Here is a 55,604-nt window from a genome sequence, read left to right as displayed (position 1 = left end):
GCTGCAGCCTGCGCCTGTTCCAACGGCAACTCGCCGGCGGCAAGTCCGAGCGTCGCACGTCCCAGCGCAATAGACCCGGAAGAGACAAGGATAATCTCCGCCCCGCGGTCGCGGGCATCGGCAACATCTCTGGCCAGCCCGGCAAGCCATTCATCCCTGAGCTGCCCCGTATCGCGATCCACCAGCAACGCCGAGCCGATCTTCACCACGAGCTTGCGGGCTCGGGCAATGCACGGGGTCTCGATCACGGGCTCCATGGTCCCGGCTCCTCGTCCCCGCCTTCTGCTTCAATCCGCTCCGCCTTGCGCCCCGCGTCGATCTCCGAGCGGAGCGCCCGCAGGACCGGCGTCACGCCCTCACGGCTCACACCTGACATGGCGTAGACACGACCGCCGGAGGCTTTCTCCAGCGCGTCAATCTTCTCGGCGCGTTCCTCATCATCGAGGGCGTCGATCTTGTTGAGCGCGGTGACACGCGGCTTGTCCGCCAGGTGACCGCCATAGGCCTCCAACTCGCCGATGATGGTCGCATAGTCTCCCGCCACATCCTCGGTGGTGCCGTCCACGAGGTGCAGCAGGACTGCGCATCGCTCCACATGGCCAAGGAACCTGTCGCCGATCCCCCGACCCTCATGCGCGCCCTCGATCAGCCCGGGGATATCGGCAACCACGAATTCGGTGTTGTCGACGCCAACGACGCCGAGGTTCGGGTGCAGCGTGGTAAAGGGATAATCCGCGATCTTCGGACGAGCATTGGATGTCGCGGCGAGGAAGGTCGACTTTCCGGCGTTCGGCAGCCCAAGCAGGCCGGCATCCGCGATCAGTTTCAACCGCAGCCATATCGTGCGCTCGATGCCCGGCTGGCCCGGGTTCGCGCGGCGCGGCGCCTGATTGGTGGAGGTCTTGAAGTGGAGGTTGCCGAAGCCACCGTTGCCACCGGTGGCCAGCACCACGCGGTCGCCAACCTTCGCAAGGTCGGCGATCACAGTCTCCTCGTCCTCGTCCAGGATCTCGGTGCCGGCGGGGACTCTCAACACTACGTCTTTTCCGTCCGCACCGGTCCGTTGCTTGCCCATGCCGGGCGTGCCGTTCTTGGCAAAGAAGTGCTGCTGGTAGCGGAAATCGATAAGCGTGTTCAGCCCGTCGACGGCCTCGGCAATGACATCTCCGCCCTTGCCGCCGTCTCCGCCGTCCGGTCCGCCGTATTCGATATACTTTTCCCGCCGGAACGAGACCGCACCACCGCCGCCGCCGCCCGAACGGATGTAGACTTTTGCAAGGTCGAGGAATTTCATGAGCAGACAGCCTTTTGCTGGGGAGCGATACAAGCAGAACCGAAAAAGCTCAACCCGACGTTTCCTGTCAGTTGAGTTCGGCCATGCGCGAGCGGTGCCGATCTGCCTCTCGCAAAATGGTGGTGCCTGGCCGCCGGGTGTGCAACCGGGACGCCCACGCAGGTGCATCGAAATGGCACGCAATCGACCGTGCAGCACCGGGTGGGGTGACCATGGGCGCCGGAGATGCGGAAATCTGTCCCGCAAGTGCCTCCAAGTGGCGATGGGGCCGTCGGCCAAGGGAAGCTCGCGCCACGCCATTCAAAGGCGTTGCGCGAGGGGGCGGCGTTCGCCCGGCAGGCAAAAGAGCGTACCGTTGACGCTGGATCAGCGAAGCCGCCGAAGGTAGGTCCAGGTTGGGACGTTCGCGCCACGGGCAACTGAATAGGTTTCCGCATCGCCAAGGTACTCGAACCCCGCGTTGGTCAGCACGCGCGCCGAGATGGCGTTGTCCTGAAACACCTCTGCGAAGATCGTCTCGCAATCCTGTGGATTGGTGTCGAGCAGCGCGCGAACAGCCTCCGAAGCGAGCCCGGTGTTCCACATAAGCGGCGCGACCCAGTAGCCGATCTCCGACTTCGAGGGGGCGTCCTCCATGCGGGCCAGCGAGATGACGCCGACCAGCTCACCGAGTCCGCCCGCAGTCCCGTCCATCGCCCACACGTCTTCGCGACGGTCGTCGGCCTGCGAACGCGTCACGAAGGCTTCGACCGCGCCGGGCGGCAGCGGGTGCGGGATCGAGCGCGTCCCCATGGCGACGCGTTCGTCCCCTGCATAGAGTTCCAGCAAACCGATATCGGACTTCTGAAGCGGGCGTAGCGTGACACGTGCTGCCCGGACAACCGACTGCCCGGTAATGGAATTCAGTTGCATGTCGTTTCCCTCCTCCTGGGAAGCGAAAAGAGATTTCTGCTGTCCCGGACCCCTCCCCAGGCGCCGGTGCAGTTGCGTACCATTCGGTCTGTCCCACCACAGATGATCACCACAAGACCCGCCTGCAAGAGAAGCAGCGAGGGTTCTTGCCCGTGCAGCGACTGCATCAGCCATTCAAGCGGCCGAATCACGAGACGGAACATGAAGCCCGGAAAACCCGTGGCGATGGCATCGGGTTGCAGGCGCATCTGCCCGACTTTGAAGGCCATCCACGTGGCATGCGCGAGCGTGGCCCAGAACATCGCCCAGAAGACCGGGCGCACGACGGAACGACGCCTGCGCCAGAGCGGCGTGACGAAGCTCTCAAGGCTGTTGCGCAATGCGACAGTCATGTTCGTGCCCTTTTGAGTGAATCGCCAAGGGGGACCGGCTGTTTCGCCGATCCCCCTTGAAAAGGTGTTAACCCGGTTGGGTTCGGCTTACTCGGCGGCCTCCGCGTCAGGAAGCACCGAAATGAAGGTGCGCCCTTTCAGGCCCTTGTGGAATGTCACGGCGCCTTCGGCTGTTGCGAAGATCGTGTGATCCTTGCCCTGGCCTACGCCTTCGCCCGGCCACCACTTGTTGCCGCGCTGGCGAACGATAATGTTGCCGGGAATGACGGATTCGCCGCCGTATTTCTTGACGCCGAGGCGGCGACCTGCGGAGTCGCGACCGTTACGGGATGAACCGCCTGCTTTTTTGTGTGCCATATCGCTTGTCTCCTGTGCTTAGCCGTTGGCCAGTTCTTTGGCCTGCTCGACCCAGCCTTCGCGCTCGATGCGGCCCTTGAAGGACAGCTCTTCGTCGAAGCGGGCGACATCTTCCTCGGTCCAGGCAGCGATCTGCGCGAACGAGGTGATGCCGGCTGCGAGCAATTTCTTCTCCAGCGCCGGGCCAACGCCCGAGAGCTTCTTGAGGTCGTCAGCGGCGGCGGCGGGCGCTTCAGCAGCCGGTGCGGGCTTGGCAGCCTTCTTCGGCGCGGGTTTCGCCGCGGGGGCCTTGGCAGCGGGTGCTTCGGTCACAACGGAACCTGCGCCCACGGCGGCCTTGACGCCGGACTTGTCAGCGCCCGATTCGAGAATGTCGGTGACCCGCAGCAGGGTCAGTTGCTGGCGATGGCCCTTGGTCCGCTTGGAGCTGTGCTTCCGGCGGCGCTTGACGAAGTTGATGGTCTTGACGCCCTTGATCTGATCGAGAACCTCGGCCTGCACGGCCGCACCATCGACGAGCGGCGCACCCACGGTGGAGCCAACCATCAGAACTTCATTAAATTGAATGGTTTCGCCGGCAGTTGCTGCCAGCTTTTCGACGCGCAGAACATCGCCCGATTGGACGCGATATTGCTTGCCGCCGGTCTTGAGGACCGCAAACATGGGTCATTCCTTCATGGCTTCCGCGTTCCTTCGGCCCCCGCAATCGGGTGTTTGCACCGGCATTCCGGCACCTCGGACAGCGCGCCCTTCGAACGGGCGTATTGATATCGACCCTGACACGGTTGCCCGGACAGGAAGGCGCCGTATGAGCGTATTCGTTCGCAAAGTCAAGGAAAACATGGGTCGGGATATGCGCCGCATTCCATACGGCGGACCTGACACCGGATCGTGCCCGACCAGGGTGCCACATTGGGCTCGCCCGTTCAGAGATCCTCCCCATCCAGGAACCGTCCCGCGGCCAGGCCGAGATCGTAAGATACCGTCTGGAAGAGCTCGTCGAAGGCTGAAAAGAGCTTTCTGTTGAACCGCCGCCCGGCTTCGGAGAGCGACAACTCCGAGTAGGTGTTGATTTCCTCGTCGCTCAGCGGTTGGAAGGCCATTGCGAGGAAGGCAAAGAGCCATTCTTCCGTCTCTGCACGGATTTCCGGCTCCTGGCGCCAGACTTCCTGCACCATCTCGCCTTCGCCGGGGAAGTGGTCCATGACACCCGCACCGGCAAGCCCGGAATAGAAGGCATAGTTGGCGTTCAGGGAGCTTGCGACATTCATTTCCAACAGGTCGTTCGCCGCGACAAAGTCTTCCAGCACGCCCAGTCTTGCATCCCCAGTCGATCGCATCGCAGACAATATGTCCTTCGCGGCGTCCTCGACGGATGGCTCAAGCAGGGCCACTCGCGCCGAAACCTCCAACCTGACGATCCGCTCGCCGAGATCGGACGTGAAGAAATCCATCAGCGGGTCCACGTGCCATGGCTCGAACTCCGCTGCCAGGTTATCCAGCAGGATCGCGGCCATGCGGTCCACATCATAGGCCGCGGACACGAAAGCGGGCCAGGTTGCCTCGCCGCGGTCGGGAAACAGCTCCTCCTTCAGGTCCTCGGCATGAGTGAGACCCTCTTTCCGGATCACGTCGAGCAACTCGGGTAGACCCGCCGCTTCGAACAGTGGCCGGACGCGGTCCCTTTCTTCAGGCGTTGAGCGCTGGGGAGCCTCGGTGACCTGAGCCGTGGCCGGTCCGGACAGAACCGCCAGACCGACGACGAGGGCGATCGATTTCAGGATCATGGCCTACTCCGTTGCACGATTTCTCCTCGGTAGCGCGCTCGGCCCCTCAATGCCAAGCCCTAAGAAATACGCCAGCATCCAGGCGCCAAGATTCCTCTTGAACTGGGCTTCCAAGCGAACTAAACCGCGCCCACCCTGACCACGGGAGCGCGGAGAGGTGCCGGAGTGGTCGAACGGGGCGGTCTCGAAAACCGTTGTGGGTGCAAGCCCACCCAGGGTTCGAATCCCTGTCTCTCCGCCAGACGCTCAAGCGTGCTTTAAGGCAATGATATTAAGCAATATTCCCAATCGCGGCGACAGAATGTCACCCACGTTTGTCACCCAGGTTTTCCATCCCTAAAGAGGATGATGGGTGAAGTAGGCTAATAACATTGTCTTCATTTCGATTACTTTTGTCGGGTACTACTGACCGACTGTCCGATATACAGATCGCTCTGATATCCCTAACTCTTTTGCTGCCTGCCGCTTGCTCACCCCTTTTGCCAGTAGAGGGCTCTGTTGCACAAATCCGATGACGGCCGGACTTCCCATTTTCCCAAACACACCTATCCCTTGGCCTCAGTGACAGATGTGCCGAGGGTGGGATAACCGTTGATCACGGCAATACCGACCTGGAGTTCGGCAACCTGGCGGTCACTGTCCCGCGCCGCGATGCGTTGTCCCAGGAATTTCAAGCAATGAATCCCCTGTCCAGCAGTGGTTTGCTTCCAAACCATGAGGGGAGGCCCACGCTGCTGCCGGTGACCTCGACAGCCCTGACCCCCAGCGTTTCTTCGTCGATCCCGAGGTGAATCTTGCGCCGGACTCGCCATTTCCGGCCATCCGCTCCCCGGCAGTCGAAACGCAATTTCGATGAGAGGGATGTTTGCGGGTGTTCCATTCGCCTTCACCTCGGCCAATTCCCCGGTGCTGTCCGCTGATCTCGCTTGGCTACGGCGACATCCTGCCCGTGCATCCGCTCGCCCGAGCCATGGCGGGGCTGGAGGCCGTCGTCGGCGAGCTCTACATAGCCGTCATGATCGGAAGTATCGTCGGAAGCTACCGGAAAAAGCCTCGCGGTTGATTGGTTTGCCAAACCGCGCTTCCATCTCCGGGCAGTTGAGAGTCACATGTCCGTTCGACGCACTCTTCCGGCTCGATCCTCCTTGAGACACTGAATTTTCATTTTCTTCCCCCGAGACGGCACTAGGTCCAAGCTTGAAACGAAGGAGTGCGAGATGAAAAGGGCGCTTGTCATAGGGGCATCCGGCGGGCTCGGCGCGGCCGTTGCGGGCGAATTGTCCGCACGCGGCGTGGAGACGACCGGGCTGTCGCGGCGCGATGATGGGCTGGACGTGACAGACGCGGCCTCGGTTGAGGCTGTTTTGGGCGCGCTCAGCGGCCCCTTCGATCTCGTGTTTATCGGGACGGGCATTCTCGCGCCGCCAGATGCCGCTCCGGAGAAATCCCTCGACCAGGTGGCGGCGGATCATATGGCACAGGTTCTGGCAGCCAACGCCATCGGTCCAGCCCTGCTGCTGCGGCATGTCCCACGCCTGCTGCCTCGCAAAGGGCACTCGGTCGTGGCCGTGCTGACCGCCCGCGTCGGGTCGATCGGCGACAACGACCTTGGGGGATGGTATTCCTACCGTGCTTCAAAGGCCGCAGCCAACCAGATCGTTCACACGGCTGCGATCGAGATTGCGCGCAAGTACCGCGACGCGGCCGTGGTGTCGCTGCATCCGGGAACCGTGGCCACGCCCTTCACGGAAGGCTATTCCGGCCATCCCATGGTGTCGCCCGAGGTGGCGGCACAAAACCTCCTTCGGGTGATCGACGGGCTCGGACCGGAGCAGACCGGGCGGTTTTTTGATTGGTCCGGTGCAGAGGTGCCGTGGTGAAGCTTGTTCTCGTTCTCGGGGATCAATTGACGCCCGAAATCGCAGCGCTTCAGCGCGCAGACAAGTCGCGCGATCTCGTCGTGATGGCAGAAGTCGGCGCCGAAGCGGAGTATGTCCCGCATCATCCGAAGAAAATCGCAATTGTCCTCGCCGCGATGCGCAAATTCGCGGAACGTTTGCGCGGGGACGGTTGGCAGGTCGCCTACACGCGTCTTGACGACCCCCAAAATGCGGGCTCGATCCCGGGCGAGATCCTGCGGCGGGCCTCCGAGACGGGGGCGACGCGGGTTCTGGCCACGATCCCGGGCGAGTGGCGCCTCATCGAGGCGCTGGAATCCGTTCCGCTAGGCATCGAGATGGTCGAGGACGACCGCTTCATCGCCAGCCACGCCGATTTCGAAAACTGGGCAGACGGGCGCAAGCAGTTGCGGATGGAGTATTTCTACCGCGAGATGCGGCGGCGCACCGGGCTGTTGATGGAGGAGGGCGCCCCCGCCGGCGGAAAGTGGAACTATGACCACGACAATCGAAAGCCCGCAAAGGATGACCTTTTCCTGCCACAGCCACTTCGCTTTGAACCGGACGCAGTGGTGGAGGAGGTCCTCGATCTTGTGGAATCCCGCTTCGGCGCAAACTTCGGCGATCTCAGGCCCTTTGGCATGGCGACGGATCATGCCGAAGCCGAGGCCGTCCTTGAGCATTTCATCGAAACGGCGCTCCCATCCTTCGGTGACTGTCAGGACGCCATGCTGTCGGGCCGCCCGTTCCTCTACCATTCCTTGATTTCCGCCTACCTGAATATCGGCCTGCTGCACCCATTGGACGTCTGCCAGAAAGCGGAGGCGGCCTGGGAATCGGGCCATGCCCCACTGAACGCGGTAGAGGGGTTCATTCGGCAGATTATCGGTTGGAGGGAGTTCGTGCGTGGGATCTACTTCCGTGAGGGGGCAGATTACGTCCAGGTCAATCGCCTTGGTCATGGCCGCAACCTGCCGGCCCTCTACTGGGGTGCCCGGACTGACATGAAGTGCCTGTCCGAGGCCGTTGCGCAGACCCGCGAGGAAGCCTACGCCCATCACATCCAGCGCCTCATGGTTACCGGCAACTTCGGATTGATCGCCGGGGTCGATCCGTCACAGCTTCACGAGTGGTATCTGGCTGTCTATGCCGACGCGTTCGAATGGGTCGAGGCTCCGAACACGCTGGGAATGAGTCAGTTTGCCGATGGCGGGCTGTTTGCAACCAAACCCTACATCTCGTCGGGCAACTACATCGACAGGATGTCGGACTACTGTGGCGCGTGCCACTATTCGGTGAAGACAAAGCAGGGCGAGGGGGCTTGCCCGTTCAACCTGCTCTACTGGCATTTCCTGGATCGCCATCGGGACCGGTTCTCCGCAAATCCCCGCATGGGGCAGATGTACCGGACATGGGACAGAATGGAGCCGCAGCGCCGGGATACGATCCTTCGGGAGGCCGAGGCGTTCCTGAGCAGGCTAGATGCGGGGGAGGCGGTCTGATCCGCTTGCTTTCCGGGCAAGCACGGTGGCTGCAAAGCGGTCGGGATCGGAACGCCGGGCGGGTTGTGTGACGACCGCATTGGTTAAGCGAGGCGACAGTCGTCCCGAACGCCTATTCCTCGTTCGGGTCGCCCCGGCGGCCGTCTGCCTCGTCCATCAATCCCCGCACCCATTTCGCCGCGAACCAGCCGGCGGGAATGCCAAGGGGAATGCTGAGCCAGATCGACAACACGGGCGAGATGGCCTGAAGCCCGATGGCCTGCCCCATCAGGCTGAGCAGGAACAGGTTGATGGCAACAGCGGCTGCGGCAAAGGGGTAGAGCAGCACGGCGAGCTTCCCGACCGACCACCGACCATCAGTTTCCGTCATGCCGCATTCTCCAGAATCGCGCCTTGCAGTGCCTCGGCGATGAGCGTCGGGGCATAGTCGGCGCGCCCGACCGATTTGCTGATAACGCCCGAAAAGCCACCGGCACGAAGGTCGTTGGGGATGTCACAGGCAACATGATACCCGTCGGCTGCAAAGAACGGAACGCAGATCGTATTGTGCCCGCAATTCGCGGCGACCGCCGACAGCAGTGGATCCTGTTCGAGGAACCCGACGCGGACACGCTGCCACGGTGCCAGTAGCGAAAGCGCATGGGCAAAACGATAGGTCCGGCTGGCCGGGTTCTCACGCCCTGAGGCCGATCCGTGCGCGGCAACAAGGATCTCGGTAGACTGATGCTGCCACCCCTGATCGCGGGCGATCGACGACAAGGATTGCGTGGCAAGGACTGGCAGGCGTGCGGACAGGCCGAACGGCGACAGGACGCGGTCGCGTGCGATGCCCAGCCGTGCCGGCAGGGCCGTTTCTGTGAACCAGCCGTCTGACATGAAGAGCGGATAGACGAACGGCGTGTCTGTCGCCTGCTCTAACACGCGCTCGAGCTCGCCGGGGGCCGCCATCGTGGCTGATTGAACGTGCCAGCCTGGAAGCATGGCCGCGACCTTGTCGGCTATCTCCCGCAACGCTTGCTCAGCCGGTCCGGGGTCGGACGGCTGACCATGCGCAACGATCAGCGCTTCAATGGCTTGTGCCTTCTGAAAAGGTAATCTTGTTCCAGACATTGTATTTCCCCGAAGGTTTCCGCATTGGCAAGCGTTCCAGTTCTTCCAGGCTGTTGGCGTCGTAGACAATCACCGCGCCGTCATCCTCCCAGACCGACACCAGCGCGCGGCTGCCGTCGCGGGTGAACTCCACATGCGCCACCGTGGCGCCGGGGGCCGGGCGCAGGGTTTTCACGATTTCAAAGCTCTGCTTGTCGATGACATGCATCACGTCCTTGTTCGGCCCGAAGAAGACATCGGCCCAGAAATACGGCGTGTTCTCGTGGCTGCGCAGAAAGAACCCCGGGCCCTCGGTTTCGATTACAGCGATCCTGTCCCATGTCTCTGTATCGATCACGGAGATCTTGCCTTCCTTGAGGTGAGGTGTGGCCATGACCCGACGCCCGTCGCGGTCCCAGCTGATCCCGGAACCGAGGTGCGGCATTCCTTCGAGCGGCAGTTCAGCGATCTCCCGGCCCACGTTCAGGTTCACCACGACACCGTGGACGCCGTCGCGGGATGCGCCGACAAGGTTGCGGTAGTCGTCGTCGAAGAAGAAATCGTCGAGCGGTTCGCTGACCTCGATCCGGCGTCGAGCGAACAGGCCCTCGGAAGAGGGAATGGCCTCGACCATGTCCTTTTCGCGACTGTGCACGAAGCCTTCGTAGATTGGTTCGGCGTCCGGATCGGTGGCCACTTCCCAGATCTCCGCCGCGTCCTTCAGGGCGAGAATGAAGGATTTGCGCTGCGGTGCCTGGTAGACCGCCGAGACGCGGCTTGGCGTCTTGTCCTTGGCCACGACATCCATGACCTTCACCACGGACAGATCCTCCGTCGAGAGGATCGTCAATGTCATCGGAAGGTAGTTCGCCAGCGCCAGCCATTTCCCGTCATGGCTCATGGCGATATTGCGGCTGTTGAGACCGCCGCGCACGCGCCCAACTTCGGCCAGGGCCCAAAGGTCGTATTTCTGGACCCAGCCATCCCGGGACATGATGAAGACAAAGCGCCCGTCGGGGCTGAATTTCGGGCCACCGTGAACGGCAAAGGGCGTCTCGAACCGGTCGAGCACGTCGAACGTGTCCCCATCCAGCACGCTCACATGGTGGTCTCCTGTTTCCACCACGAGTGTGATGTTCATCGGGTCGGAGGCCCAGATCGGCCGGTCAACGGGGGCGTAGCTTTCGACCATCTCCCGACTGGCCGTGATCTCGGCCTCTCCCCAGGGGGGGATCTCTGCCAGCGGTGTCTTCAGGAATGCGGCGAGTTCCGCGATCCGCGTGCTGTCGAGTTCTTCCGAGAAGGCGGGCATCTGGGTCGCGTCCCGGCCATCGCGGATCACCGACTCGAGATTTGGTCCGCGCATCCGTTTCAGCGTTTCGGGAATGAGCGCCGGGCCAATCCCGCCCAGACGCGATGCGCCGTGGCACTCCACGCAAAGCTCCTGATAGTCCGTGGCGGGATCCGCGGCACCTGCGACGGGCTGGAGCGCCAGAAACACGCAGCTTGCAAGGAGCAATGGTTTGATCCGGGACAGGAAGGCGCGGTGCCTGCGCCGCTGTCCGGCGTCAAAGGAAGCGATGCTCGGGATCATGGCTCTTGCCTCGGAAGGGGGTGACAGACAGGCGATCGCCGGCCTCGACGCCGATCTCGTCATCGCCAAGATAGCAGGCGGGATCTTCGGCCCAGGGATCGCCCGTGAGTTGCAAGGCCCGAATGCGGGTGTTGCCGCCGCAAACTTCCTTGAAACGGCAGGCCCCGCAGCGCCCCTTGAGCGGGCGTGGACGGGTGCGAAGCTGCGCCAGCATCGGATCGTCGCCGGTCCACAGATCCGAGAAGCGCGCCGTCTTGACGCTGCCGATCGTGTAGTCGGACCAGTAGGTGTCGGGGTGCACATTGCCGAGCGTGTCGATGTTCGCGACCCCAAGCCCCGAGGAGTTTCCGCCCCAGGCCTCCAGATGGCGGCGCAGATGGGCCACGCGCACGTCGTCGAAATTCCGCTGCGCCCACTTCAGGAAAAAGACCGCATCGGCGTCGTTGTTTCCGGTCACGATATCGAGCGGCATATCCTCGGCTGCGGCAACCCATGCGCGGTCGAACAGCATCTCCATCGCGGCACGGGTCCGCAGGTGTGCCGCATCCTCGCCACGGTGCTTGTCGCCACGACCGGCGTAGACGAGATGGGAGAGGTAGAACTTGTCCACGCCCTCGTCGTCGCAAAGCTTCAACAAGTCCGGCAGGTGCTGGTGGTTCCCTTCGGTCAGGGTGAACCGCAGGCCGACCTTGATACCCCGTTTCTTGCACTCCCGCACGCCGCGCAGGGCGTCGTCGAAGGCGCCGTCGACGCCGCGGAACCAGTCATTCGTCGCTCCGATCCCGTCGATTGAGATGCCGACGTAGTCGAAGCCGATCTCCGCCACGCGATCCGCGTTCTCCCCATGGATCTTGGTCCCGTTTGTCGATAGCGCCAGCATCCGGACCATGGGGCGTGCGGTCTCGGCGATTTCGAACAGGTCCTTTCTGTCCAGCGGCTCACCCCCAGAGAGGATCAGAGCCGGAATCCGGAAACGACCGAGATCTTCGAGCGTTTCCATGGCCTGCTCGTGGGTGAGTTCGCCCGGGAAATCGACGTCGGCCGAAACAGTATAGCAGTGACGGCATCGCAGGTTGCAGCGCCGGGTCAGGTTCCAGATCACGACCGGCTTCACCGGCCCGTTTGCGCGGCGGCGCACCGGGGTCGGTTCCACGAGTTGCTTCATGTACTCGGTGAGGCGAAACATTCAGTCCTCCTTCCGGCGCAGGCGCAGACCGGTTTTCTTCAGGATCCGCGAGGAAAACAGCACGTCGTTGCGTGTGCAGGCCTTTCCCAGAATCCCGGCGATCTCCACGCATTTCTCGTGGACCTCAGCGCGGCTTTGGCCATGAACCATTGCAAACAGGTTGTAGGGCCAATCGGGGAGCGCACGTGGACGGCGGTAACAGTGGGACACGAAGGGCAATGCCCCGATGCTCTCGCCAAGGAGGTCAACTTGCGCGTCGTCGACATCCCAGACAGACATGCCGTTGGCCGTCATCCCAAGCTTGTAGTGGTTGGGGGCAGCCGCAATCCGGCGGATCACGCCTGCGCGCTTGAGCGTTTCGATCCGATCGATCACTTCGCGCTCGGCGAGTCCGAGCTGCGCGGCTACGGCGGCGAATGGCGCCGCGACAAGTGGCAAGCCGGATTGGGTTGCCTCGATGATCTTTCTGTCGATTGCGTCCGGTTTCATGCTGCAACCCTGAATCCGATGAAGAACTCACGCTCCTTTGGAAAGAGCAGGACCTCCAAACCGGTCTCCGCTTCGATACGTCTGGCCACGGAGGCGATTTCCCCGGCGCTCTCTGTCGCGAGCACGAACCACATGTTCAGCGCATGCTCGCGTTCATAATTGTGGGCGACCTCGGGGTGAGCATTGACTTTGGTCATGACCGCGTCGAATTGCACCGCGGGGACCGACATGGCGCAGAGGCAGAACGCCCCACCAAGCGCTGCAGCATCGAAAAACGGTCCGAAACGCGTGAGGATTCCATCCTCCTTCAGGCGATGAACCCGTTGCAGGACCTCCTCTTCCGAAAGGCCCAACTCGCGCCCGATGGCTGCAAAGGGACGCGTTTCAAGAGGGAGGTCGTCCTGCAACCTGTTGATCAGCGACTTGTCGATCTCGTCGGGACAGGTAGTCATGCCGCGACCCCTTTTTCGGGCACGATCATCGCGCCGGTCTGCTTGAAACAGCGGTTTGAGAAGAGGACGCGGTGGCGGATGCCAGCAAGCTCCGGCAGTCGGGCGGCACCGGCCAGGATCTCCATCGCATCGCTCCGGGTCTTGGCGTGGATCATGCAATACAGCCTGTAGGGCCAGAGCACAGGTTCCGGGCGTCGCTCGTAGCACAAGGTCACCCCGGGGTGGGCCGCAAGCGCCGGCCCGGCGGCATCGACCCCCTCTGGCGGAATGTCCCAGACCACCATGGCATTGGACGTCCAGCCAAGCGCACGATGGCGGACGATCACGCCCAGTCGTGTGATGATACCCGCATCCTGCAAGGCCGCGATCCGGTCGATGATCTCGCCTTCGGACCGTTCAAGCGGCTTTGCGATCTCCATGTAGGGCCTCTCGGTGATGGGCATTCCCTCCGACAGCGCCTGCAGCAACTCCCGATCTCCGGGGCGGATGGCGTCCACCCGGACCGGCCGCGGGCAACGGGGTTTCCGGCAGCCGCCGGTCATTCTGAACCCGAGATCGATGTTGAATGGCCGAAGCAGCGGCGCGTCCAGAACCCGCAGGCTAGTCTGATAGGCAATCTCGGCCAGGGCGGTGTCAATATGCGCACGATCGGGTCCGGTCGCCACGAACCAGAGGTTCCACCGATCTTCCCGAAGATAGGAATGGTTGATCCCCGGCTGGCGCCCGATGATGGCGGCGACGTCCTCGATCCGGTCCGAGGGAGCGGCGACGGCCGCAAGCGTGCTGGCCGATACCGTGTTTGGCGCACAGGTCGCCCCGACACGGGTAATCCGTCCTTCCTTGGCCTGGAATCGTAACCGTCGAAGGACCATTTCCTCGCTGCATTCCAGCGCGGCGGCGATATGTGCAAAGGGGCGAGGCTCCAGCGGCAGGTCGCGCTGCCATTCGTCGAGCAGGCGATTGTCGAGCGGGTCGGCGATGCGGTCCATTTTCACAACCCGGTCCTGTGGGCGCGGGCGGTGAAAAAAATGCCCGACGGGCTGTCTGCTTCGACTTCCCGCAGCTTCTCGAAGGTTTGCGTGTCGTAGATCATCACCTTTCCGGCGTCCCTGACCGAGATCCAGACCTCGTGCCCACGCGGGGTGAATTCCATGTGGAGAACCGCCGGCCCCGGTTTGAACTCGTGGACAATTTCCTTGCTGACGGTGTCGATCACCTGGATCGTATCGTTGAGCGGGTGCGCGAAATTCACCCAGACCTGGCGCCCGTCAGGGCGGGCCATGGCGAACACCGGCTGCCCATGGGTGTCCGTCCGACCGGTCTCCTCAAGGGTGGTTGCGTCGACCCAGAGCACCTGGTGATGGCCAACAGCCGGGAGCACGAATTCTCCGGCGGCCTTCGCCCAACCTTCGAGATGCGGCATCTTGTAGACCGGCAGATCTTCCTGGCCTCGGCCGTAGCCCGGCAGAACCGGGGTCGGTTCCGGGGTGGCATCCCAGAGGTCCAGCGCCGTCAGCCCGTCTTGTCCAAAGAGGCCGGTGATGTAGGTGCGCCCATCGCTCGTGATCAGGGCATCATAGGGATTCGCGCCCATGCCCACGACCTTGGTGATCGCCGGGTCGCCCGCGGAGAAATCCGCGATCCAGGTCTCGCCCTCGTCCCAAGTCGTGAAGACAAAGCGGCGACCGGGGGCATCCACAAGTCCTATGGTCTTGGATCCTGTCGGAATATCCGCGACCATCTCAAGCGTCTCGGTGTCAAAGACCCGCACGCCGCCGGGTTCGTAGTTGGATACGGCGACCAGCGTACCGTCGTCGGAGATGGCGCCGCCAATCGAGTTCCCGGCCTGCATGACGCGGGCCACGACCTCTTGCTCCACGATATCGACCTTTGACAGGCCGCCATCCCGCCCGAACACGAATGCAAACCGCTCGTCAGGTGAATAGACGAGGCTGGCATGGGAGAGATCGCCCAAGCCCTCGATGCGGCCAATGGCGGCGCGTTCGCTCTGGTCAACCAGCAGCAAACTGCCCTCGGCCCGCTCGACCACAAGGCCTAGATCTCCGGTGGCGACGATTGTGTCTGCGGCGGCGATGGACGCCATCGACATCAGCACCGGGGCGAACAGACGTTTCATGGGTGCTCTCCTGTCAGAAGGTATTCGGCGATCCATGCCGCTTCGGCCTCCGACATCAGCGGACGCCATGGTGGCATTGCCGTGCCGGGAATTCCGTCAAGCACGACTTCGGAAAGGGTTTCGGCATCGAAATGCGAAATCGCTTCAGGCCGGATGTCCGGACCCAGCCCGCCCTTGAGCGTCAGGCCGTGGCAGGATCCGCAATCCTGTTTCACAAGGTGTTCCAGCGCCTCGGGATCCGGTGCCCCGCCGGCATGCGCCGCGCCCGCGACAAGGAGGAGCACAAGCAGGCTACGCATTGGCCACTTTCACTTCCGGGGTGGCGATCAGCGTCGCATTGCTCGTGTCGGTCCATTCGGAACTCAGCGACACGACCCGGCCAATGACGAAGAGGACCGGCGCTTCCAGTCCTGCTTCACGCACCTCTGGCACGATGGTCGAGAGGCGGCAGAACAGGCGCCTTTCATCGTGGCAGGTGGCATTCTCGATCGCCATGACGGGCGTGCTTTCCGGCAGGCCTTCTGCGATGAGGCGCATCGCGATCTGGCCGATGTTTGCGACGCCCATGTAGACGACCAGCGTAGTTTCCTCGCTGGCAAGGCTTTTCCAGTCGAGGTCCAGCGAGCCATTGGCCTGGCGGTGACCCGTGACGTAACGGACCCCTGTTGCGAGGCCGCGATGGGTCAGGGGAACACCGGAAAAGGCTGCGGCACCCTGTGCGGCGGTGATCCCGGGCGCGTATTCGACGCAGATCCCGAGATCGGAAAGATGGGCGGCTTCTTCGGAACCACGGCCGAAAATCAGCGGGTCGCCTCCCTTGAGCCGGGCGACGACGTGTCCGTCCAGGGCCAGCCCGGCAAGAATGGCGTTGATCTGTTCCTGTGGCACTGAATGATTGTTCGGAGCCTTGCCGACGAAGATGCGTTCCGCGGAGTCAGGAGCGAGCGACAGGACGTCGTCGGAAACAAGTCGGTCATAGACCACCACGTCGGCATCTTGCAGCATTCGCATCGCGCGCATTGTCAGCAACTCCGGATCTCCGGGGCCGGCTCCGATCAGGTAGACCTTGCCTTGCTTGCTCATGACGCTCTCCCGAATGTGCGATGGCTGGCTTGGGTGAGGGGCGGCAGCTGCCGCCCCTTGGTTGGCAAACGTTCGGTCAGTAGACGTCAGACCGGGTGTTGTAGACGTTGAACTTGCCCGTCGGCGTGATCAGGCGCTCGTCCTTGATCACGTGCTTCAGCTCCAGCGTCTTGTCGTCGACGACAACGATGGCCGATTCCAGATCCTTGGCGTTCCAGACGGAGAACCAGATCTCTGTGCCTTCCTTGTTGAACTCGCCTTGCACAACGCGGGGCTGTCCTTCGGCGATCTCGGCCCATTCGACGATCGGCAGGGTGATGTACTCGGGCTCTTCGGCCGTCAGTTCATCCACCTTGAAGACCGCGATCGAACCCGAGGTCTCGGCATCCGGGTTCAGCGGGGCGTCGACATAGAGGTGGTTCGAGTCGGGGTGCGACTTCACGAAGAGAGAGCCGCCGCCAAGCGCATAGAGCTGCTGCACGACTTTCCACGCCTGATCGGGGTGGCCTTCCGGATCGGTACCGATAAGCGCCACGGTCTCGTCGCCGAGATGCGAGGTCGCCCAGACCGGACCGAAGGTCGGGTGGTTGAGGTTGGCGCCGCGGCCCGGATGCGGGGTCTCGCCATCCGTCTCCAGGATCGCGGTCAACGCGCTTTCCTTGGTGTCGATGACCGCAACCTTGCCGCGGGCATTGGCAGCCGTCAGGAAGTAGCGCTTGGAGCTGTCGAACCCGCCATCATGCAGGAAGCGTTCGGCTTCGATTTCGGTGACCTTCAGGTTCTTGATGTCCGAGTAGTCGACCATCAGGATCTTGCCGGTCTCCTTCACGTTGACGATGAACTCCGGCTTGTAGTGGGAGGCCACGATGGCCGCCACGCGGGGCTCCGGGTGGAAGGTCTGCTCGTCGTAGATCATGCCGCGGGTGGACTTGATCTTGAGCGGCTCCAGCGTGTCGCCGTCCATGATCACGTACTGCGGCGGCCAGTAGGAACCAGCGATCGCGTACTTGTCCTCGTAGCCCTCGAACTTGGAGGTCTCGATGGAGCGGGCTTCGGAGCCGACCTTGATCTGGGCGACCGTTGCCGGGGTTTCCATCCACAGGTCGATCATGTTGACCAGGGCATCGCGACCGATCACGAACAGGTAGCGACCGGAGGCCGAAATGCGGGAGATGTGAACCGCATACCCGGTGTCGATGATCCCGTGGATTTCGTATGTTGCCCCGTCGATCAGGGCGATCTGACCGGAGTCGCGCAGGGTGACAGACATCAGGTTGTCGATGTCGATGTCGTTCATCTTCTCTTTCGGGCGATCCTCCGGCGCCACGATCAGGTTCCAGGACTCCCGCATCTCGGGCATGCCGAACTCCGGCGGCGCGGCCGGGTCGAGCAGGATGTACCGGGCCATCATGTGGACTTCTTCCTCGGTCATGTCGCCCGAGGTGCCCCAGTTGGGCATACCGGCCGGCGAGCCGTAGTTGATGAAGTCGCGCAGGTATTCGAAACCGTTTTCACGGGTGATGTCCGTGGTCAGCGGCTTGCCTGTCGCGCCCTTGCGCAGCACGCCATGGCAACCGGCGCAACGCTCGAAGTAGATCTGGTTGGCCTTCTGGTATTCGTCGGCTGTCATCACCGGGTCGCCTTCCTTGCGACCCGGAATCTCGACCTGCAACTGGCCGAGGGTCGTCATGGAAGGTTCGTAGGCGGCGGCGGGGCCGTCGGCGTGGTCTTTTGGCTTGTCCTGCGCAGCGGCTCCAAGGGCGGAAAGCCCGAGGGCCATCGCAGCGCTGACAAGCAGCGCGGATCTGCGGATGGCTCGTGTCGAGGTCATAACGGTGTCTCCGTTGGGCTGGTGAGGCAACCAGAGGGTGGAATCACATCTGCGTGTGTGCCTTGACTTTCGTTAAGGAGCGACAGGAAGCGCGGACGTACCTCTCTTTGCATGGCTCATACCCTTCGCATTGAGTGCCTTGTGCAGTGGCTTGCCGGCCTTGCCTGTGCATTGACCCTTGTCGGTGTCCCGACCGCCTCGGCACAGGACTTGCCGCCACTGGGGCACGAAACGGTTGCCGCAGAGCTTTCGGCGGACGTTGCCGCCGCGTTGTTCGGTGCCGACGGGAACCTGCGTGTCGTGCGCGACACCGGGGATGTTCCCGGCTGGACCGTCACAGGCCCCGACGGCATCCTGCTTGGCCACGTCGGATCGACCTGGGAGATCGCCCGGTCGGTTGGGTATTCCGGGCGGCCGATAGAGATGCTGGTTGCCATTTCGCCGACCGGAAAGATCCTCGCCGCAGAACTGGTGCACCACGCCGAGCCGATCCTGACCCTCGGCCTTTCGGACGAGGATATCGCGCGGTTCGTTGGCGCCTTTGCAGGCGTGGATCTTGCCGCGCCACGCGCCTCTGCGGAGGCGGCCGAGCAATCTGCGCCGGACATCATTTCCCGGGCGACGGTGTCGACCGGTGTCATCCGCGACGGGATACTGCGCACCGGCAGGACTTTGGCCATTGCCCGTGGCGCAATCGATGCCGGGCGAATCGATCGGACGTCCTTCGCGCCGACGGAATGGGACGTGCTGGTTGCGGAAGGGGCCGTGGCGCAAGTTCGCACCACTCGCAACGAGGCCGCCGAGGCGCTTGCCGGAGCCAAGGTGCCGGTCAGCCCCGGCGATGGCGTCTTTCTCGATCTCTGGGTGGCAATTGTCGATCCGCCGACCATCGGGCAGAACCTGCTAGGTCAGAAACTGTTCACCCGGGCCGTCGGAGGGCTGGGAGCGGGTGAAGTGGCGCTCTTTGTCGGGTCGCAGGGGATCCAGTCACACCGCGGTACGGCCTGGAAGAAGTCGCATGTCTTCGACCGGTTGGCCGTGATCCAGGGAGAGAAGCGATACACGCTGACCGACGAAGGCTACATCCGTGTCGATCGCCTTGCGCTGGAAAACGCGCCACAGATGAAAGAGCGCAGCATCTTTCAACTCGGCGACGGATTCGACCCGGTAGCTCCCTTTCGGGTTGAAGTCACCGCGACCCGGCCTTCTGCGGACGGATCGGATCTGACCCATGTCACGGCCGCCGACTACCACCTCCCGGAGACGTATGTCCTGGCACCGCCGCCCGCTCCCGAACCACTCTGGCAAACCACCTGGCGGACAAAGCGGCTGACGGTGGTCGGAGTGGGCGTGATGATCGGTGTTCTGACGCTGATGCTCTTTGCGCAGGAGGCGCTTGTCGCCCGCCCGCGCCTCTGGCGTGGCTTTCGATACGGCTTTCTGGCAACAACGCTCATCTGGCTTGGCTGGGGCGTCAACGGCCAGTTGTCCGTGGTGCAGGTCGTGGCCTTTCTGCAGTCGCTCCTGACCGGGTTCCGGTGGGAGACCTTCCTGATCGAGCCGGTGATTTTCACGCTCTGGAGCTTCGTGGCGCTCGGCCTGCTGTTCTGGGGGCGCGGTGTCTATTGCGGCTGGCTTTGCCCGTTCGGCGCGCTTCAGGAGTTGACCAACGTGCTGGCCCAACGCCTCGGCGTCCGGCAGATCGCGGTGCCGCAGGCCGTGCACGAACGGCTCTGGACGATCAAGTACACACTTTTCATCGCCATCCTCGCGCTGTCGTTCTACTCGATGGAGGCGGCAATCTCGCTGGCCGAGGCCGAGCCCTTCAAAACCGCGATATCGCTCCGCATGGTCCGCGCCTGGCCGTTTGTCCTGTTCGTGCTGGTCGTGCTTGCGGCGGGACTGTTCATCGAGCGTTTCTACTGTCGCTACATCTGCCCGCTCGGCGCGGCGCTTGCGATACCGGCCAAGCTGAAGATCTTCGACTGGCTGCACCGCCGGCCCCAATGCGGACGCGAATGCCGGCTTTGCGAAGAACGCTGTACCGTGGGCGCCATCGATCGTGTAGGTCGCATCAACCCCAATGAATGCGTTCTCTGCCTGCGGTGCCAGGTTATCTACAACGATCCCGGGACCTGTCCGACGCTTCTCAAACGTGCCCGTTCGGCAGAAGCCCGGCAAGCAGCGATCGAGGCAGCCCGGGCGAAACGCGAAACGAAAGCTCCAACGCCATGACGTCACGCCTGGGTGTCTTTTTCTCTGAAGGTTTCAGGGTCTTCTTCTTTGCCGCGGGCGCGTTCGCCGTCTTCGCCGGATTGGTCTGGGTGATCTGGCTTGGGGTGCACTACGCCGGCGGGATGGTGGGCGAGATGCCGTTCGGCATGGCACCGCATCAATGGCACGCGCACGAGATGATCTTTGGCTATTCCAGCGCCGCTCTGGGCGGGTTCCTGTTGACAGCTGTTCCGAACTGGACCGGCACACCGGCGGCGCGCCGGGCGTTCGTTATCCTGACCGCCGCAGTCTGGTTCGCCGGACGCGTGGCGGTCTGGTATTCCGGTCTCTTGCCGGCCACGCTTGTTGCTGTTGCCGACCTGGCTTTCCTGCCGTTCCTCATTTCCAAGATTGCACTTCAACTGGTCAAGCGCCCCAAGCCGCAGAACCTTCTGTTCGTGGTCTTCCTGTCGCTGATCTGGGTCGGCAATCTCATGGTGCATCTGGAGTGGATGGGGGTGAGTTCGGACACGCTGGACACCGGCATGCGGGCCGGCCTCGTTGGCCTGGCGTCGATGATTGGCGTTCTGGGCGGGCGGGTGACCCCGGCCTTTACCCGGAATGCGATGAAACGGGCCGGGTTGCCAGAAGCAAGCTGGCCACGGACGCATGAAGGTCTTGGCAAGATCGCAATGGCCGCGGCGATCGCGTTGCCCGCGGTCGTGCTGCTCCCCCTGCCGGATCTGTTGGTCGGGGGGCTGGCAGTGCTCACGGGGCTCGTGCAATTGGCGAGGCTCGTCAACTGGCGGGCCCGCTGGACTCTCGATCAACCCATCCTGTTCTCACTTCACCTCGGAATGGCGATGCTCGGGATCGGTCTGGCGCTTTGGGGGCTGGCGTTGCTTGGCATCGGGAGCGAGGTCGCGGCGTTGCACGTTCTTGGAATCGGGGCGGTGGGTGGAATGACCCTTGCCGTGATGAGCCGGGCCATCCTTGGGCACACCGGCCGCGAACTGGTGGCCCCGTGTCCGGTTGCGATCGGTTACCTGCTTCTGGCCGCTGCCGCCATTGTCCGGTGGGTCGGATCGGAGTTCTCGGGCGATTTGTACTTCCCGATGGTCCTGCTGTCTGGTGGCCTTTGGATCGCCGCATTCATCCTGTATGCAATCGCCGTCTGGCCGCTCGTCGCTTCGCCCCGTGTGAGCGCGGACGCCTAGTAGCACGCCACTGGTAACAGCACAGCGCACCGGGATCGCGCAGGATCCGGCGCAGGTTGGGGGGAGAGATGGACGAAGCCAGCATTGCCCGCGCCCTCCATGTCTTTGGAGTCGTCCTCTGGATCGGCGGTGTCGGGTTTGTCACCACTGTGCTGCTGCCAGCTGTCGGACGCCTGAAGGAACCGCACGAAAGGGTGGCGTTCTTCGAGGAAATCGAGGGTCGGTTTGCCCGGCAGGCAAAGGCAACGACGCTACTCGTTGGCCTGTCCGGTTTCTATCTGGTGCACATCTGGGGCCTTTGGGACCGGTTCACCGATCCCGCATATTTCTGGATGCATGCCATGGTGGCGGTCTGGGTGATTTTCTCGGTGATGTTGTTTATCGCCGAGCCACTCTTCCTTCACAAATGGTTCGTGGAGAAAGCCCAGTCGCACCCCGAACGGACCTTTCGTCTCATCCAGAGAATGCACTGGGTCTTGCTGACGATCAGCCTGGCGACCGTTCTGGCAGCGACACTGGGAAGCCACGGCGGTCTCGCATTCTGAACTCACGCTGTTGGACCACCGAAAAATCGGCAAGCGAGTCCCGGGAATCACCGATGCGACCTCCCGACAATGTGAATCCGGCTCCCCTTGACTTTCGTTAAGGCGAGTCGGCTCTGCACCTTTCATCTTCGACGCACCACAGCAGCTTCGCAAAGGAGCGCGCAATGCGCGAAGTCATGACCAAAAGCATGGCCCGCAATATCTTCTATGGCGGGTCATTGTTCTTCATCCTCATCTTTCTGGGCCTTTCGGTCCACTCACACCTCTACATCGTCAATCACTCGACCGATGTGAACACGCTCGACGAGAGCGTGGCGGCGGGCAAGCGCGTGTGGGAACACCACGCCTGCATCAATTGCCATACCATCCTCGGCGAGGGCGCCTACTATGCCCCCGAAGTCGGCAACGTGATGACCCGTTGGGGCGTGCTTGACGATCCCGACGCCGCTTTCGAAACCCTGAAAGGGTGGATGGAAGCCATGCCGACAGGCATCGAGGGGCGTCGGCAAATGCCGCAATTCAACCTCACGGACGAAGAGATCCGCGACCTCACCAACTTCCTGATCTGGACCGACAAGATCGACGCTCAGGACTGGCCGCCGAACGACGCCGGCTGAGCGAACGAGAGGACAGAGATATGAAATACCAATCACAGAAAATCGCGCTAGCCTACTTCGCCGTCGCAATGGCGCTCTTTGCGGTGCAGGTGACCATGGGCCTCGTTCTGGGCTGGGTCTACGTGTCGCCCAACTTCCTGAGCGAACTGCTGCCATTCAACATCCTGCGGATGCTGCATACCAACTCGCTGATCGTCTGGCTGCTGTGTGGCTTCTTCGGTGCCGCCTACTTCCTGATCCCGGAAGAGGCAGAGCGGGAGATGCACTCGACCAAGCTCGCCTATCTGCAATTGCTGATCCTGGTGGTCGGCACCGCTGGTGTGGTCGTGACCTACATGTTCAACCTTTTCGAAGGCAACTGGCTGCTCGGCAAGGAAGGGCGCGAGTTCATCGAGCAACCCAAATGGGTCAAGGCCGGCATCGTCGTTGCCGCGCTGATCTTCCTCTACAACGTCACGATGACGGTGCTGAAGGGCAAGAAGACCGCGATCACCAACATCCTTTTGCTTGGGCTCTGGGGCCTGGCGCTGCTGTTCCTGTTCTCGTTCTACAACCCAGACAACCTCTCGCTGGACAAGATGTACTGGTGGTACATCGTTCACCTTTGGGTTGAAGGCGTCTGGGAACTGATCATGGCCTCGATCCTGGCTTACCTGATGCTGAAGCTGACGGGTGTAGACCGTGAGGTGGTCGAGAAGTGGCTCTATGTCATCGTCGCCGCCGCGCTGTTCTCCGGCATTCTCGGCACCGGGCACCACTACTACTGGATCGGCACGCCGGGCTACTGGCAGTGGATCGGTTCGATCTTCTCCAGCCTCGAAGTTGTTCCCTTCTTCGCGATGATGGCCTTTGCCTTCGTCATGGTCTGGAAAGGGCGCCGGGATCACCCGAACAAGGCCGCGCTCCTGTGGAGCCTCGGTTGCGCCACGCTGGCCTTCTTCGGTGCCGGTGTCTGGGGCTTCCTGCACACGCTGCACGGGGTGAACTTCTACTCCCACGGCACGCAGATCACCGCCGCCCATGGGCACCTGGCCTTCTTCGGCGCCTATGTCTCGCTGAACCTTGCCATCTTCACCTATGCCATGCCGATCCTGAAAGGGCGCGATCCCTACAACCAGGTTCTCAACATGGTATCTTTCTGGCTGATGGCCGGCGGCATGACCTTCATGACCTTCGTGCTGACATTCGCCGGTACGCTGCAAACCCATCTGCAGCGGGTGAACGGAGAGTATTTCATGGACGTGCAGGACCAGCTGGCGCTGTTCTACTGGATGCGCTTCGGATCCGGTCTCGCCGTGGTGCTTGGTGCATTGCTCTTCATCTACGCCATCTGGATGCCCCGCAAGGAGGTCATCGAGCCTGGTGAAACAGCCGAAGTTCCGGCCGAGTGATCGAGATGGATGGATCGATGACACATCAACTGGAGGGGGCGGCCAATGCCCCCTTCTACCTGCCCCAGTCCGACGAATGCGCGGTCTTCGAGGCAGCTCATGAAAACGGCCTGCCGGTCCTGCTCAAAGGACCGACCGGCTGCGGGAAGACCCGCTTCGTATCGCACATGGCCGAACGGCTGGGCCGCAAGCTCTACACGGTGGCCTGCCATGACGACCTGGCTGCCGCCGACCTGATCGGGCGCTATCTGCTCAAGGGGGGCGAAACCGTCTGGGTGGACGGTCCGTTGACCCGTGCGGTGCGAGAGGGCGCCATCTGCTACCTCGACGAAGTGGTCGAGGCGCGCAAGGACGTGACCGTGGTGCTGCACCCGCTGACCGACGACCGGCGGATCCTGCCGATCGACCGCACCGGCGAGGAGTTGGAGGCGGCGCCGGGCTTCATGCTCGTGGCGTCCTACAATCCCGGCTACCAGAACATCCTGAAGACGTTGAAACCCTCCACGCGGCAACGGTTCATCTCGGTCGAGTTCGACTTTCCGAAGCCTGAGCTGGAAATCCAGGTTGTTGCGCAAGAGACGGGGCTCGACGAGGACCGAGTGCGGGCGCTCGTCCGGCTTGCCGGCAAGCTGCGCGCGCTCAAGGGACAGGATCTCGAAGAGGGTGTCTCGACGCGACTGGTCGTCTACGCCGCCACCCTGATCCAGCAGGGCATGGGCGTCGAACGCGCCATTCTTGCGGCCATGATCGAGCCGCTGTCCGATGATGAAGATGTGAAACGCGGTCTCCTCGATCTTGTCACGGCCGTCTTTGGGTGAGGCCGGTCGATGAGCAGGATCGAATTCGAGCCATGGGAACCCGAAGAAACCGTCGGGAAACTGTGGCACGCTTTTGCCAGTCGCCTGGATGCGCCGGAGGTGCATCATGGAGCCGCGGTCGACCTCTCCGAGGTCGTGGGGCGGCTGGCAGTCCTATACCGGGGATTGGGGGGCGGCCATTCGGTTGAGCTGCGCCCCATCTCCGACGAGATCTCACGCCACCGGCTGAGTTTTCTGCGACGCCTCGGAACGGAGGTGGAGACGACGCCGCGGACCAGCTTCGATGGCGAAGTCCTGCGTCTGCCGGCGCAGTTGGCCGTCTTTCCGACGCGGGAGGCGAATGCCGCGCTTTACCTCTGGCTGACGGCGGCCGTGGCCCATGCGCCCGACCGCATCGCCGACGAAGACCCCCTGCGCGCCGACCTGCGCGCCCTGCAGGCGGCTGGCCAGATGGTGGCCGCTGCACTCGAAGCGGCACCGGGGCTTCGCGATCTTTATGCCGCCCTCTGCGAGGGCACGCTTCACCAAAGACCCAATCCCACCCTGCCGGTCGCCGAGGCCCGTCTGGAGCAACTCCTGCGGCACATGCTTGGCGATACGGCAGACCTTTCGCCCGAGGTGAAGGCCCTCCAAGAGGCCACGACCTCGGGCGATCTTTCCGGCATTTCCGCGCCGCGCGGCTACCGCCCGTTCCGGCCGGTCCCGCTCTGGCCTGACCTCCGGGAGGTTGTATTCTCCGCCGGTGACGAGGTGGAAACCCGGGAGACCGACGGTACACCCGAGGAGGCGGGTGACAAGACATTGCGGGCCCGGCGGCGACAGGCCGACCAGGCCGAACGGGCTGACAGCCTGATCCTGCACAAGTTCGAGGCGATCCTGAGCTGGGCCGAGTTCCTGAACCTCAACCGTCGGGTCGATGATGACGACAACGACGACGCCAAGAAGGCTGCCGACGATCAGGACGAGATCGGCTTGGGACAAGTGTCGAAGGCCCCGGCGACGCGGTTGAAACTGCATCTCGACCTCGCGCCGGAGGACGTGGATCGCGAACGGCTCTCCGACAAGGTGACCTATCCGGAATGGGATGTCCGAACCGGAACCTATCTTCCCGACCATGTCTGCGTGCTGGCCAGCACTGCGGAGGCGCGGGAGGAGTTCGAGGATTACGCGAGGGACCCGCGCACCGCGAGGCGTATCCGGGCCGTCAAACGCCAGTTCGAGGCGTTGCGGCCCGGACGGGTGACGACACGGGGGCATCTCGACGGGGACGCGCTCGACCTGGACGCAACAGTGCGTGCGCAGGTCGATTGGCGGGCAACAGGCCAGGGCACGCAACGCATCTGGACCCAGACCCGGCCGGAGGCGCGGGATCTGGCTGTGTCGATCTTGTTGGACGTCTCCCGCTCCACCGAGAGCGCGGTATCGGGCCGGGCTGTCATCGATATCGAACGCGAGGCTCTGGATGCGATGGCCTGGGGGCTTGACGCCTGCGGTGACGACTTCGCGATCAATGCCTTTTCCTCGCTCAAACGCCACCGGGTCTATGTTCAGAACTGCAAAAGGTTCGACGAGCCCATGTCGCGGCTGGTCGAAGAACGCATCGGTGGCCTGCGCCCCGGCTTCTACACCCGGTTGGGGGCGGCCATGCGCCACGCAAGCGCGGAGTTGGCGACGCAGTCCCGGAAACGCAAGCTCCTGCTGGTCATTACGGACGGAAAGCCGAACGACCTCGACCACTACGAGGGGCGCCACGGGATCGAGGATACACGGATGGCCGTCCGCGAGGCACGCCGCGCGGGGCAATCCGTCTTTGGTGTCACCATCGACAAATCCGCGAAGAGCTGGTTCCCACGGCTCTTTGGGCGGGGCGGGTTCGAAGTCGTGCCCGATCCTGACAAGCTCACGCAAGCGTTGCCGCAGATCTATCGACATCTGATCGGGGCTTGAGCATGGCACGGACACCCGCCCGGGCCGAGCCGCATGGTGCGCTGGACGAGCTGCCCGGCGAACTCCTCATGTGGGTGCTCATCATCAGCGAACTGCTGGTTTTCGGTGCCGGGCTTGCGGCCTTTCTGGGCGTGCGGCTCACGGATCCGTCCGGCTTCGCCGAGGCACAGGATCACCTGCACCGCACGGGCGCCGCGCTCAACACACTGGTTCTGGTGACCAGCGGTTTTCTCGCGGCCCGAGCCCTGGGACTGCGACAAGTGGGCCGGCGCGCGTTGGCGCGCTGGCATCTTGGTGCCGCGATGCTTCTCGGCGTCGTGTTCCTCTGGATCAAGGGGGCGGAGTATGCCGACAAGGCGGCACAGGGGATCGGAATTGAGACGCACCCGTTCTTCATGTTCTACTACCTTCTCACCGGGTTTCACGCTGCCCATGTTATCGCCGGGATCGTCGTTCTCGGGCTGGTGGCCATCTGGGACGACGCGCACAACATCGAGGTCGGCGCTGCCTTCTGGCACATGGTCGACCTGGTCTGGGTGCTGCTCTTTCCCGTGATCTATCTGCTTGCGTGAGGCCGCGTGGCAATGAACCCGCTCACCCGCGCCTGGTTGGCGCTCCTGCTTCTGAGTGGCGGCTCGACCGTCATTGCCGCGCTGGTCTCCCAAGGCGTGGCACCCGCGACAGTTGGCGTGGGCATTTTGCTGTTCTCCTGGATGAAGGCGCGCGTGATCCTGTCCCGGTATCTCGGTCTCTGGCAGGCGCCGTCATGGAGGCGAGGATTCAACCTGGTTTTGGGGATCTACTGCCTTCTTCTGCTCGGGCTCTACCTGATCCCTGCGGTCACGACCTGAAACGAGCCCGGGGGGGCAGATTTCTTCCGGGTGAAATTGGGGAGACGAACATGCGTTGGCACATTCTGATCGGAGTGGCGGCAATGGCCTTTGGCGCCTTGACCTTCTTGTCAGGCGGTACCGTGCTGTGGGGACCGCAATCGGTTCGCGCGGCGGCTGGGGACATAGTGTTACCCGTGGTCTGGTTCAACGCGCTCTCGGGTCTGGCGTACATGGTTGCCGGCGCCGGAATCGCGCTTCGCCGGCGCTGGGCGTCCGCTCTCGCAACCATGGTTGCAGTCGCGATCGCGCTTATGCTTGGCGTACTTGTCGCCATGATCATCGCCGGCGTAGCCTGGGAGATGCGGACCCTGATCGCGATGAGCGTGCGGCTGGGCTTCTGGCTTGCGGTGGTGCGTTTCGTCGACAAGAGTAATCGCAGGCCCGCCGCCTGATCGGTCTTTTGCCGCCCCGGGAGAACACGCGTCCCGGGCGCATGACTGCTTCAGACAGGTGCGGGCACAGAACCTGTCAGAGCGCCTTGTTCCACGAGTTCGCGGGATCCGACAGGGCGAACTCACGCAACCCCTCGATACTGTCGATCGACGCGCTGTTCCGGTTGATCGTGACCCCAATCGGCTTGAGCTTGGCAAAGGCGCGGGACAGACTCTCCGGCTTCATGCCAAGGCGGCCGGCAATCAGCACCTTGTCATAGGGCAGGGTGACCACGCAGCTGTCGGCACTGCCCTCGCAGAACTCCAGCAGGAACTCGGCCACCCGTTGGGCGCCGGTCTGGGCCTTGAGCTGTTCGAGCTGATCCACAAGCGAATGCAGGTGGGCAAATGTGGAGGCGAGTATCGACACGCTCACATCCAGGTCCTTGCGCATCGTTTCAAGCAGCGCGCTGGTGGGGATCTGGATCAACTCGCATGCCGTGACGGCTTCGGCCGAAACAGGGTACTTGTTACTGCGAAACGCAACCGCCTCGCCGAAGCTCTCCCCCCTGGTGAAGACCGAGACGACGGTTTCGCCGCCATTGGGGGCCACGCGAAACAGTTTGACCCAGCCGCTGATGACGATGTGAATCGATCGCGCGGTTTCGCCGTGCAGGAAGAGTGTTTCGCCACGGTCGTAGCTGTGCCAGCTCGACATCGCGAGAAGCCTATCGACATACTCGGCGGGAAGGCTCTTCAGAAGCAGCGACTCGCGGGCGATGCCTTTGTGTTTGTCGTTGGTCATGGATTTCGTCCTCAGGCCACTGAAGCGAGACTGGATATGTTTGCTGTTTTCGCCGCTACCGGGATCACGACGCAGGACACATCATAGCTTTTGGGAACGGTAAAGGACAATCCGCCACCCGGCTGCCGGCGACTTGACTATTGTCATGTAAGCCCATCCGGTCGGGCCGTAGCATTCTCGTGACAAACGAAGATGGTGGCGAGATGGACTATCAGGCATTCTTTCGGCAGCGGCTCACCGATCTGAAGGACGAGGGCAACTACCGTGTTTTCATCGACCTTCAACGCAAGCGTGGTGGGTTTCCGGCCGCGGTTCGGACACAGGGTTCGGACCGGGATGACGTGACGATCTGGTGTTCGAACGACTACCTTGGCATGGGGCAGCATCCCAAGGTGATTGCCGCAATGCACGGAGCCCTGGATCGCTGCGGCGCTGGCGCCGGCGGGACCCGGAACATCTCTGGCACCACCCATGATCATATCCTTCTGGAGCAGGAACTGGCCGACCTCCACCAGAAGGAATCGGCCCTTGTGTTCACATCCGGGTACGTTTCCAACTGGGCGGCGCTTGGAACCCTGGCGTCCCGGATTCCGGGTTGCATCGTGTTTTCGGACAGCCTGAACCATGCCTCCATGATCGAGGGGATTCGCCACTCCCGCGCCGACAAGGTCATCTGGAAGCACAACGACCTTCAGGACCTGGAGGCAAAACTGGCAGCGGCGGATCCGGATCGACCGAAGCTGATCGCCTTCGAAAGCGTCTATTCTATGGACGGGGACATCGCCCCGATTGCCGGGATCTGCGACCTGGCGGATCGCTTTGGCGCCATGACCTATCTCGACGAGGTGCATGCCGTCGGGCTCTACGGGCCGCGCGGTGGTGGTATTGCCGAGCGCGAAGGCCTCATGGACCGGTTGACGGTGATCGAGGGAACGCTGGGCAAGGCATTCGGTGTTGTGGGCGGGTACATCGCTGCCTCCGAAGAGCTTTGCGATTTCGTCAGGAGTTTTGCCAGCGGTTTCATTTTCACGACGGCCTTGCCGCCCGCGGTCGCGGCCGGTGCGGCGGCGTCAATCCGGCACCTCAAGGACAACACAGGCGAGCGCATCGCACATCAGGAGATCGTTGCCGACGTGCGTCGCAGGCTGGATGACCTTGGCATTCCGCATGTTCCGAATCCGAGCCACATCATTCCCGTGATCGTCGGCGATCCGGTGAAGTGCAAGTTCCTTTCGGACACCCTTCTCGACGAGTTCGGTATCTACATACAGCCCATCAACTATCCGACCGTGCCCAAGGGAACCGAACGCCTGCGCATCACGCCGTCGCCGGTACATACGCCGGAAGATGTCGACCGGCTGGTGGCTGCGCTTCAGTGTTTGTGGGGCAGATGCCAACTTGCCCGGGTACCGATGGCCGCTCAATAGTGCGGCCCGCACTCGGACAACCGATCTTTGCAATGAACAGAAAGGAAACGACATGAAGACTTCGATTGCGTGTTTCGCAACCGCATTGGGCCTTGTGCTGGCGATGCCGGCGCTGGCAGAGGGCGATGCTGCCAAGGGCGAAAAGGTGTTCAAGAAGTGCAAGGCCTGCCATGCCGTTGGTGAGGGTGCCAAGAACAAGGTAGGGCCCATGCTGAACGGCATCATGGATGCACAGGCGGGGCAGGTCGAGGGCTTCAAATACTCGGACAACCTTCTGGAACTCGCCGAGGGCGGGTTGACCTGGGATGACGCCACGATGGCCGCCTACCTGACCAAGCCCAAAGACGTGGTCCCCAAGGGGAAGATGTCCTTTGCCGGTCTCAGGAAAGATGCGGATATCGTCAACGTGATCGCCTATCTCCGCACGTTTGAATAAACCGTCAGAAAAATGGGGCCGTCGCCTACAGAAGTGAGGTGACGGCCCATATCCATGCCTCGGGAACGCTGCGCGGACTGCGCGCTGACCGAGAAAGCTGCCATTGCGCTCGGCCGCGGTGCCGGTGGGAAGACTCGCACGACAGCGTGCCACCTGCCGATTGAATGCGCCAAAACGCCTTTCGCGGGACGCCCCCGAGGAAGGAGTACCTACCGTTCGCCTCCACAATTGCCAAACAGGACCCGGAGTTCGGCCGCACCATAGGGCGCCCGCCTGTTGGATTCCATGCGCCGCGTTGGACACGGCCACACGGGGTCGGCCGCAGTCTCGTTGGTGGCCTTCGACCAAACGCCCTTTTTTTGATCTTGCGGGCATGGCTGCTCTCTGGAACCCCGCGATGCCGTCGAAAAGTGTTGACCTGCGTCGAGGCGCCCCGCCAAACAGGGACAAGGCGCCCACGAGGTGCGATTGAAGCAGCATTCCTTGACTATTGGGGATCCAGCAAGAGTGACGCGGCATCTGAATGTCCATTAGCGTAGCGTTGAGCCACCGAACCACCTACGAATACGATCGACCCGTCACGCTTGCACCGCATGTGGTGCGCCTGCGCCCGGCTCCGCACAGTCGGACACCGATCAAGAGCTACAGCCTCAGAATCGAGCCAGAGGAGCATTTTCTGAACTGGCAACAGGATGCCTATGCCAACTGGCACGCGCGGCTGGTCTTTCCCAAACCGACGCGGAAGTTTTCGGTCACCGTTGATCTTGTCGCCGACATGGTCGCCATCAACCCGTTCGACTTCTTTCTCGAAGAGGATTGCCAGGAAGTTCCCTTCACCTACACCAGCGAGCAACTCAAGGATCTGCGGCCCTACCTGCGGAAAGTCGGGCGCGGGAAGACGTTTCAGGCCTTTGCCGAAGAAGCACCACGGCAGTCTGGTACAACCAATGACTGGCTTGTCGCCCTCAACAGCTTCCTTGCGAGCCGAATCGACTACGCGATCCGGATGGAGCCCGGGGTTCAGAACCCGCCTGACACCATTCGCAAGGCATTGGGTTCGTGCCGGGATTCCGCTTGGCTGATGGTGGCAATGCTGCGCGATGCCGGTTACGCCGCGCGGTTCGTGTCGGGGTACCTGATCCAGCTGACCGCCGATCAGAAACCGATAGAGGGTCCGGCCGGACCGGAGAACGATTTCACCGACCTGCATGCATGGTGCGAGGTGTACCTTCCTGGTGCGGGTTGGGTCGGTATGGACCCCACGTCCGGGCTCTTTGCGGGCGAAGGGCACATACCGCTGGCAGCAACCCCCGAGCCCTCGTCGGCTGCCGCGATCACCGGGGCTCACGAGCAGGCCGAAGTGACCTTCAGCTTCGACATGTCGGTCGAACGTATAGACGAGCCACCGCGCGTCACGCGTCCGCTGAGCCCTGAACAATGGGCGGAGATCGACCGCGCCGGACAGGCCGTCGAGGAGAAGATACAGGCCCAGGACATGCGCCTGACCATGGGCGGGGAACCGACGTTTGTCTCCGCGATCGATCGCGATGGCGCGGAGTGGACGACTGAAGCCGTGGGGCCGACCAAGCAACTCTATGCCGACAGGCTCGTGCGCCGGCTGCGTGATCGTTTTGCGCCGCATGGGGTGCTGCATCATGGGCAGGGGAAATGGTATCCGGGTGAACCTCTGCCGCGCTGGGCCTATTCGTTGATCTGGCGTGGTGACGGGCGTCCGCTCTGGTCGGATGCCGACCTCCTTGCACGCGAGAACACCGGCCACGCCACGCATGAAACCGCCGCAGACTTCTCCGAACGGCTGCTCTATGCTCTGGATCTTGGCGAGGATGGGCATGCCCACCCCGTCTATGAGGACCCGATGCATTTCATGGGCAAGGAAGCGATGCTGCCCGACAACGTGACGGTCGAGGACAACAAGCTAGACGACCCCCAGGAGCGGGCGCGGCTGGTGCGGATGCTCAACAACGGGCTCGCCAATCCTGTCAGCTACGTGATCCCGATCCAACTGGCGCAGGCACAGGCCGGTTCGCGCCGCCGCTTCCGTTGGACGTCCGATCAATGGAACACCCGTCGGGACAAGCTCTTCCTCCTGCCCGGCGACAGTCCGGCAGGATTTCGCCTGCCGCTGAATTCGCTCTCCAGGTCGGAGGAGTTCAAGCAATACTTCCGCGATACGATGCAGAGGCGGCGCAAGGAGCTGCCTCCGCGCCGCAAGCCTCGTCGGGGTGCCGTGGCCGGAGCGGAGACCGGTGAGTACCTCGATACTCCCTTCTTCGGGCCGGGATATGGCCCCGGTCGGCCGACAGCACCGGTGCCCTCCGGCCACGGCTTGCCGCCGCAGCCCGTACCGGCGCAGAGGCTCCGGCAGACCCCGCAGGATGCGGCACCCGGTCCCGCGCAGCAGTTCGACGAGGGTGTCTGGCTGCACGATGTCGCGAGTTCGGACGACTGGCTGGAAGGTGGCTACAGCCATTGGGTCGAGGGAATGCCCATCCGCACGGCACTGGCAGTGGAGCCGCGCAACGGTGTCCTGTATGTCTTCATGCCACCCACGGGGTCGTCTGACGAATACCTCGACCTGGTGGAAGCTGTCGAGGAGACGGCGGAGGCGATGAACTTGCCGGTCCGGATCGAAGGCTACGAGCCGCCTCGCGATGGCAATTTCAACGTCATCCGTGTCACGCCAGACCCCGGGGTGATCGAGATCAACATCCACCCGGCCAAGGACTGGCAATCACTGAAGGAAATCAATGAGGCGCTCTACGAGGAAGCCCGGCAATGCGGTCTCGACAGCTTCTCCTTCATGGTTGACGGGCGGCTGAGCGGCTCGGGCGGCGGCAACCATATCGTTGTTGGCGGCGCCACGCCAGCCGACAGCCCGTTCCTGCGGCGGCCTGATGTTGTCGGATCGATCATACGGTACTGGCAGCGGCACCCGTCGCTGTCCTACCTGTTCTCGGGCACGTTCATCGGTCCGACCAGCCAGGCGCCGCGCTTCGACGAGGGCCTGTCGGACAGGGTCTATGAAATGGAGATCGCGCTGAGCGAGCTTTCGCGGATACAGGACGCGGGGCAGGCGATGCCTTGGCTTGCCGACAGGATCCTGCGGCATCTGCTGACGGACATGACGGGAAATACCCACCGTGCGGAGATCTGCATCGACAAGATGTACTCTCCCGACGGCCCCACCGGGCGGCTAGGACTGGTCGAGTTTCGCGGGTTTGAGATGCCACCGCACTGGCAGATGAGCATGGCGCAGTCGCTTGTCATGCGGGCCCTGCTGGCGTGGTTCTGGGAGAAACCCTACACGGAGCCGCTGGTCCATTGGGGCAGGGAGCTGCACGACAAGTTCCTGTTGCCGCACTATTGCCGTGAGGATTTCAACCAGGTTCTGAGCGATCTCGGAAGCGCCCATGGCTTCGTCTTCCGGCCCGACTGGTACGACGCGCAATACGAGATGCGTTTCGGCGAAGTCGGGCATACCACCGTCGAAGGTTTGAAGTTGACCCTGCGCAATGGCATCGTGCCATGGCTGGTCCTTGGCGAAGAGGCCACAGGCGGCGGAACCTCGCGCTACGTGGACAGCTCGCTGGAACGGGTGGAACTCAAGGTCGAGGGTGACCTTGGCGGTCGCTATGTCATCACCTGCAACCAGGTGGAGGTGCCGCTCCAGAAGGTCGGGCCGGACACATACGTGGCAGGTGTCCGCTTCCGCAGCTGGCAGCCGTGGTCATCGCTGCATCCGACAATCCCTGCTCATGCACCGCTTGTCTTCGATGTCTACGACCGGATTGCCGGCCGCGCGGTTGGTGGACTGAAGTACCTCGTCGCGCATGAGGGCGGCCGGGCGCACGAGACGCGACCGATCAACGATCTTGAAGCCGAGGGCCGGCGCCGCGTTCGGTTCCAGGAAGGACAGCATACACCCTTCAAATACGATCCGATCATGCCGCGGAAGAACTTCTGGAACCGGGCGACGCTGGACTTGCGATTCGTGTGAGCCTGCATTCGGCCCGCGGCGCGTTTGAAGCATGTGCGCCGTATTTGATGATGGAACCTCTGCAGACCGTAGGGAGCAACCAGAGCCCCGCCCATCTGGAAACGCCCCTGTGGGCTTTCGTGGTACCGTGTTAGAGGCAGTGGGACCCGAAAGCCGGACGTTCGTCAGGTATCTTGGATGGGAGCACTCACATGCCGCAACTCAGCCCGGTGGGGCAGGCTGTCGTGAACGATGCCGTCGAGCGTCTTGGATTCACCCCTGACGCGGTTACCCATGTCCTGATGGCATTGGGTCAGGGCGGCGGCACCCATGCGCAGTTCGACCTCGTTGAACTGGGCGGCAAGGGGCAATGGTCGACGGGTGGCAAGACCATGATCGGCGATATCCTCAACACTGGACTCCACGCCCGCGTGGCCGCATTGTGCGCCGACCTGTCGAGCGCGATGGCGCATGCTCAGGTGTTCCTGCCCCCGGAATCGCAGCAAGACCTGCCCGAGCCGGAGACACCGCGCATGGATCAATTCCAGCCCCAACCGCCAACATCATCCATCGACCGAGACGCGATCTTCGACAGTCTGGAGAAACTGGGGGTGCTTCGGGACAGGGGGGTTCTGACGGATGCCGAGTTTGATCAGAAACGGGCGGACCTGCTTGCTCGCCTTTGATGTTCGCCAAGCGGACCGGAAATGCGATCTGCCAAGGGGCAGGTGTTGTCCCGTGCTGCCACCTGCCTTGGATCCAGCGCGACGGTGGACCGAACTGCTGCACGGACCGCTGGCGTGTCGGCCCGTTGCAACAGGTACGGTGACGGCAAAAACGCCGTGCCATTCATACACCCGCCCGCGTCGGCCATGGCAGGTGTCGCGCCGGGCTCAGCGACCCGTGCGTTTGACGATGTTGGTCCACTGCAGGATCGATACCGCTGAATGCTCATCGAAAATGTCCGATATCGCGTGCGGATCGGCCGAGCCGTCATCGGAAAGGATCAAATGGAGGCATCCGTTGTTGCCAAAGGACACTTTCCGGACCGCAAGACCTGCGCGGTCCAGATCGGCACAGAGATCCATACCCTGACTTGTTCTTCGGGATTCCAGCAGGACCTCGAAGGAGAGCCGCCAGGCACCGAATGTCCGGCGTGAAAACTGGATGTCCGAGACCGGCACCCCCGCGACTGTCACATCCACGTCCAATGGAGCACGCCTTCCGGAATGTTCGTGCATTCTCTCCCCCTTCGGCGTCGCCGACAGATGCTCCGAAGAAAGATCGTCTTTCTCCGCTTTAGCAGAATTTGTTCATGCGCCCGCAATCTGAGGATCAAATCGGCGCAGGTCCGAAGATAGCCGCGCCCAGCCTGAAATACAGCCCCGAATCGCGATCTCATCCCGCCCGGTGGGGTGCGAAATCCGGCACCCCAAATTGGAGAAGGGACGGTCGGCCAGCCACCTGATCAGCTCCAGTGCCGACTGTTTCGTCCCAACGTTGTGCCGCAAGCGATGTGCCAGACTGGGGGCGGAGCCTTGCCCGCTTCACGTGCACTCTCAGTTTCGTCAATTAGCTGGTTGCACAAAAACCGTTCAACCGGCTGCGAAATGCGCCGGAACGCCACTATAGAACTGGTCAAGCTGCGTTGCAGCATTGACAGGCCGAATTCCCCCGCCTCCTACTTGGGCTATCGGTCGGACAACGGCGTCCGCTTCTCCGAAACCCTTGCCGGATCCGCAAAGGACCCGGTTCGGATTGCCCACCAGTTCAGGCAGCAAAGATGCTGCGACGACACCCCATGCGACGACGCCTCGCGTCGGACGCAGGCATACTGCCTGCCGCATGTGTCGATGTTCCCGGATTTTCACGGTCGCAACGCCAGACGTTGCCCGATAACGCGCGGCCCGGCATTTCGCCGGACGCATTCCGAAACCCCAGGGCCACCTGACGCCCAATCGAACGGGGCTGCTCCCCGACGCAATGAAAAGGACTCTCCAAAATGGCCTACGTAACTCCCGCCGAGTTCGCGACCAAAATGGTCGATGCCGGTGAACAGAAAGCACTGATGTCGACCAAGGACACGCTGATCCGCGCCTATATGGCCGGTGCGATCCTCGCGCTCGCCGCCGCCTTTGCCGTCACCGTCGCGGTGAACACGGGCAATTTCCTGGTGGGCGCGTTGCTGTTTCCGGTCGGTTTCTGCACGCTCTACCTGCTGGGCTTCGACCTGCTGACCGGCGTGTTCACCCTCGTCCCGCTGGCCTACTGGGACAAACGTCCGGGGGTCGACCTGAAGGCGATGCTCCGCAACTGGGGCCTCGTCTTTGTCGGCAACTTCGCAGGGGCCTTCACCGTCGCAATCTTCATGGCCATCATTTTCACCACCGGTTTCAGCCACGAGCCCAACGCAGTCGGTCAGAAGATCGGGGTGATCGGGGAGGCGCGAACCGTCGGCTACGCGGCAGCGGGGGCTTCCGGCATGCTGACGCTATTCATCCGGGCCGTGATGTGTAACTGGATGGTCTCCACCGGCGTCGTCGCCGCGATGATGTCGACCTCCGTGTCCGGCAAGGTCATCGCCATGTGGATGCCGATCCTGATCTTCTTCTACCTCGGCTTCGAGCATTCCATCGTCAACATGTTCCTCTTCCCTTCGGGCCTGTTGCTGGGCGGTGAGTTCACAATCATGGATTATCTCCTCTGGAACGAGATCCCGACTGTTGTCGGCAACCTTGTCGGCGGTCTGACTTTCGTGGGCGCCATGATCTACTCGACGCACTACAAGACCTCGCCGCCGCGTACCGTCGAGAGCGACGATTCCGTGGGTGTTGCCGCAGAGTAATCAACGCCGCTTCGGAAGCTCCGCCCCCGGGTGGGGCTTCCTTGCGTCGGGAGGATCGCGATGCCACGCGACAACGCCAGTTCTCCGGGTCTGACGGTCACGATCGGCCAGTATACCTCGGCCGGGCGCAAACCCGCCAACCAGGACTTCATCGGAGCCCTGGTGCCAGAGGGCCCGACGCGGTTGCTCAAGGGGATCACGCTCGCCGTCGCCGACGGCATCTCCTCGAGCCCGGTCAGTCGCGAGGCGGCTGAAACCGCGGTCAAGAGCCTGCTCACCGACTATTACTGCACGTCCGACGCCTGGACCGTGAAAATCGCCGCCTCTCGCGTGATAGCCGCGACCAATTCCTGGTTGCATGGAATGAACCGCGCCGCGCGGATTGGCGATATGGATCGCGGCCATGTCTGTACACTCTCCGCACTGATCCTGAAGGGACGCCATGCACATGTTCTACATGTGGGCGACAGTCGGATCTGGCGCATCTCTGGTGGGGCCCTGGAGCCACTGACAGAGGATCACCGCGTTACCCTGTCGTCCGTGGAGAGCTACCTTGGCCGTGCCATGGGGGCCGACGCGGCAGTGGAAATCGACTACTCCCGCCTGAACCTCGCCGCCGGTGATGTCTTCGTGCTGACCACCGATGGAGTACACGACCACTGGCAGCCCCGGCAGGTCACCCAGGTGGTTCGCGAAAGCGAAACGCTCGACGCCGCCGCCGAGGCCATCGCGATCGCAGCACTCGACGCCGGCAGTGCCGACAACCTGTCGATCCAGATCGTCCGTGTGGAGGCGTTACATGCCGCCGATGCCTCCGACATCCTTGCCGAGAGCACGTCTCTGTCCGTACCGCCGCTGCCCCGGGTTGGCGGCGTACTCGACGGGTTCCGCATCCTGCGGCAAATCCACACCAATCACCGCAGCCATATCTTCCTGGCGGCCGCACCGGACGGTGAGAAGGTCGCGCTCAAGATCCCGGCAACAGATGCGAAGGAAGATCCTGCTTGGCTGCGGCGATTCCTGATGGAGGAATGGATCGCCCGCCGCCTCGATTCGCCCCATGTGCTGAAGGCGGCAGAGGCGCCCGGGGCGCGTTCCGGGCTCTACGTCCTCAACGAGTATATCGAGGGCCAGACCCTCAGGCAGAGGATGCACGACGGGGGCCCCCCGAGCCTGACGGAGTTCCGCGATATCATGTCCCAGGCCATCCGTGGGGTGCGCGCCTTTCACCGAAAGCAGATGCTGCATCAGGACCTGCGACCCGAGAACCTGATGATTGATGCCGAAGGCACCTTGAAGATCATCGACTTTGGCGCAACGCGTGTGGCCGGGGTGCAGGAGGCGCTGCCCGATCTCGGCGAGGAGATCCTCGGAACCCTGCAATACACGGCGCCGGAGTATTTTTCCGGCGATCCGGTCGGCCCGCGTTCCGATCAGTTCTCGCTTGGGGTGATCGCGTACGAAATGCTCACCGGACGGTTGCCCTATGGCGCCGATGTCGGGCGCGTCCGCAACCGTCGGGATGTCGCCCGGTTGAAGTATCGCTCGGCCTGCGAGGGACGCAACAACGTTCCCGACTGGATCGACGCCGCATTGAGAAGGGCAACGCACCCAGACCCGACCCGCCGCTTTGCCGCGCTATCGGAATTCGAAGCGGCGCTTCGCGAACCGGGAGAGCCGGGGTCCTCTCGCCACCGGCCGCTTGCCGAACGGCATCCGGTGCGGTTCTGGCAGGGTGTGTCGGCGATGCTGGCGCTGGCCTGCCTTGCCCTGCTGCTTACCCGCTAGACGCTTGATCCCAAATGGAAAGGACAACGACATGGACATGATCGCAGGTGAAATGACGAAGGAGGATGTGACCGCGATGATCCTCTTGGCCAAGAAGCGGGCCGGGCTGAGTTGGGAGGGGATTGCGGCGAGCATCGGCATGTCTCCGGTCTGGACCCATTCCGCGGCGATGGGGATGAACGCCATGCCTGCTGACAAGGCCGAATCGCTGGTCGCCGCGCTCGCCCTGCCGCAGGAGGCCGTCGCCGTGCTGCAGGAAAGCCCGACCAAGGTCTGGCAACAGACCGTTCCGACGGATCCCTGTATCTATCGGTTCTACGAAATCGTCGGGGTCTACGGCCCAACGCTCAAGGCGCTGATCCATGAGGAGTTCGGCGACGGCATCATGTCCGCGATCGACTTCGACATGAGCGTGACACGTGTCCCGGATCCCAAGGGAGATCGCGTCAAGGTCGAGATGTCGGGCAAGTATCTTGCCTATAACGCGTGGTGAGTGAGGATTTCGGCCGGGCTGCAACGCGGTCCGGCTGTTGAGGCTGAAACGGACGCAGCGACCGCCAATGCCCTACCGCAGGATTCCTCATCCGGGCTCCGTCAAGTGGCGGTCGCGATTGGCGGTGGGAAGCCAAACCCAATCCCGCAGTGCAGCCCCAGTGCCCTGTGCTTCCCCTGCAATTGATACCAAGGTCGCGCCGTTCCACGGCTGTATTGCTGTTCGCAAAAACGCTTGACGAGATCACGATTTCCAATCTACCAAATAGTAAGTTACTGTTTGGTAGCAAGCTGGGAGGAGTGACATGTTTGCGATGGTGAAATGGGCCTCGACCGGTAGAAATCCTGCCGCGGGCGACTTCGCCATCAGCGACCTTGCGCCCGCTCTCCGCCCGGTTCCGCGCGGTACCAGAAGGCGGGGCACATGAGCGGCAACCAAAAACCGGCCCGCCGGGACGCCGCCGCCACCCAGCGGCGAATCCTCGATGCGGCGCTGAGCGAGTTTGCCACCCAGGGTCACGGCGGTGCGAGGGTCGACCGGATCGCCGAGGCCGCAGGCGTCTCCAAGCCCATGATCTACAGCTACTTCGGCGACAAGGAAGAGCTTTACAAGGCGGCTCTCAAGGAGAGCTATGTCCAGATTCGCCAAGGTGAGCGGGCCATCGATACCGACCACATGTCACCCGAGGACGCGATCCGCGAACTGGTCACGTTCACCATGCATCACTTCATTTCGAAGCCGTGGTTCACCTCGATGCTCAACACCGAGAACCTGCGCAAGGGTGTGACGGTTCAGGAGATCGACGATCTCAACGACATACAATCGCCGCTGATCTCACAGCTTGGCGAAATCCTCGACCGGGGCGTTGCTGAGGGCCGGTTCCGGCCCGGTGTGGATCCGACCGAACTCTACATAACCATTGCCTCACTCTGCTTTTTCCCGGTTTCGAACAAGTACACGTTGCGGGTCGTTTTCAACGTGCCGATCGACGATGCCTGGCTCAAGCGGCGCGCCGAGGACGCTGGCCGGATGGTGCTGTGTTTCCTGCGCCCTGAGCCGGATGCCGGAAGTGGATAAACCTTCCAGCAGCAAGACTTCTCCGGCCGCGCACAGGTCCGGCCGCACAATCGAATCTAAAGAAGGACACAGGTCATGAGACAGCAGCGTATTGGCATCGTGATGCATGGCGTCACCGGGCGCATGGGAATGAACCAACACCTGATCCGTTCGGTTCTGGCCATTCGTGATCAGGGTGGACTGGCGCTTGCCGATGGTTCGCGACTGGTGCCGGATCCGATCCTCGTGGGCCGCAATGCCGACAAGATCGAGGCGCTGGCGACTGCCCATGGGGTCGAGCGCTGGACCACCGATCTGGACGCCGCGTTGGCGAACCCCGACGACACGCTCTTTTTCGATGCCGCGTCGACCCAGCTTCGTCCGGCGCTCCTGCGCAAAGCGATTGATGCAGGGAAGCATATCTATTGCGAGAAACCCGTGTCCGAGGGGCTGGAAGAGGCCGTGGCCATTGCGCGCTATGCCCGGGAGAAGGGCGTCAAGAACGGTATCGTGCATGACAAGCTCGATTTGCCCGGGCTGCGCAAATTGAAGCGGTTGCGGGACTCGGGCTTCTTCGGGCGCATCCTCTCGGTTCGCGGAGAGTTCGGCTATTGGGTCTTCGAAGGCGACTGGATGCCCGCGCAACGGCCCTCCTGGAACTATCGTGCCGACGAGGGCGGGGGTATCATCTCCGATATGCTGTGCCACTGGCGCTATGTGCTCGACAACGTTGTTGCTCCGGTGAAATCCGTATCCTGCCTTGGAGCGGTCCATATCCCCACCCGCTGGGACGAGGCAGGCGCCGAGTATTCCGCAGACGCTGATGATGCAGCCTATGCAACGTTTTTGCTGGAGGGGGACGTGGTGGCGCATATCAACTCCAGTTGGTGTACCCGGGTGCGCCGCGACGACCTGGTGACGTTCCACGTGGACGGCACGCACGGGTCCGCAGTGGCTGGACTGCATTCCTGCCGCAGCCAGGCCCGCGTGAATACGCCCAAGCCGGTCTGGAATCCGGACGTTCCGCAAGCGCTCGACTTCTACGAAGGATGGGAAGAGGTGCCGGACAACCAGGTCTTTGACAACGGGTTCAAGGTGCAGTGGGAGCAGTTCCTGCGCCACGTCGTCGAGGATGCGCCATGGAACTACACGCTGGCCGAAGGGGCCAAGGGTGTGCAACTCGCCGAGGCCGGCTACCAGAGCTGGCGCGAACGGCGCTGGATCGACCTTCCTGAGCTGGAGATCTGACGATGACCACGTTGAACCTTCCCGGTGGCGCCGTCGACCTTGTTGCCGGTCCCGCGCCGATCGCAGCCGCGACCTGGAACCGCACCGCCTATGCCGCGGCGCATGTGGTGGCCGATCCGCTGGCCGACAACGATCCTTGGCTGGACTGCTCCGTCGATTGGGATCGCACGCTTGCGTTTCGTGAATACTTGTGGGGTCTGGGTTTTGGCGTGGCCGAGGCCATGGACACCGCGCAACGTGGCATGGGCATGGACTGGCCGACGTCGCTGGAGTTGATCCAGCGATCGACGGCGCTGGCCAAGGCGGGCGGGCATGTGATCGCTTCGGGTGCCGGGACCGATCACCTTGCCCCCGGGCCGGGCGTGACGCTCGATCAGGTGATTGCCGCATACGAGCAGCAATGCGAGGCGGTGGAGGCCGCCGGATCCCGCGTGATCCTGATGGCCTCGCGGGCGCTGGTACAGGCGGCGAAGGGGCCCGAGGACTACGCCCGCGTCTACGACCGCATTCTCGGCGGTCTGACGCAACCGGCGATCCTGCACTGGCTAGGTGAGATGTTCGACCCAGCGCTGGAAGGCTACTGGGGGGCGGGCGACCACATGGCGGCAATGGAGACCGCACTCGGGGTCATCCAGACCAACTCCGCCAAGGTCGACGGGATCAAGATCTCGCTGCTTTCCGCCGAAAAGGAGATCGCCATGCGCCGTCGCCTGCCGGAAGGCGTGCGCATGTATACCGGCGACGATTTCAACTATCCCGACCTGATTGCCGGCGACGATCAAGGCTACTCCCATGCGTTGCTGGGCATTTTCGACCCGATCGCAAGCGTCGCGGCCCGTGCGCTGGGTCAACTCGGCAGCGGGGACATGGCGGGCTACAACAGCACGTTTGCCCCCACGGTTCCGCTGTCGCGGCATATCTTCAAGGCCCCGACCCGCTTCTACAAGACGGGCGTCGTCTTCATGGCCTACCTTTGCGGCCATCAGGATCACTTCACGATGATCGGCGGGCAGGAAAGCGCGCGCTCGACGCTCCATCTGGCAGAGATCATCCGCATGGCGAACGCCTGCGGGCTCTTTGCTGACACCGACATGGTGGCATCGCGCACACGCGCGGTCTTTGCTGCCCGCGGCGTCGAGGTGTGACAATGCTGACACCGGACCGCATCTCCCTCAATACCGCGACCGTCAAGATGCAATGGACGCTCGCAGAATGCATCGAAGGCTGTGCCCGGCATGGGCTCGGCGGCATCGCACCGTGGCGGGACAAGCTTCAGGAAATGGGCGTCGAGCCGGCGGCACGCGCCATCCGGGACGCGGGCCTGAAGGTGTCGGGGCTTTGCCGGGGCGGCTGGTACACCGCCGAAGGCGCGCTCACCCCGGCTGTTCTGGAGGACAATCGCCGGGCAGTGGACGAGGCGGCAGCCATTGGCGCCGAGTGCCTCGTGATGGTCGTGGGCGGATTGCCGGCTGGCAGCAAGGATATCGACGGCGCGCGGGCAATCGTGGAGGAAGGACTGGCCGCGACGCTGGAATATGCGCGCGGTGTCGGCGTTCCTGTCGCCATAGAACCATTGCACCCTGCCTATGCCGGTGACCGCGCCTGCGTGAACACCACCAGCCAGGCGCTGGACATCTGTGACCGGCTTGGCGACGGCATCGGCGTAGCATTGGACGTCTATCACATCTGGTGGGATCCGGAGATCCGCCGGCAGATCGCCCGGGCCGGGAAGGAGCGCCTTCTGGCCTTTCACATTTGCGACTGGCTGGTGCCGACGCAGGACATCCTGGAAGATCGCGGCATGATGGGCGATGGCGTGGCCGACATCCCGGCCTTGCGCGCCGAGGTCGAGGCGGCCGGGTTCACCGGACTGAACGAGGTCGAGATCTTCTCGGCTGAGACTTGGTGGAAGCGGGACCCCGATGACGTCCTCAAAACGATCGTCGCACGAGGGGAAAGCTGCTGTTGAACCTGTTGCCCCGAACTCCGGACCAAGTGTCGCGAACGACGTGTCTCCCATCGGGGAAGAGACGAAGCTGGAAACGGTTGAACAAAGTGGCCACTGTTCCGCGCAGGTTCGACAATCTGTGCCGCAGATGCCTATCTGGGCGTTCGGTTGCCGCTACGGACGGTTCCGGTCTTGTCTCGGTCCGGCGCCGTCGCAGGGCAACGGGCGGCTCCATGTCACCTTTTCCTCGGACGCCAGTCATATCTTCTGCGGAATGGACGTGCGGGCAATCGCTGTCGACGGGATGGATTGAAGGGAGAGAGTGATGAAGCGTGTCGTTCTGGTCGGGGTCGGCATGGTGGCCGATACCCATGTGGCGGCGATGGCAGCCTCTGATGCTGTGGAACTATATGGGGTTCTGTCCGCCAATGCGGATCGCGCCGAAGCCTTTGCCGCAAAATGCGCGGATATTCACGGAATGGACGCGCCGAAGGTCTTTGAGAATATGGAGGCGGTGGTTGCCGACGATCAGGTCGACTTTGTCGATATCTGTACCCCGCCAAATGCGCGGCTCGATCTGGTCCAAGTGCTGGTTGCGGCGCGTGTGCCAGTGCTGATGGAGAAACCGATAGAGCGAACGGCGGAGGCCGCCGAAACCATCGTTCGGCTTTGCGAGGAAGCCGACGTGCCGCTGGGGATCGTCTTTCAACACAGGATGCGCGAAAGCTCGCAGGCAATGGCGGGTCTGCTGGCGCGGGGCGCATTGGGTGATCTCGCACTGGTGGAGATCGCGGTGCCATGGTGGCGCCCTCAAGCCTACTATGACGAGCCGGGGCGTGGCACCTATTCCCGCGATGGCGGTGGCGTGATGATTTCCCAGGCGATTCATACGCTCGACCTCGCGTTGACGCTGACGGGGCCGGTCAGCAAGGTGCAGGCGATGACGGCAACCACGAAACTGCACTCCATGGAGTCGGAGGATTTTGTCACCGCCGGGCTGGTCTTCGACACGGGTGTCCCCGGTTCGTTCGTCGCCTCCACGGCGAGTTTCCCTGGTCATCCCGAGAGCATTGCCCTGCATGGCACGAAAGGCTCGGCGACGCTGAAGTCCGGGCAACTGACGGTCGACTGGCAGGATGGAAGCAGCGAGGTTATCGGCGAGGCTGGCGGGACTGGTGGCGGTGCCGATCCGATGGCGTTCACCCACGAGTGGCATCAAGGCGTTCTTGAGGATTTCGCGGCTGCCCTCGATGAGGGGCGCCCGCCTGCGGCATCCGGGCGCGATGCCCTCATGGTGCATCGCCTGATCGCAGCGCTCACGCTCTCGTCCGAGCAGGAACGCGCAATCCATCTTTCGGATCTGGAGCAGTCATGACACGCAACCTGAAGATCGCGGCCCTCGGCATCGAGCACTTTCATATTTTCGGCATGGCCGGGAACCTCATCGAGCGTGGTGCGGAGTTCGTTGGCTGGTGGAACGACGGCGACGCACAACCGCTGGAAAAGTTCGCCAGGTTGTTCCCGAACGTGCCGCGAGTCATGGATCGTGACGAAATCCTCAACAACCCGGACATTGACCTGATCCTCGTTGCTGACATTCCAGCCCGCCGCGCTGGACTGGCCATAGAGGCGATGGAAGCCGGAAAGGACGTGATGGCCGACAAGCCGGGTTGCACCACGCTGGAGCAACTTGCCGCTCTCCGCGAGGCCCAGGCGCGCACGGGACGGATCTGGTCGGTCGATTTCTCGGAGCGGTTCGAAGTGCCTTGCGTCACACGTGCCGCGGAACTGGTTGACGACGGTGTCATCGGGAAGGTGGTGCAGACTGCCGGCTTCGGCCCACATCGCTTGAACAAGCCCACGCGCCCGGACTGGTTCTTTGACCGGGGCGCATATGGCGGCGTGCTCACCGATATTGCCAGCCATCAGATCGATCAGTTCCTCTATTTCACCGGCTCCACCGATGCCGAAATTGCCACTGCCTGCGTGCGGAACTATGCAAATCCGGACACGCCCGGGTTGCAGGATTTCGGCGAACTGGTGCTGCGCAATGACCATGCCCATGGCTATGTTCGCGTCGACTGGTACACGCCCGATGCGCTGCCGAACTGGGGCGATGGGCGCCTGACCATCCTTGGAACCAAGGGGTACATCGAGCTCAGGAAATACGTGGACATCGCAAATCCGGCCGGTACCGATCACCTGTTTCTCGTGACCGGAGACCGGTATGAGAAAATCGACTGTTCGGATGCGGGCCTGCCGTATTTTGATCGACTCAGGTACGACATTCTGAATCGCACGGAGACTGCGATGCCGCAGGAACATTGCTTCAAGGTGATGGAACTGGCGATCAAGGCGCAAATGCTGGCTGAGGGAAGCGGCTGACTGCCCAACTTGCTCGAGTGGGAGCGCTGGCTTGACCGTTCCTGGAACGGTCGCTAAACGTCGAAAACACGACGCAGCTTTGGCCTTGTTGCTGCGACGGATGTGGGCAAGCGTCCGCCTTCGTATTGACCGGTCGCACCGATTAGCATCTCAACAGGGGCAGAGAAAGGCCTGGGCGCCGGCGGCCGAACGTGTCGCGTCAGCCATTTCTGCGCATCGTGGTCGCTTCTCGGGGGTGCGAAGATCATCCATCGTATCGCCAGTATGACGTCTGCAAGAAGAGGCTGGCGGTTCGACACAAAGCCGATACAGCGCACATCGTCGCCGAACGATACATGATACGGCACCGGTGGTTTTGGTCCTTTTCCGTCCGCAGGCGAGCTCGGGGCGTGGCGTGTCCTGGAGAAGAAAGCAGGCGTCGATCCATCTTGGGCATCTGCGGGAGACGCTGGCTGATCCGTTCGCGTGAAGCCCAGTCAAACGGAAGTAACCAAGCGTCCCGTTGGCTCAAGGAGGCGGTACATTTCTGTGAGCGCCGTCATGCGGAACCAGATCGCGCTGTTTCATGAACAAAGAGCCGTTTCGGGTCAGGTCCCGCCGATCCCGACGCTATGCCTCTTGCGTTAATAGGCAGGACTGACCGTACCATTTGTCGATCCAAGCAGGCAGTTCGTCCATAGACAACGGGGGAGCGATCAGGAAGCCCTGAACCTGGGAGCAGCCAAGCGTTTCAAGAAACGCAAGCTCGGCATCAGTCTGAACGCCTTCAGCCAAGACTTCGATACCCAATTTCGAGCCCAGATCAATGACAGCGCTGGAAATGGCCTGAAGCATAGGATCGCCTTGGACCCCCGAGATCAGGCTCTTGTCGATCTTGATTCGTGACACGGGGAAATTCCGAAGGCTGGCGATGGCAGTGTGCCCCGTTCCGAAATCATCGAGCTCCAGCTTGAACCCGGCATCAGCCAAATCGAAGATGTTTCTGGTGATGTGTGTTGTGCGTTCGCTGAGCAAGGTCGTTTCGAGGATCTCGATGCGAATGCGATCGGGATCCACACCGGCCTGCCGGGATGTCTCGATCAGCTTGTCCACCAGTTTCGCATTGCTGAGGCGGGCCGTGGAGACGTTCACGCTGATGGTTGCCTCTGCAGCGCCTGCCGCAGAAATGTCGGAGACGGCGCGGCACGCGTGTTGGAAAACCTGGTCGTCGATTGCTTCCAACAGAAAGGCACGCTCCGCAAAGGAAACGAAATCGGCAGCACTCAGGATGCCACGCTTTGGGTGATACCATCGGGCGAGTGCTTCGAACCCGATGATTTCTCGTGTCCGAGTGTCGATCTGTGGCTGGAAAAACGGCTTGAACTCGTCCCCCTCCAAGCCATCGCGGATTTCTGATGCGAGTTCGACTGCCCGCACGGCTGCGGCCCGCATTCCGGGTTCAAAGAAAACGCAGCGACCGCGCCCCAGCGATTTCGAAGTGCACAGCGCGATGTCGGCGTTTGCGGTCGCCTCGTCGATCTTGTCCGTGTCATCGGTCTCGACGAAGGCGATTCCGACGCTCGCCCCAACCAGAAGCTGCTGTTCCCCATAGACGATTGGCTGTGAAATCGCCTCGACGATCCGAGTTGCCATTTCATAGACATGGGCGTTTTCGGCATCGGTTCTTTTGGCCAGCAGAAACTCGTCACCGCCAACTCGCGCTACGATATCAAAGAAGAAGGTGTGCGCACTCAACCTGTCTGCCGTCTGCCTGAGCACATGATCGCCAGCGTCGTGGCCGTTTGCATCGTTGACCGCCTTGAACCTGTCGAGATCAACATGAAACAGCGCCAGCCGTCCATCGCCGAGCCCCGACCGCGACAGGTCGGACAAGGCCGCGGTCAGCTCACGCCGGTTCCGGAGGCCGGTCAGGTCGTCTGTCCATGCGGCGCGTTCCAGTTCACTCTGCTGGTGCCGCAACTCGCTGATGTCGACGTGGGTGCCCACCACCCGCCCGACCTTTCCGGCGCGCCTTAGAATACTAGCCCGCGACAGGATCACCACCCAATGCCCGTCCTTGTGACGAAGTCGGAACTCCTCCTCCACAACATCGCCGGGAAGCCGATAGAGTTCATCGGGGGTCTTCAGGACACGTGCCATGTCGTCAGGATGGAGGAGTTCGGCGAAAGTCGAGAGCCGCGACGGGAGGGCATTTGGTGCGTAGCCAAGCATCTGGAACCATCTTGGTGAGAAGAACACCTTCGTCGAATGGTAGTCGATGTCAAAGAGCCCGTCCGATGCGCCCTTCATCGCGAGCGCAAACCGTTCCTCGCTTCTCTCCAGTGTCTCCCGGTTCTCCGCCGCCTCGTTCAGGATCAATGCCACCGAGATCGACAGTGCCATACCGATCAGCAAGACAAGCTCGTCAAGGTTGCTCTGCGCCTTGGCGATCTCGGTGGCCGTTGGTGTGATTGAAATGGTCCAGGTGCGCCCGCCGACATTCAGGGGCGTCACGACAGCAAAGCGTGAAGTTGCGGCGTCGACATCGGTGATGAACAGTGGATCGGAATCGTCGAGGATCGCTATGTTGAATGTGTTCGCGGCGTCCTCCCCAAGGACACTTTCGATCAGCGGGTCGACCCGAAATGCGAGGTTGATAAAGCCCGATAGCTCATTGTCGCTCCGTACCGGGGCATAGGCCGCGATCCCTCGGCCACCCTGCGCCAGCGTTATGGGCGACGTGATTTGCAATCGATCGGTCTCGTCCGCCCTCCGCAGTGCCCATGCGGGCACATCCAGCCGGGTGAGATCGAGTCCAAGAGCGGCATGGTTTCCGTCCATAGGCGAAACCAGTTCGATGACGCCTTCGCGGGAAACCCAGTTCAGTGCCTGCAAGTCCTCGAACTGCCGTGTCAACGCCGTGCTCAGCGTGGCGAAGTCGCTGTGATCCCCGGCCCGTTGCCAGTGTTGTCGCGCCAGTTCGGCGATGAAAAACCGGGCCTGCAGTTGCACTTCCATCTTGGCGACAAAAACACCCGAGAACGTCTGCACAACGGATGCGACCCGGTCGACCTGAGCCGCACGGATCATGTTCCCAATCACCAGGGACACTGCCATGACAAGGAACGCGGCCATGATTGCCCGTTTTCGAATCCTTCGCCTGCCGGACATCCATCGCTCCAGTTCTCCGGCCAAGCGTGCCACGATCCTGATCGACGGCGACGCGTGTCAGCCTGCTTTTCCCGGGCAGCCTAGCCGCCAAGTGTTAGCAGTCGCCTAACCACGGTGGCTTGCTCACATGACACCGGGAAAAAACGGACATGGTTCGGCATACCTCAGCGAATGATCGTTGGCGTGAGTCTGTCCGGGCGCGTGGCCCTGCGACGCCACGTTGGTCCGGTCGGCGTCCCCGGATGGATTGGCGCAACAGCGTGTACTAAGGTGGCGTGCAGGCCTCGTTGGAGTGTCGGCACCGGACAGGGGACAACCGCACGTGAGATTCCTACTGATAGAGGACAACGCCAAGCTGGCTTCAGCCGTGATCGAGCGCCTCACGCTCGATGGGCATGTTGTTGATCACGGCCCGGACATTGGCTCTGGAAGGGACTTCATTGCCACCACCGAGTACGACCTGATCCTGCTTGATATCATGCTGCCGGATGGCGACGGCCGGAGCTTTCTGGAGGCGCAGCGCCGTCTCCGCGACGAAACACCCGTTATCGTGATGACAGCGCGCTCCGAAGTGTCCGACCGAGTCACGGTACTTGACCTCGGGGCGGACGACTACCTTACCAAACCCTTCGACTTTTCCGAGCTGGAGGCCCGATGCAGGGCAGTGCTGCGCCGGCGGGGTGGCAGCGTCACGAACCAGCGTCGCATCGGCAACCTCACCTTTGATCCACAGGCGGGAACTCTGACGGTCGGCGATCGCACGACCACGTTGCGCGCCAAGGAGTTGCGTCTGCTGGAGGCGTTTCTCGGGGCGCAGGATCAGATTCTCAGCAAGGCAAAGCTCGTGGACCGGCTGTTCTCCTACGATGAGGATGTCTCCGAAAACGCCATCGAGGTCTACGTCGGCCGTCTGCGAAAGCACCTTGAGGGCTCGCCAGTCTCCATCGTCACCATGCGCGGCTTGGGCTACCGGTTACAGGTTTCCTGACAGATTGGTGCCCTGCTCGCGCCGACCGCGGTGCATGGCAGCGAAGGATCGGATTGCCGCGCAAAGTTGCGGGTAGTGATGATAGAGACAGCCATCAACCTTTGGAGACGAATCTTCAATACGCCTTGAGGCGGCCCGGCCATCGACGGGTTCGGCCATGTCGGAGGCTCCGAATCCGCAGGCTTTCGGAGGGCAAGTGTCTGTTTTGACTGGAAATCTGGTGGAGCCAAGGGGAGTCGAACCCCTGACCTCTTGCATGCCATGCAAGCGCTCTCCCAACTGAGCTATGGCCCCGGTAGCGCGGTGTGTATTCACCGACTGGGGGGAGTTCAAGAGGAAATTTCCTCGTTCTTGGCGTTTTTAGCGCCAATCCGCAGGTAGCTTCGGTCGCTTTCACGTATGGCAACTCGGCGCCCTTTGTCGCGGTCGACTGAACGGGGCCTGCCGGGCGGTCGGCGTAGGATGGATAGCGGATTTCGCTCAGGTCAATTTGGGCAGAGCAAGCTGGAGCGGCTGGCAAGGCGCTGTGCTATCGGACAGGGTGGTGGCCGTTCGCACGCAAGCTCGGGTTGTACATCCGCTGAGGTCTGGCAGGGACAACGGCGTTGGTGCGTGTGAGGTCACGCTAGCCCCCGCGCAAGCGAAGGGCCCGCACAAGCGGGCCCGGAGCGCAACGGGTCATTTGGTCGGGGGGGCATTCGAACGGCGCGCGCCCGAGCCCCCACTTTCGTCAGGATTCGTCGTCGTCCGAAGCGACGTCGGCAATCTCGTCGAGCGAGACATCATCATCGTCCGCGTCGTCATCGAGAACATCATCCCCGAGATCCACGTCAGTATCGGCATCATCAAGGACATCGGCATCATCCTCGATGAGCTTTTCCGACTCATCGGTGGATTGCTTGTCCTTCTCGTCCTTGATCAGAACACGGGACTTGTTTCCGGTTTCCAGTTGCACGACCTCGCCCGTGTAGGGGCTGACAATCGGATTCCGGCCGAGATCGTAGAACCGCTTTCCCGTCGTGGGGCACACGCGCTTGACTCCCCATTCTTCCTTGGGCATCGGATGGTCCTTCATCTGTGGGCAAATCGTGAAAGGGGCCGATGCCACAACGACGGTGGCCTGTCAAACCAAAAGACGCGACGCGACGGAAGGGCGGCGGACAATGAGCGAACATGTGCTTCCGGGAGAACGCCCCATTCGGGTGGTTCTGCGGCGCTCGGCCCGGGCTCGGCGGTACTCGCTTCGGGTGTCGCGGCTGGACGGGCGGGTGACGCTGACCATGCCACAGGGCGCTTCGCAAGCGCGTGGGCTTGCTTTCGTCCACGAGAAGGAGGGCTGGATCCGCAAGCAGCTGGAGGAGCGGCCCAGCGAGGTGCTCGTCGAGCTCGGTGCGTCGCTGCCGGTCGACGGGCGGCCCATGCAAATCGTGCGCGGGGACAGTACCCGGATCTGCGAGGAGCGGGACGTCATACAGATCTCCCGCCGGGTCGGCCATGTGCCGGGCGCGGTTGCGGGATTGCTGAAGGCACATGCGCGCGACCGGCTTGCCGCAGCATCCGATCACTACGCCCGGATCCTCGGGCGCCCCTACACCAAGCTCACGATCCGGGATACGCGGTCGCGGTGGGGGTCCTGCTCCGCGGATGGTGCCCTCATGTATTCCTGGCGGTTGGTCCTCGCCCCGCCGGATGTGCTCGTCTATGTGGCCGCGCACGAGGTGGCCCACCTCGCCCACATGAACCACGGTCCGCGCTTCTGGACGGCCGTCGGAAACTTGATGCCCGGCTACGAGGAGCGACGCGCCTGGCTGCGTGAAAACGGCGAAACCCTGCACCGCTACAGATTCACCGATTGACCACGTTCCCGGCCGTGATCACAATCCGGGCATGTTCCTGACATCCTCGTCCGCCAGCGCCGGGCCACAATCCGCGCCGACCGCCGCCGCCCACGACCGGCTCTACCGGACCATGCGGCAACGGATCATGCATGGCGAGGTCATGCCAGGGCAGGCACTGACCCTGCGCGGCATGGGGCGCGAGTTCGGCGTGTCCATGACGCCTGCCCGGGAGGCACTGCGCCGCCTTGTTGCGGAAGGGGCGTTGACACTGTCGACCTCGGGCCGCGTGTCCACGCCGGAACTCAGCAATGAGCGGATTGAAGAACTGGCGGCGCTGCGGGCGTTGCTGGAGCCGGAGCTGGCGACCCGCGCCTTGCCACGTGCACACCTCGCCCTCATCGACCGGCTCCAGAGCATCAACCAGACTATAGTGGAGGTGAACACGCGGCAGGATGCACCAGCCTATATCCGCGCGAACCTGGAGTTTCACCGAACCCTCTACCTGCGGGCGCAGGCGCCGGCGATGCTGGCCATGACGGAAACGGTCTGGCTGCAACTCGGGCCCACGATGGGGATGCTCTATGATCGTTTGCGGCGGAAGGAGGCGCCCCACTACCACCGGCTGATCGTGGCGGCGCTGAGGGCCGGGGACGAGCCGTCGCTGCGCCTTGCCGTTAGGAGCGATGTGACGCAGGGCCTCAGGCTTCTGGCTCAGTAGGCGCCAGGTCCCCGATGGCTTCCCGCCAATGGCGCCTGCACAGGGAGACATAGGTTTCGTTTCCGCCGATCTGGACCTGTGCGCCTTCCTTGAGCGCCGATCCGTCGGCCCCCATCCGGGCCACCATCGTCGCCTTCTTTCCACAATGGCAGATCGTTCGGACTTCCCGCATTTCATCGGCGAGCGCGAGAAGCGTCGCGGAACCGGGGAAGAGACGGCCCATAAAATCGACGCGCAGCCCGTAGCACATGATCGGCACCTTGAGGTCGTCAACGGCGCGCGCAAGTTGCCAGACCTGATCGTCCGTCAGGAATTGAGCCTCGTCGACGAAGATGCAGGCGACATGACCCTTGGCCAGACGGTCACGAATCTTCACGAGGAGGTCGTCTTCGAGCCCGAACACGTCTGCCTCGGCAGAGATGCCGATTCGGGAGCCGATCGTGCCAGCACCGGCGCGTGTATCGACGCCGGCCGTCAGGAGATAGGTCTCCATGCCGCGTTCACGGTAGTTGTAGGATGCTTGCAGCAAGATCGTCGACTTGCCGGCGTTCATCGTGGAGTAGTGGAAATAGAGCTTGGCCATGGCAGCGCTCTAGCTTGCGCGGCGCGGTCAGGCAAGTCGGCCGGGCAGGGGAAACCCCGCCCGGCGAAGTCTCAGGAGAAAGCGGCTTCCAGCGCGATCTCAACCATGTCGCCGAAACTGCGCTCCCGCTGGTCCGAGGGCAGTGCATCACCGGTCAACAGGTGGTCGGAAATGGTAAGAACGGCCAGTGCACGCCGCCCGTAGCGTGCAGCCAACGTGTAGAGCTCCGCCGCTTCCATCTCTACCGCGAGGACACCGTGACGGGTCATCTGTTCGGTCAGATCCGGACGCTCGTCGTAGAAGACATCCGAAGAATAGATGCCACCAACATGGACGCCGACATCCTTGCTTTCCGCGGCCTTTGCAGCGGCAGACAGCAGAGACCAGTCAGCACAGGGAGCGTAGCCGAGCTCTCGGAATATCCCACGAGAGGGCGTGGAGACAGTCGAGGCCGTCATTGCAAGGACCACGTCGCGAACGTGCACCTTCTCCTGCATCGCGCCGGCCGATCCAATGCGTATGAGGGTTTGGGCACCATAGTCACGTATCAACTCATTCGCATAAATCGACAGGCTCGGCATTCCCATGCCCGACCCGTGAATTGTCACGCGATTTCCATGCCAGGTGCCTGTAAAGCCCAGCATGCCGCGGACTTCATTTACGCAGACCGCATCCTCCAGAAATTGCTCCGCGACCCATTTGGCCCGGTAGGGGTCTCCGGGCATCAAAACCGTTTCGGCGATCTGGCCTGGCTCGGCGCCAATATGTACCGTCATAATTGCATCCCGTCAGTCTGCCGATGTGGCAGTCAATTCAGTGAAGTCAGATCTCCAAAGTCGACAGATCGACACCGTTTTCTTCGGCCTTCTTGAACCATTCAGGCTTCCGGCCGCGACCCGTCCAGGTTTGGTCCGGGTTGGTCGGGTTGCGATATTTCGCAGGGCTTTTGCTACGCGATTTTCCCTTCGCCTTGGCGGAGGCGGACCCGGTCAATTCGGAAAGGTCAAATCCATGAGCGGCGGCGGCTTGCTTTGCGGCCTTGAGTGCTGCGGCGCGTTCACGGTCGTCAAGCGTATCCAGCGCCTTGGCGACTTTCTTCTGAAGCGCTTGCAGCTCCTTCCGGGAAAGGGAGTCGAGATCGTATTCCATTCGTTTCTCCAGATTGCAATGCCAAGTGAAAGACACAGCTCCCGAAGAAACACAATGGTGGAAATCCGGATCGGCAATCAAATGCCCGTCACCTGCTATTCAGCAGCAATGCGCTCCGGGTCAGCGAGCCCAACAATATCCATCATGATCCGATTCAATTCAAAATCTTTTGGTGTGTAGACCTTGGAAACGCCCATTGCGAGGAGGCGGTCGGCGTCGTCGTCCGGAATGATCCCACCGACAATCAGCGGCACAGCGCCAAGGCCAGCCGCGCGCATTTTCCCAAGCAGATCGGCAACCAATGGCATGTGGCTTCCGGACAGGATGGAGAGGCCGATCACATGCGCGCCGTCCTTCTGCGCCGCAGAAATTATCTCCTCCGGCGTGAGGCGAATTCCCGCGTAATCGATATCCATGCCGCAATCGCGGGCGCGAAAGGCAATCTGCTCTGCGCCATTCGAATGACCGTCCAGCCCCGGCTTGCCCATCAGGAACTTCAACCTGCGCCCGAGTTTGTCCGACACCGCATCGACGGCCTGCCGAATGTCGTCCAGCCCCTCGGTCTTGTTCGACACTGATCTGGCGACACCTGTCGGTCCGCGAAACTGCCCGAAGACCTCCCGCATGACGCCGGCCCATTCGCCGGTCGTCACGCCCGCCCTGGCTGCATTGATCGAGGGCTCCATGACATTGTCGCCATTGCGTGCGGCCTCGCGCAATGCGCGGAGCGCCGC

Annotated in this window: 56 protein-coding genes, 2 tRNA genes and 1 pseudogene (2 of these 59 only partly in view); 30 read left to right on the top strand and 29 right to left on the bottom strand. The window is 62.5% G+C overall.

The genetic code is table 11. The features are described from left to right. The 7 genes from proB to CLV78_RS17630 form a co-directional block, all read right to left on the bottom strand. Positions 1-257 carry the 5' portion of a glutamate 5-kinase gene (gene proB, locus CLV78_RS17660; protein ID WP_106206488.1) on the bottom strand. 865 nt of this gene lie to the left of the window's left edge, so the window shows 257 of its 1,122 coding nt (coding positions 1-257); its start codon is at positions 255-257; its stop codon lies off the left edge, out of view. Further along, positions 245-1,294, bottom strand: a complete 1,050-nt coding sequence (obgE, locus tag CLV78_RS17655) for a GTPase ObgE (protein WP_106206486.1) — start codon at positions 1,292-1,294, stop codon at positions 245-247. The genes proB and obgE overlap by 13 nt, the downstream gene beginning before the upstream one ends. Before the next feature lie 366 nt (positions 1,295-1,660). After that, positions 1,661-2,206 carry a GNAT family N-acetyltransferase gene (locus CLV78_RS17650; RefSeq protein ID WP_106206484.1) on the bottom strand — a complete coding sequence of 182 codons (546 nt, stop codon included), beginning with the start codon at positions 2,204-2,206 and terminating at the stop codon, positions 1,661-1,663. Beyond that, positions 2,197-2,598: a hypothetical protein gene (locus CLV78_RS17645; RefSeq protein WP_106206482.1), complete on the bottom strand. Its 402-nt coding sequence runs from the start codon at positions 2,596-2,598 to the stop codon at positions 2,197-2,199. The genes CLV78_RS17650 and CLV78_RS17645 overlap by 10 nt, the downstream gene beginning before the upstream one ends. An 87-nt stretch (positions 2,599-2,685) precedes the next feature. Beyond that, positions 2,686-2,955: a 50S ribosomal protein L27 gene (gene rpmA, locus CLV78_RS17640; protein WP_106206480.1), complete on the bottom strand. Its 270-nt coding sequence runs from the start codon at positions 2,953-2,955 to the stop codon at positions 2,686-2,688. Positions 2,956-2,973: 18 nt separating this feature from the next. After that, entirely contained in the window at positions 2,974-3,618 is a 645-nt protein-coding gene (locus CLV78_RS17635) for a 50S ribosomal protein L21 (RefSeq protein WP_106206478.1), read from the bottom strand. A 263-nt stretch (positions 3,619-3,881) separates the two neighbouring features. Further along, on the bottom strand, positions 3,882-4,742 hold the full coding sequence (locus CLV78_RS17630) for a DUF2059 domain-containing protein (protein WP_106206476.1): 861 nt from the start codon (positions 4,740-4,742) through the stop codon (positions 3,882-3,884). 151 nt (positions 4,743-4,893) lie between these two features. On the opposite strand from CLV78_RS17630, the gene CLV78_RS17625 reads away from it, so the two are divergent. Further along, positions 4,894-4,983, top strand: a tRNA-Ser gene (locus CLV78_RS17625). 161 nt (positions 4,984-5,144) lie between these two features. Here the strand turns inward: CLV78_RS17625 and CLV78_RS24960 are convergent. Then, entirely contained in the window at positions 5,145-5,273 is a 129-nt protein-coding gene (locus CLV78_RS24960; RefSeq protein WP_425427964.1) for a helix-turn-helix domain-containing protein, read from the bottom strand. Between the two features lie 14 nt (positions 5,274-5,287). Then, positions 5,288-5,633, bottom strand: a pseudogene (locus CLV78_RS24575) (hypothetical protein); the annotation flags it as partial. On the opposite strand from CLV78_RS24575, the gene CLV78_RS17615 reads away from it, so the two are divergent. The 3 genes from CLV78_RS17615 to CLV78_RS17605 all read left to right on the top strand — a co-directional run bounded on the left by CLV78_RS17615 (position 5,614) and on the right by CLV78_RS17605 (position 8,142). Further along, positions 5,614-5,805 carry an ion channel gene (locus CLV78_RS17615; RefSeq protein ID WP_106206474.1) on the top strand — a complete coding sequence of 64 codons (192 nt, stop codon included), beginning with the start codon at positions 5,614-5,616 and terminating at the stop codon, positions 5,803-5,805. The pseudogene CLV78_RS24575 and the gene CLV78_RS17615 overlap by 20 nt on opposite strands. 154 nt (positions 5,806-5,959) lie before the next feature. Further along, on the top strand, positions 5,960-6,622 hold the full coding sequence (locus tag CLV78_RS17610) for an SDR family NAD(P)-dependent oxidoreductase (RefSeq protein ID WP_106206472.1): 663 nt from the start codon (positions 5,960-5,962) through the stop codon (positions 6,620-6,622). Further along, positions 6,616-8,142: a cryptochrome/photolyase family protein gene (locus tag CLV78_RS17605; protein ID WP_106206470.1), complete on the top strand. Its 1,527-nt coding sequence runs from the start codon at positions 6,616-6,618 to the stop codon at positions 8,140-8,142. Before CLV78_RS17610 ends, CLV78_RS17605 begins: the two co-directional genes overlap by 7 nt. Before the next feature lie 112 nt (positions 8,143-8,254). Here CLV78_RS17605 and CLV78_RS17600 read toward each other — a convergent pair whose 3' ends face one another. From CLV78_RS17600 to CLV78_RS17550, 11 genes are all read right to left on the bottom strand, one after another. Then, a complete protein-coding gene (locus CLV78_RS17600) occupies positions 8,255-8,512 on the bottom strand; it encodes a hypothetical protein (protein ID WP_106206468.1) in 258 nt (85 codons plus the stop codon). Beyond that, complete coding sequence (locus CLV78_RS17595; RefSeq protein ID WP_106206466.1) at positions 8,509-9,252, bottom strand: CbiX/SirB N-terminal domain-containing protein; 744 nt, start codon at positions 9,250-9,252, stop codon at positions 8,509-8,511. The genes CLV78_RS17600 and CLV78_RS17595 overlap by 4 nt, the downstream gene beginning before the upstream one ends. Next, entirely contained in the window at positions 9,209-10,825 is a 1,617-nt protein-coding gene (locus CLV78_RS17590; RefSeq protein WP_106206464.1) for a nitrite reductase, read from the bottom strand. The genes CLV78_RS17595 and CLV78_RS17590 overlap by 44 nt, the downstream gene beginning before the upstream one ends. Next, positions 10,800-12,011 carry a heme d1 biosynthesis radical SAM protein NirJ gene (gene nirJ, locus CLV78_RS17585; protein ID WP_106206462.1) on the bottom strand — a complete coding sequence of 404 codons (1,212 nt, stop codon included), beginning with the start codon at positions 12,009-12,011 and terminating at the stop codon, positions 10,800-10,802. The genes CLV78_RS17590 and nirJ overlap by 26 nt, the downstream gene beginning before the upstream one ends. Continuing rightward, positions 12,012-12,500, bottom strand: a complete 489-nt coding sequence (gene ahbB, locus CLV78_RS17580) for a siroheme decarboxylase subunit beta (protein ID WP_106206460.1) — start codon at positions 12,498-12,500, stop codon at positions 12,012-12,014. Then, complete coding sequence (locus tag CLV78_RS17575; RefSeq protein WP_106206458.1) at positions 12,497-12,952, bottom strand: Lrp/AsnC family transcriptional regulator; 456 nt, start codon at positions 12,950-12,952, stop codon at positions 12,497-12,499. The genes ahbB (CLV78_RS17580) and CLV78_RS17575 overlap by 4 nt, the downstream gene beginning before the upstream one ends. Further along, on the bottom strand, positions 12,949-13,941 hold the full coding sequence (ahbB, locus tag CLV78_RS17570; RefSeq protein ID WP_106206456.1) for a siroheme decarboxylase subunit beta: 993 nt from the start codon (positions 13,939-13,941) through the stop codon (positions 12,949-12,951). The genes CLV78_RS17575 and ahbB (CLV78_RS17570) overlap by 4 nt, the downstream gene beginning before the upstream one ends. Before the next feature lie 2 nt (positions 13,942-13,943). Then, a complete protein-coding gene (locus tag CLV78_RS17565; protein WP_106206455.1) occupies positions 13,944-15,089 on the bottom strand; it encodes a cytochrome D1 domain-containing protein in 1,146 nt (381 codons plus the stop codon). Then, positions 15,086-15,388, bottom strand: coding sequence for a c-type cytochrome (locus CLV78_RS17560; RefSeq protein WP_106206453.1), 303 nt, complete (start codon positions 15,386-15,388; stop codon positions 15,086-15,088). Before CLV78_RS17560 ends, CLV78_RS17565 begins: the two co-directional genes overlap by 4 nt. Beyond that, positions 15,381-16,172 (bottom strand): uroporphyrinogen-III C-methyltransferase, encoded by a 792-nt coding sequence (gene cobA, locus CLV78_RS17555; protein ID WP_106206451.1) that lies wholly within the window; start codon positions 16,170-16,172, stop codon positions 15,381-15,383. Before cobA ends, CLV78_RS17560 begins: the two co-directional genes overlap by 8 nt. A 76-nt stretch (positions 16,173-16,248) precedes the next feature. After that, a complete protein-coding gene (locus CLV78_RS17550; protein ID WP_106206449.1) occupies positions 16,249-18,003 on the bottom strand; it encodes a nitrite reductase in 1,755 nt (584 codons plus the stop codon). Positions 18,004-18,114: 111 nt separating this feature from the next. Between CLV78_RS17550 and CLV78_RS17545 the strand changes: the two genes are divergently transcribed. From CLV78_RS17545 to CLV78_RS17500, 10 genes are all read left to right on the top strand, one after another. Further along, complete coding sequence (locus tag CLV78_RS17545; RefSeq protein ID WP_106206447.1) at positions 18,115-20,238, top strand: NosR/NirI family protein; 2,124 nt, start codon at positions 18,115-18,117, stop codon at positions 20,236-20,238. Next, on the top strand, positions 20,235-21,434 hold the full coding sequence (locus tag CLV78_RS17540; RefSeq protein WP_106206445.1) for an NnrS family protein: 1,200 nt from the start codon (positions 20,235-20,237) through the stop codon (positions 21,432-21,434). The genes CLV78_RS17545 and CLV78_RS17540 overlap by 4 nt, the downstream gene beginning before the upstream one ends. A 68-nt stretch (positions 21,435-21,502) precedes the next feature. After that, positions 21,503-21,979: a hypothetical protein gene (locus tag CLV78_RS17535; protein WP_106206443.1), complete on the top strand. Its 477-nt coding sequence runs from the start codon at positions 21,503-21,505 to the stop codon at positions 21,977-21,979. A gap of 164 nt (positions 21,980-22,143) precedes the next feature. Then, the gene (locus tag CLV78_RS17530; RefSeq protein ID WP_106206441.1) at positions 22,144-22,596 is read left to right on the top strand and encodes a c-type cytochrome; all 453 of its coding nucleotides are present in this window, start codon (positions 22,144-22,146) and stop codon (positions 22,594-22,596) included. Between the two features lie 20 nt (positions 22,597-22,616). Further along, positions 22,617-23,987, top strand: coding sequence for a cbb3-type cytochrome c oxidase subunit I (locus CLV78_RS17525; protein ID WP_106206439.1), 1,371 nt, complete (start codon positions 22,617-22,619; stop codon positions 23,985-23,987). Between the two features lie 5 nt (positions 23,988-23,992). After that, positions 23,993-24,805: a CbbQ/NirQ/NorQ/GpvN family protein gene (locus CLV78_RS17520; protein ID WP_106206561.1), complete on the top strand. Its 813-nt coding sequence runs from the start codon at positions 23,993-23,995 to the stop codon at positions 24,803-24,805. A gap of 9 nt (positions 24,806-24,814) precedes the next feature. Further along, the gene (locus CLV78_RS17515; RefSeq protein ID WP_106206437.1) at positions 24,815-26,752 is read left to right on the top strand and encodes a nitric oxide reductase activation protein NorD; all 1,938 of its coding nucleotides are present in this window, start codon (positions 24,815-24,817) and stop codon (positions 26,750-26,752) included. Positions 26,753-26,754: 2 nt separating this feature from the next. Continuing rightward, the gene (locus CLV78_RS17510; protein ID WP_245925143.1) at positions 26,755-27,324 is read left to right on the top strand and encodes a cytochrome c oxidase subunit 3; all 570 of its coding nucleotides are present in this window, start codon (positions 26,755-26,757) and stop codon (positions 27,322-27,324) included. 12 nt (positions 27,325-27,336) lie between these two features. Beyond that, positions 27,337-27,603 carry a hypothetical protein gene (locus CLV78_RS17505; protein ID WP_106206435.1) on the top strand — a complete coding sequence of 89 codons (267 nt, stop codon included), beginning with the start codon at positions 27,337-27,339 and terminating at the stop codon, positions 27,601-27,603. Between the two features lie 50 nt (positions 27,604-27,653). Next, positions 27,654-28,037 (top strand): hypothetical protein, encoded by a 384-nt coding sequence (locus tag CLV78_RS17500; protein ID WP_106206433.1) that lies wholly within the window; start codon positions 27,654-27,656, stop codon positions 28,035-28,037. 76 nt (positions 28,038-28,113) lie between these two features. Here CLV78_RS17500 and CLV78_RS17495 read toward each other — a convergent pair whose 3' ends face one another. Next, entirely contained in the window at positions 28,114-28,821 is a 708-nt protein-coding gene (locus tag CLV78_RS17495; protein ID WP_106206431.1) for a Crp/Fnr family transcriptional regulator, read from the bottom strand. A gap of 203 nt (positions 28,822-29,024) precedes the next feature. Here CLV78_RS17495 and hemA point away from each other — a divergent pair, with 203 nt between their 5' ends. From hemA to CLV78_RS17475, 4 genes are all read left to right on the top strand, one after another. Next, positions 29,025-30,248, top strand: a complete 1,224-nt coding sequence (hemA, locus tag CLV78_RS17490; RefSeq protein WP_106206429.1) for a 5-aminolevulinate synthase — start codon at positions 29,025-29,027, stop codon at positions 30,246-30,248. A gap of 52 nt (positions 30,249-30,300) precedes the next feature. Further along, positions 30,301-30,684: a c-type cytochrome gene (locus tag CLV78_RS17485; RefSeq protein ID WP_106206427.1), complete on the top strand. Its 384-nt coding sequence runs from the start codon at positions 30,301-30,303 to the stop codon at positions 30,682-30,684. A gap of 523 nt (positions 30,685-31,207) precedes the next feature. Then, complete coding sequence (locus tag CLV78_RS17480; protein WP_106206425.1) at positions 31,208-34,702, top strand: transglutaminase family protein; 3,495 nt, start codon at positions 31,208-31,210, stop codon at positions 34,700-34,702. Between the two features lie 191 nt (positions 34,703-34,893). After that, positions 34,894-35,367: an SHOCT domain-containing protein gene (locus tag CLV78_RS17475; protein ID WP_106206423.1), complete on the top strand. Its 474-nt coding sequence runs from the start codon at positions 34,894-34,896 to the stop codon at positions 35,365-35,367. A gap of 207 nt (positions 35,368-35,574) precedes the next feature. Here CLV78_RS17475 and CLV78_RS17470 read toward each other — a convergent pair whose 3' ends face one another. Continuing rightward, positions 35,575-35,922 (bottom strand): hypothetical protein, encoded by a 348-nt coding sequence (locus CLV78_RS17470; RefSeq protein ID WP_146136721.1) that lies wholly within the window; start codon positions 35,920-35,922, stop codon positions 35,575-35,577. Positions 35,923-36,683: 761 nt separating this feature from the next. Here CLV78_RS17470 and CLV78_RS17465 point away from each other — a divergent pair. From CLV78_RS17465 to CLV78_RS17425, 9 genes are all read left to right on the top strand, one after another. Continuing rightward, positions 36,684-37,526 (top strand): formate/nitrite transporter family protein, encoded by an 843-nt coding sequence (locus CLV78_RS17465; protein ID WP_106206418.1) that lies wholly within the window; start codon positions 36,684-36,686, stop codon positions 37,524-37,526. 60 nt (positions 37,527-37,586) lie between these two features. Further along, on the top strand, positions 37,587-39,314 hold the full coding sequence (locus CLV78_RS17460; protein ID WP_106206416.1) for a bifunctional protein-serine/threonine kinase/phosphatase: 1,728 nt from the start codon (positions 37,587-37,589) through the stop codon (positions 39,312-39,314). A 31-nt stretch (positions 39,315-39,345) separates the two neighbouring features. Further along, positions 39,346-39,807 (top strand): cyanase, encoded by a 462-nt coding sequence (gene cynS, locus CLV78_RS17455; protein ID WP_211301030.1) that lies wholly within the window; start codon positions 39,346-39,348, stop codon positions 39,805-39,807. A gap of 423 nt (positions 39,808-40,230) precedes the next feature. Next, a complete protein-coding gene (locus CLV78_RS17450; protein ID WP_106206414.1) occupies positions 40,231-40,884 on the top strand; it encodes a TetR/AcrR family transcriptional regulator in 654 nt (217 codons plus the stop codon). A gap of 75 nt (positions 40,885-40,959) precedes the next feature. Further along, positions 40,960-42,111, top strand: coding sequence for a Gfo/Idh/MocA family protein (locus CLV78_RS17445; protein WP_106206412.1), 1,152 nt, complete (start codon positions 40,960-40,962; stop codon positions 42,109-42,111). Between the two features lie 2 nt (positions 42,112-42,113). Next, the gene (locus tag CLV78_RS17440; protein ID WP_106206410.1) at positions 42,114-43,256 is read left to right on the top strand and encodes a dihydrodipicolinate synthase family protein; all 1,143 of its coding nucleotides are present in this window, start codon (positions 42,114-42,116) and stop codon (positions 43,254-43,256) included. A gap of 2 nt (positions 43,257-43,258) precedes the next feature. Next, positions 43,259-44,080, top strand: coding sequence for a sugar phosphate isomerase/epimerase family protein (locus CLV78_RS17435; RefSeq protein ID WP_106206409.1), 822 nt, complete (start codon positions 43,259-43,261; stop codon positions 44,078-44,080). Positions 44,081-44,384: 304 nt separating this feature from the next. Then, complete coding sequence (locus CLV78_RS17430; RefSeq protein ID WP_106206407.1) at positions 44,385-45,434, top strand: Gfo/Idh/MocA family protein; 1,050 nt, start codon at positions 44,385-44,387, stop codon at positions 45,432-45,434. Next, positions 45,431-46,444: a Gfo/Idh/MocA family protein gene (locus CLV78_RS17425; protein ID WP_106206405.1), complete on the top strand. Its 1,014-nt coding sequence runs from the start codon at positions 45,431-45,433 to the stop codon at positions 46,442-46,444. The genes CLV78_RS17430 and CLV78_RS17425 overlap by 4 nt, the downstream gene beginning before the upstream one ends. A 609-nt stretch (positions 46,445-47,053) precedes the next feature. Here CLV78_RS17425 and CLV78_RS17420 read toward each other — a convergent pair. Next, entirely contained in the window at positions 47,054-49,558 is a 2,505-nt protein-coding gene (locus CLV78_RS17420; RefSeq protein ID WP_158263591.1) for a bifunctional diguanylate cyclase/phosphodiesterase, read from the bottom strand. 358 nt (positions 49,559-49,916) lie between these two features. Here CLV78_RS17420 and CLV78_RS17415 point away from each other — a divergent pair, with 358 nt between their 5' ends. Continuing rightward, positions 49,917-50,582 carry a response regulator transcription factor gene (locus CLV78_RS17415; protein ID WP_106206401.1) on the top strand — a complete coding sequence of 222 codons (666 nt, stop codon included), beginning with the start codon at positions 49,917-49,919 and terminating at the stop codon, positions 50,580-50,582. 218 nt (positions 50,583-50,800) lie between these two features. Here CLV78_RS17415 and CLV78_RS17410 read toward each other — a convergent pair. Together CLV78_RS17410 and CLV78_RS17405 are read right to left on the bottom strand one after the other, a co-directional pair. Next, a tRNA-Ala gene (locus CLV78_RS17410) sits at positions 50,801-50,876 on the bottom strand. A gap of 436 nt (positions 50,877-51,312) precedes the next feature. Beyond that, on the bottom strand, positions 51,313-51,642 hold the full coding sequence (locus CLV78_RS17405; protein ID WP_106206399.1) for a TIGR02300 family protein: 330 nt from the start codon (positions 51,640-51,642) through the stop codon (positions 51,313-51,315). Positions 51,643-51,745: 103 nt separating this feature from the next. On the opposite strand from CLV78_RS17405, the gene CLV78_RS17400 reads away from it, so the two are divergent. Further along, the gene (locus CLV78_RS17400; RefSeq protein ID WP_106206397.1) at positions 51,746-52,438 is read left to right on the top strand and encodes a M48 family metallopeptidase; all 693 of its coding nucleotides are present in this window, start codon (positions 51,746-51,748) and stop codon (positions 52,436-52,438) included. Between the two features lie 31 nt (positions 52,439-52,469). Beyond that, on the top strand, positions 52,470-53,138 hold the full coding sequence (locus tag CLV78_RS17395; protein WP_106206395.1) for a GntR family transcriptional regulator: 669 nt from the start codon (positions 52,470-52,472) through the stop codon (positions 53,136-53,138). On the opposite strand, the gene CLV78_RS17390 is transcribed toward CLV78_RS17395, so the two are convergent. From CLV78_RS17390 to CLV78_RS17375, 4 genes are all read right to left on the bottom strand, one after another. Further along, a complete protein-coding gene (locus CLV78_RS17390) occupies positions 53,119-53,721 on the bottom strand; it encodes a thymidine kinase (RefSeq protein ID WP_106206393.1) in 603 nt (200 codons plus the stop codon). The two genes, CLV78_RS17395 and CLV78_RS17390, sit on opposite strands and share 20 nt — an antisense overlap. A 71-nt stretch (positions 53,722-53,792) precedes the next feature. Further along, entirely contained in the window at positions 53,793-54,497 is a 705-nt protein-coding gene (deoD, locus tag CLV78_RS17385) for a purine-nucleoside phosphorylase (RefSeq protein ID WP_106206391.1), read from the bottom strand. 46 nt (positions 54,498-54,543) lie between these two features. Next, positions 54,544-54,951, bottom strand: coding sequence for an H-NS histone family protein (locus tag CLV78_RS17380; RefSeq protein ID WP_342751839.1), 408 nt, complete (start codon positions 54,949-54,951; stop codon positions 54,544-54,546). Between the two features lie 14 nt (positions 54,952-54,965). Next, positions 54,966-55,604 carry the 3' portion of a protein meaA gene (locus tag CLV78_RS17375; protein ID WP_106206387.1) on the bottom strand. 1,329 nt of this gene lie beyond the right edge of the window, so 639 of the gene's 1,968 nt are visible here — the last part of the coding sequence; the start codon falls outside the window, past its right edge; the stop codon is at positions 54,966-54,968.

The organism is Aliiruegeria haliotis, assembly GCF_003003255.1.
In the GTDB taxonomy this organism is placed as follows: domain Bacteria; phylum Pseudomonadota; class Alphaproteobacteria; order Rhodobacterales; family Rhodobacteraceae; genus Tropicimonas; species Tropicimonas haliotis.
Note: the sequence above shows the minus strand (reverse complement) of the source record. Positions and strands in the feature narration are given on the sequence as shown.

What these genes read in the sequence shown, in the direction of transcription:
- obgE (WP_106206486.1), bottom strand. Translation starts at nt 1,294, where the DNA reads ATGAAATTCCTCGACCTTGCAAAAGTCTACATCCGTTCGGGCGGCGGC.
- CLV78_RS17650 (WP_106206484.1), bottom strand. Translation starts at nt 2,206, where the DNA reads ATGCAACTGAATTCCATTACCGGGCAGTCGGTTGTCCGGGCAGCACGT.
- CLV78_RS17645 (WP_106206482.1), bottom strand. Translation starts at nt 2,598, where the DNA reads ATGACTGTCGCATTGCGCAACAGCCTTGAGAGCTTCGTCACGCCGCTC.
- rpmA (WP_106206480.1), bottom strand. Translation starts at nt 2,955, where the DNA reads ATGGCACACAAAAAAGCAGGCGGTTCATCCCGTAACGGTCGCGACTCC.
- CLV78_RS17635 (WP_106206478.1), bottom strand. Translation starts at nt 3,618, where the DNA reads ATGTTTGCGGTCCTCAAGACCGGCGGCAAGCAATATCGCGTCCAATCG.
- CLV78_RS17630 (WP_106206476.1), bottom strand. Translation starts at nt 4,742, where the DNA reads ATGATCCTGAAATCGATCGCCCTCGTCGTCGGTCTGGCGGTTCTGTCC.
- CLV78_RS24960 (WP_425427964.1), bottom strand. Translation starts at nt 5,273, where the DNA reads ATGGGAAGTCCGGCCGTCATCGGATTTGTGCAACAGAGCCCTCTACTG.
- CLV78_RS17610 (WP_106206472.1), top strand. Translation starts at nt 5,960, where the DNA reads ATGAAAAGGGCGCTTGTCATAGGGGCATCCGGCGGGCTCGGCGCGGCC.
- CLV78_RS17600 (WP_106206468.1), bottom strand. Translation starts at nt 8,512, where the DNA reads ATGACGGAAACTGATGGTCGGTGGTCGGTCGGGAAGCTCGCCGTGCTG.
- CLV78_RS17595 (WP_106206466.1), bottom strand. Translation starts at nt 9,252, where the DNA reads ATGTCTGGAACAAGATTACCTTTTCAGAAGGCACAAGCCATTGAAGCG.
- CLV78_RS17590 (WP_106206464.1), bottom strand. Translation starts at nt 10,825, where the DNA reads ATGATCCCGAGCATCGCTTCCTTTGACGCCGGACAGCGGCGCAGGCAC.
- nirJ (WP_106206462.1), bottom strand. Translation starts at nt 12,011, where the DNA reads ATGTTTCGCCTCACCGAGTACATGAAGCAACTCGTGGAACCGACCCCG.
- ahbB (WP_106206460.1), bottom strand. Translation starts at nt 12,500, where the DNA reads ATGAAACCGGACGCAATCGACAGAAAGATCATCGAGGCAACCCAATCC.
- CLV78_RS17575 (WP_106206458.1), bottom strand. Translation starts at nt 12,952, where the DNA reads ATGACTACCTGTCCCGACGAGATCGACAAGTCGCTGATCAACAGGTTG.
- ahbB (WP_106206456.1), bottom strand. Translation starts at nt 13,941, where the DNA reads ATGGACCGCATCGCCGACCCGCTCGACAATCGCCTGCTCGACGAATGG.
- CLV78_RS17565 (WP_106206455.1), bottom strand. Translation starts at nt 15,089, where the DNA reads ATGAAACGTCTGTTCGCCCCGGTGCTGATGTCGATGGCGTCCATCGCC.
- CLV78_RS17560 (WP_106206453.1), bottom strand. Translation starts at nt 15,388, where the DNA reads ATGCGTAGCCTGCTTGTGCTCCTCCTTGTCGCGGGCGCGGCGCATGCC.
- cobA (WP_106206451.1), bottom strand. Translation starts at nt 16,172, where the DNA reads ATGAGCAAGCAAGGCAAGGTCTACCTGATCGGAGCCGGCCCCGGAGAT.
- CLV78_RS17550 (WP_106206449.1), bottom strand. Translation starts at nt 18,003, where the DNA reads ATGACCTCGACACGAGCCATCCGCAGATCCGCGCTGCTTGTCAGCGCT.
- CLV78_RS17545 (WP_106206447.1), top strand. Translation starts at nt 18,115, where the DNA reads ATGGCTCATACCCTTCGCATTGAGTGCCTTGTGCAGTGGCTTGCCGGC.
- CLV78_RS17540 (WP_106206445.1), top strand. Translation starts at nt 20,235, where the DNA reads ATGACGTCACGCCTGGGTGTCTTTTTCTCTGAAGGTTTCAGGGTCTTC.
- CLV78_RS17535 (WP_106206443.1), top strand. Translation starts at nt 21,503, where the DNA reads ATGGACGAAGCCAGCATTGCCCGCGCCCTCCATGTCTTTGGAGTCGTC.
- CLV78_RS17530 (WP_106206441.1), top strand. Translation starts at nt 22,144, where the DNA reads ATGCGCGAAGTCATGACCAAAAGCATGGCCCGCAATATCTTCTATGGC.
- CLV78_RS17525 (WP_106206439.1), top strand. Translation starts at nt 22,617, where the DNA reads ATGAAATACCAATCACAGAAAATCGCGCTAGCCTACTTCGCCGTCGCA.
- CLV78_RS17520 (WP_106206561.1), top strand. Translation starts at nt 23,993, where the DNA reads ATGGATGGATCGATGACACATCAACTGGAGGGGGCGGCCAATGCCCCC.
- CLV78_RS17515 (WP_106206437.1), top strand. Translation starts at nt 24,815, where the DNA reads ATGAGCAGGATCGAATTCGAGCCATGGGAACCCGAAGAAACCGTCGGG.
- CLV78_RS17510 (WP_245925143.1), top strand. Translation starts at nt 26,755, where the DNA reads ATGGCACGGACACCCGCCCGGGCCGAGCCGCATGGTGCGCTGGACGAG.
- CLV78_RS17505 (WP_106206435.1), top strand. Translation starts at nt 27,337, where the DNA reads ATGAACCCGCTCACCCGCGCCTGGTTGGCGCTCCTGCTTCTGAGTGGC.
- CLV78_RS17500 (WP_106206433.1), top strand. Translation starts at nt 27,654, where the DNA reads ATGCGTTGGCACATTCTGATCGGAGTGGCGGCAATGGCCTTTGGCGCC.
- CLV78_RS17495 (WP_106206431.1), bottom strand. Translation starts at nt 28,821, where the DNA reads ATGACCAACGACAAACACAAAGGCATCGCCCGCGAGTCGCTGCTTCTG.
- hemA (WP_106206429.1), top strand. Translation starts at nt 29,025, where the DNA reads ATGGACTATCAGGCATTCTTTCGGCAGCGGCTCACCGATCTGAAGGAC.
- CLV78_RS17485 (WP_106206427.1), top strand. Translation starts at nt 30,301, where the DNA reads ATGAAGACTTCGATTGCGTGTTTCGCAACCGCATTGGGCCTTGTGCTG.
- CLV78_RS17480 (WP_106206425.1), top strand. Translation starts at nt 31,208, where the DNA reads ATGTCCATTAGCGTAGCGTTGAGCCACCGAACCACCTACGAATACGAT.
- CLV78_RS17475 (WP_106206423.1), top strand. Translation starts at nt 34,894, where the DNA reads ATGCCGCAACTCAGCCCGGTGGGGCAGGCTGTCGTGAACGATGCCGTC.
- CLV78_RS17470 (WP_146136721.1), bottom strand. Translation starts at nt 35,922, where the DNA reads ATGCACGAACATTCCGGAAGGCGTGCTCCATTGGACGTGGATGTGACA.
- CLV78_RS17465 (WP_106206418.1), top strand. Translation starts at nt 36,684, where the DNA reads ATGGCCTACGTAACTCCCGCCGAGTTCGCGACCAAAATGGTCGATGCC.
- CLV78_RS17460 (WP_106206416.1), top strand. Translation starts at nt 37,587, where the DNA reads ATGCCACGCGACAACGCCAGTTCTCCGGGTCTGACGGTCACGATCGGC.
- cynS (WP_211301030.1), top strand. Translation starts at nt 39,346, where the DNA reads ATGGACATGATCGCAGGTGAAATGACGAAGGAGGATGTGACCGCGATG.
- CLV78_RS17450 (WP_106206414.1), top strand. Translation starts at nt 40,231, where the DNA reads ATGAGCGGCAACCAAAAACCGGCCCGCCGGGACGCCGCCGCCACCCAG.
- CLV78_RS17445 (WP_106206412.1), top strand. Translation starts at nt 40,960, where the DNA reads ATGAGACAGCAGCGTATTGGCATCGTGATGCATGGCGTCACCGGGCGC.
- CLV78_RS17440 (WP_106206410.1), top strand. Translation starts at nt 42,114, where the DNA reads ATGACCACGTTGAACCTTCCCGGTGGCGCCGTCGACCTTGTTGCCGGT.
- CLV78_RS17435 (WP_106206409.1), top strand. Translation starts at nt 43,259, where the DNA reads ATGCTGACACCGGACCGCATCTCCCTCAATACCGCGACCGTCAAGATG.
- CLV78_RS17430 (WP_106206407.1), top strand. Translation starts at nt 44,385, where the DNA reads ATGAAGCGTGTCGTTCTGGTCGGGGTCGGCATGGTGGCCGATACCCAT.
- CLV78_RS17425 (WP_106206405.1), top strand. Translation starts at nt 45,431, where the DNA reads ATGACACGCAACCTGAAGATCGCGGCCCTCGGCATCGAGCACTTTCAT.
- CLV78_RS17420 (WP_158263591.1), bottom strand. Translation starts at nt 49,558, where the DNA reads ATGGCCGCGTTCCTTGTCATGGCAGTGTCCCTGGTGATTGGGAACATG.
- CLV78_RS17405 (WP_106206399.1), bottom strand. Translation starts at nt 51,642, where the DNA reads ATGCCCAAGGAAGAATGGGGAGTCAAGCGCGTGTGCCCCACGACGGGA.
- CLV78_RS17400 (WP_106206397.1), top strand. Translation starts at nt 51,746, where the DNA reads ATGAGCGAACATGTGCTTCCGGGAGAACGCCCCATTCGGGTGGTTCTG.
- CLV78_RS17395 (WP_106206395.1), top strand. Translation starts at nt 52,470, where the DNA reads ATGTTCCTGACATCCTCGTCCGCCAGCGCCGGGCCACAATCCGCGCCG.
- CLV78_RS17390 (WP_106206393.1), bottom strand. Translation starts at nt 53,721, where the DNA reads ATGGCCAAGCTCTATTTCCACTACTCCACGATGAACGCCGGCAAGTCG.
- deoD (WP_106206391.1), bottom strand. Translation starts at nt 54,497, where the DNA reads ATGACGGTACATATTGGCGCCGAGCCAGGCCAGATCGCCGAAACGGTT.